The organism is Mucilaginibacter sp. P4_A11 (assembly GCF_056402535.1).
Window position 1 is genome coordinate 57,672 of the sequence record NZ_JBFUHE010000021.1, and the last position, 57,538, is coordinate 115,209.

Sequence of the window (57,538 nt, forward strand, 5' to 3'; positions counted from 1 at the left end):
ACTGCAAATGCTAAATTCACCTTCGATTTGCTCTGAAAGACCTGACATCAAATTCATTCCCAAAGAGGCCGAAACCTGATGATCAAAGTCGGCTGGCAAACCTATCCCGTCATCCCCAATTGACATGATAATGCGATGATCGTCATCATTTTTTAAGGAAATTGAAATGGTTCCTGTTTGGTTATCTTTAAATGCATATTTCATCGCATTGGTAATAGCCTCGTTCAATATGAGGCCCAACGGAATCGCTTGAGAAATATCCAGAGCCGTTGGGGCGACATTTATTAAAAACCGCATATTATCATCCTTTCCAAAGCATTCTTTCAGATAGTCCACCAGTTCCGGTATATAGGTAGACATATCTATTTCGGTAGGTGTTTCCGACTGGTATAATTTCTGATGGATGAGTGACATGGCATGAATACGCCGTTGACTATCCTGAATCGCATCCCTTGCCATTTCATTATCTAAGTAAGAACATTGAATATTCAGCAGACTCATCGTAACCTGCAAATTGTTCTTTACCCGGTGGTGAACTTCCCTGAGCAGCCATTCTTTTTCTTTTAACAGTGTTGATTGTTTGGAATTAAAATTCTGAAGAGTAAGATTTTGTTCATTGATCTCCCTTTGCTGCGCCCGTAGAAGCAGGTTACTGCGCTGTTTCAAGCGGAACCTATTATAGCCGACCACCAGGACAAGCAGTAATAAGCTACTGCCGCAGATCACGATATTACGAATAGAGCGTTGTTGCTCTAATTTGGTTTGCTGTAAATTTGACTGCTTAGTCAGCAATTGAATATTTTTGGCTTTGAGTACGATATCTTTGTCCTTCTTGTCTGATTCGTACTGAACATTAAGAAGTGCCGTTTGCCGGCTGTTTTTCTCCATCAGGATAGAATCATCAACTTTTTTAAATTCCTGATAATGCTTGATGGCAGAAATATAATTATGTGTGGCAGAGTCGGCTTTGAATAACCACAGCTGTTCCTGCGGCATAAATATTTTTAAATTATTTTTCTGACAAAAGCGTTGATGCTCTGCAATATAGGAATAGGACTTATTGTATTGACCCGTAAACTGGTAGTAGGATATGATGCCCCGCAACGCTTTTTCATGAATTTCTCCCTGTACATTCCCTTGCCTGGCCAACACCTTCAGTTTATCAAAATAGCTCTTGGCTTTGTCATATTGTTTCAGATGCAGGTAATTCGTCATAAACAAGTAGGCCAGCTCTACGCCCAGGCCAGGACTGAGGGTTGAGGCATTGAGCTTTGTCAACTGTCTCATCAGTGGAATAACATCGTTAAACTTGGCCAGCTTCATCAGCGTGTATGCTTTGTTTAAGGTCATAATAACAATTGCCGACGTGTCTTTGAATTTGTAAACAATGTGTAATCCTTTATCGATATAATGGTCCGCTTCTACATATTGCTTGGTCATGTAAAAGGAAAACCCGGCACGGTAATAAATTGTCCCGAGCTGCGCGGAGGTGTCATTAACTGATTCAGCTGTTTTAACGGCGAGCAGACTATATTTCAGGGCATCGACAAAATCCCCCATTTTGGCTAAGTCATATCCCAGGAGATCATAAACGCCTTGCATGTTTTTATACCCTGTAGAAAGATATATGGATACAGCCGTTCTGAGATTTATGAGTGCTTCGTTATTCTGGTTTGCAATGATTTGAAAATCGGCAAGATCCTTTAAGGTTGTTGCCATTCTGTTACGTGCGCCGGCCTGATGAAAAAAAGTAATGGCCTTTTTATAATATTCTATCTTCTTACTCAGTCCGGGCTCATCATTATTATAATACTGCCCAATTATAATCAGTGATTCTGCGACATCTGATTTCAGGTTGAGCGCAGTGGACAAACGCAGGGCCTCTCTTGAGAAATGCAAGCCCTTTTCTTTGAGTCCTTGATAATTATAAATCATTCCGGAAAGCAACGCAATCCGGGCCTCAGCGCGCCTGTTCTGAATTTTTCTATTCAAGTTTGATGCTTCCCGTAAAAACAAAAATGCACTGTCTGCATCTTTCGGTGTGCCAGAAGGCTTGAAAAGGTACGAGCGGCTTAAAGACATCAATAAGTTAAGTTTAACAGTGTCCTGCCTGGCGCTTTTAAATTGTTGCTTAAGTGCAGGAACGCTTGGTTCATTCGAAGACTGCGCATCCACATTCAGGCCCCCCAAAACCAGAGTTCCTGTAAGAAATAATGCAGCTAACTTCTTTTGAATGATCATTTGGCACCAAATCGATTTGACTTACGGTAACGCCAACTATGTGCCATCGATTAAAACACTGTATAACAGATTATTAAAATTAATTTTAGCAATTTGAATTACTTTATTTCGTAAAAAAACATAGTCCGCTATGATATAAAGTGCTCGATGTTCTCTAATAAAAAACAGCAAGCGTAACCTGTTGCATTATTGCTAAAATTGCAAAAGGACGAAAACCCTGATACCGTGCCTTGCTACTTCCGGATGATTCAGATAATTAAACCTTGTAACATAATCGAGGCGAAGCACCTTAAATATATTTCCTATTCCGATGCTGCCTTCCTGATATGGTCCATCATTGAGTGCATAGGTGAAAGGCGCACCATTTCTTAAAGGAAACGTCAACAGATCAGGATGCTTAGCAGGGTCATTCTGGTCCCGGATACCTCCCCATAATATTTTATAGGAGACAATTTCTCTTAACTTTAATTTCTCCAAAAAAGGTATTTTATTAAATATAAATCCATTGAAATTCTGATCAATATTTATGGCTGCATAATGATCACTCACAAATTCCTGAAAATTCATCAGGTTATAAGATTGGATTTGCAGGGCGTAACTTTGATTGGCATGGGCGATATCCAGTAGAGGAAACGGCACCTTACCAGCGATATAACCGCCCTCTGTACTTACATCAGCATAACCGAGTTGAGAAAGGTAGAACCGCTTTGTGATATTACCCGTAAAGTTTTCATACCTGTATTGGCCGCCCAAAACACCTTTGAATCCCTGCTGAAAGCGAAGGGTATAAACGGGGTACTTGTCCGGGATTGGCGTACGGTAAAGCTTGCCCTGGTAGAACTTTTCGTGCGGTGCAAAGCGTAACTGAAAGTTTAGCTGTACATCCTTAACGTATCTAACCAGATTATTAGAACCCCCTGTTGAATTTTGATAGTATAGAGCACCTCCGACATCCGGGCCGGCCGCTTCCTGGGTCCACTTTTTAAACCCGATCTGATAAGAAACATGGTTTAGGAATTCCTGAACGTAATCAAATTTAAATACATTGTTATAGGTTAGGATATCGTTATAACCACGCTTGAAAGAAAGCAAAAAGTTACTTTCCTGTACGAATTGCAGTTCCTGCCCTGGTATTTTAGTATCATGTTGGTAACTGACCCGAACAAAGCTCTGCGGAAATGCATAGATAGATTTATTGTTAAGGGAATAGGTCCCGCTCAAAAAATATTTCCATTTTTGATCCTTAAAACCATATGCCCCATAAACTTCAGAATAATAACGCTTGCTAAGTGCTGTCGTTGTGCGCCCACCGAGCCTAAGTCGGAAACCCTCAATGGGATTGAAACTATAAAATGTATTCAGTGGACCAACTTCGAACTTTCCGAAACTTTTATAGCCAGCCAATACCAGGGTGGCAATATCCATTGTCCGTCTAAACGATGGAATGGTTTGGAGACTGTCGATGTTTTTATACACATTGCTTTCAGCCTGCTTAAGCGTGTCGGGCCTGTTTTTGGTCCAATAATCGTCGCTTTTATTTTCCGCATCCGGCATAATAACCTCAGCCGGACCCTGATAATTAACAGACGGACGCGGTTTATTAATGATAAAATCGCTGAGCATTACCACGCGCTCACCCAGTATACCGCCGCCTTTTTTCTTATTCAGGCCGAATTCTATTTTCAGGTCGCTTTGATTAAGATGATAACGCCCGTCGCTTGCTGTTTCAAAAGCGAGAATAGCTTGCATTTGCCGCACAAAATTTAAATTGATGTTTTTGTTAACCGATAAAACCGCCTTTTCGACGGCGTAATTCCCGTCCATGGTAACGTATAGTCGCCCCTCAAATAAAAGATCTGTCCCGTTTCGGGGTGTAAAGCTTAGTTCTATCAGGTTCGGTGAAACATCTTTCAGGGTATCTGTTATGAAGAATTTATAGAAACCCGGCGACGAATCTGCTATGGGGCTTAACAACTGATTTCCAAGCATGGATATATTATTGTCATATATGTTGATATCCTGGTACATTCTGTTAAAGAAAGAGCTCAAACCCTGGTTATCGACAAAGTTTTCATCATACTTAACCTGTTTGCTCGCTTCGATGTATTGCTTTTTAACAAATGGTTGCTTGCGAAAAAAATTGTGAGAAAGCTTTTCCTCCATATATATTGGAAGAAGGTTTTGTCCCCCAATGTCGGTAGAGTCTTGTTTCCGGAATAGAAATTGGTAGTTTTTAAATATGCCCTTTTGCATAAACTTATCCGACAAATTACTTAGAGCGAAGATCATTTTTTCATATTGATGGTATTCGGCGTAATTATAATTTTCTACACGATTGCTCTCCTTGTGTGCGATGACCTGCCGGATCAGCTCAACCGCTGGATTTCCTTTGTTGCGGTACTTTATCTTTTTTCCTGAACGCACGACAACTTCCTTGAGCAGGTGTTCGTCTTCTGTCATACTTATATTAACTACCTGAGACTGGCCGGGTACCACCTCCTTTATAACTGATCGATAACCAATGAAGGAGAATTTTACTTTGCTGAAGTCACCGTTACCGCTTATGGTATAATGCCCGTTATTATCTGCGCTTGTTCCAATTGTAGTACCTACCAGAGTGATGGTAACAGCAGGCATGCTTTCCTTTGACTTTGCGTCAACAATATTTCCGCTTATAATAGTTGGCGACTGAGCATTTGAAGCCTGTGCAAATCCTGCAAAGAATAGTATTGCAAGAAAAAAGCTGTTTTTAAAAAAGTTGTTTTCCATCGGGTGTTGATTTATACATGGACAATTTGATCGTCTGACATGGCAGGCAGAGTAACCCAACTATTTCTCCAACTATTAACTTTTTGCAAATCAATAACTTACAAAATTTTTAAGGAAATTAAATTGTGATATATCGTAAATAAATGCGCAGATAAACGATTTACGCCGTAATCTGCAATTGACGCGGATAACATGCATATAGCATTTAGGGTGAGCATCCGAACGCTATCACCATAATGAAAACGTGCTCTATAAGCTATATATGATCGATAACCAACAGCGGCAGCGCTGAAGTCAGTAAAGGCCGGTATTTTAAGAAGTAAACAATACCTATTGTATAAGACTCAGATTGATGGAAGCGGATCCCAGCGATGGTTGGATTACGAAATAAAGTAGCAAAACTTAAATTAAAAATTAATAAAGAATTACAAATGAGGCAATTAGACTGCGGCATGTAATTGGAAAAGTAAATAGCAACACTTTTAACTCCCATTAGGCAAATGAGCAATCTGAGACGAAATTTTCTGATATTTATCGTGATACTAGCGGCCATTATGGAGCTTATAGACACGTCTATAGTCAATGTGGCGTTAAATTACATGAGTGGTAATCTTGGGTCGACTCTAGAAGATACGTCCTGGGTCATTACATCGTATGCAATTGCCAATGTAATCATTATACCCATTACTAGTTTTTTAACTACCAAGCTTGGCCGCAGAAACTACTACATCGGATCAATAATCTTATTTACTTTTTGCTCCCTGATGTGCGGACAGGCGGGAAATATCTGGACTCTGGTCTTTTTCAGGTTCATACAGGGTCTGGGCGGGGGGGCACTGCTTTCTGTTTCCCAAGTAATCGTATTCGAACTTTTTCCTAAAGAAAAGCAAGGCGTTGCAAGCGCATTATTTGGTGTAGGCGTTTTTGTGGGTCCAACCATAGGACCGACATTAGGTGGTTTCATCACTGAAAATTACTCATGGCCATGGATATTTTATATCAATGTCCCGTTGGGAGCCCTTGCCGCCATATCTTGCTTTTTTCTCTTATCTGAACCAACAGTGAAGCAGACCATTAAAAGGGTTGATTGGACAGGGATAGGTTTGCTGGCTGTCGGAATAGGCGCTCTGCAGACGGTATTAGAACGTGGTGAAACAGACGATTGGTTCGCTGCAAATTATATTATATGGCTCACAGTTACCGCCATGATTTGTCTTACTTTTTTTGTCCTCTGGGAACTGAAGATAAAAGATCCGGTGGTAAACCTGCGTGTGTTGAAGAGCAAAACGCTGAGTGTCGCCGCTGTCCTTACATTCGTAACCGGCCTGGGATTGTTCACGTCCGTATATCTGACGCCTGTCGTTGCACAACGACTGTTAGGCTTTACGCCGTCCCAAACCGGGCTGCTACTGCTTCCAGGTGCTATAATCGCCATCTTCGGACTGATTATTTCCGCACGTCTGCTGCAGAAAGGCTTATCACCGATCATCATTATCATTGTCGGATTCGCATTGTTTATTTATTTCAATTGGCGAATGTCCGGCCTGACCTTGGAAACATCAGGTGGGGAAATCACATTTACCCTGATATTCCGGGCAGTAGGCCTTGCCTTGCTGACCGTTCCTTTGACAGCACTGGCGGTTTCCTCTCTTGCAGACAAAGATATCCCTCAAGGGGCAGCTTTGAATAATATGATGCGGCAACTCGGGGGATCCTTTGGCATATCTATTTTTAATACTTACCTGGCCAGAAGAATAGCATCTCACAGGGTTGATCTGATCTCCCACATTACACTGACCGACCCCCAAACCGTATTAAGGCTCCAGAGCTATACATCTTATTTTCAAAACAAAGGCTACAGCATTTTTGACGCAAAAATAAAAGCGCTGAAATTAATCGACCAGGTCGTTATTCGGCAATCTACATTATTGAGTTATGATAATGCTTTTTTTCTCTTGGGTTTAATCTTCGTTGCAGCATTACCTTTATTATTGATAGCGGTCGGCCAGGCGAAAAGAAAAGGCGGTCCGGTTATTATTTCCGATCATTGAAAATATGTCCAAAGAAGGTTGTTCAACTGCTAATAACATATGCAAGTTAAAAATGGTACAGGTCGCTAATATTATAGCCAGTGCTGATTTTAATAACGGGCACATTTTCTTCAAACTGCACTGTAAAACCATTCATCAGCCGGATCTGATGAAAATCCAGTAATTGGCCATTGAGCAACAAATCGTTTGTTTCCTTCAATACTCTTGCCTTCGGAATAAACAAAGACAATTCATCTTCATAATCAGTTAAAGTTATTGGCTGCTGTTGTGCTTGAACATGTTTGAAAAAGGAAACCAGGAATGACCTGATATTTTGGTTACCATTAGATGTTATCCTAATTTGATTGTCCAGGTAGAAAGCGTAGATAAAGCCTCTTTGGTACGACAAGACCTCATAATTATGACTTTCCCAAAAATGCTTTTCAATTGAATCTGCGGGCATTCGGTTAGCAGGATTGGTGTAGTGACTTTTTAAGTTTTCTATATTCAGGTGATGCAGGAACGCGGTTGATCCCATCATCCCTGCCTTTACGAGATTGAACACCGAAATGTAATCGTTAAATCCTTCGGAAAACCATGCCGTTTGGAATCCTTTTGCTTGTAGTCTTATGGCTTTTCCTATCCAGGTATGCGAGGTTTCATGTGCGATCACCCTTTTTTTCATGTCATCATAAGGACCGCTATACTTCATAATTAAACCTTGTCCCAGGTTAACACCGGTAGCAGTCGATGGCGGATTATTGAATAATGGCAGCATGCAGATAAAGTAGGACGTTCCCTTATAGTCACCCCAAAAATCCCGGATAGACGGAAAAAATTCAGTAAAAAATGGCGCAATCTCCTGCTGCATGTTATTCAGGCTGTCCCTTTGTGTTGTTACGGCGTAATAGGGAATGCCATAAACATCGTATTTCTTCTTGATCAGTTTCCGATCGCCGGCAAAAAGCAAGTTATTTAAGTTCTCCGGTTTCACGGTTTGCTTTTCAGAAGGTTTGGCGACGGGATTCAGGGAGTAAAAATAGGGCATGTTTTTCGGCCAGCGATTCCACCACAGAACGACAGCTTTATAGGTAGTGTCAGGTGTGGACAGAAACAAATTGTAGCCGAGGCTATAAAATGTTCCCTGGTAAACCACCGGTCGAAACAACTCATTCGGCCTTGCGCGTTTTTCGTCTATCAAAAGTTTGCCATCTATTTCATAATGGATAGAGGCTATCCCGCTTTTAGCATGAAAGACTTTGATCTTCCGGGCCAGCTGATCAATCAAAATACGGTCTCCCCTGCCAGCAGTCACCCGGCTGATGATATCGAATATATTCTTCTGGCCACCTAGTTCGGGATGACCATAATAAAAAATGGTACTATCTTTTGTGTGTGGAAAGTAAGTCACGTCCACACTTATTTTTGTGGAGTTGCCGTCCCAGCCCAGCTGATAGCGTAGCTCACTTGGATCCTGCGTGGATTGGGAAAACGATACTTTGTTACAACACAGCAGGACCCCAATAAAGGCTGCGTAGCGGAAAGATTTTATTACTATTTGGTGGTATTTCATGATATGAAAATTAACGTATATGATTTTTTAACTTTTTTAGCCGGCACGATTGTTCACCGTGAGGGGATCTCTGCCGGTGATTAGAAGGCTTTAATTTATTTTTTCAGGTAAGATATGGTGCATATCAAGCAAATCATTTCGCAAACGGCTTGTAGCATCTTTTCCCCCTTGCAGCAGATTGACTGCTGATGCATACCTAACCAGATCGACCGGTTCATAGGCAAGGCTCCACCTGATTCCTTCCATGATCATTGGCAACAAGTCAATACTCCTTTCTGTCAAACCATAGATAAATCCCTGTTTATGATCAGGATCGTGTTTCTTGGTCAGCATACCTTGCTGTTCAAGCATGTTCAATCTGTCCGTTAAAATATTCGAAGCGATTTTTTCCTCCATTTGTAGAAATTGCCTGAAATGTCGTTTGTTTTCAAACATTATTTCGCTCAAAATGAGCAAGCTCCACTTATCGCCTACGATCTCAACCATAAGATTAAGCGGACAGAAGGATCTGTTATTTTTCATTATTTGTGATTTTATTTTAAAACCAGTTGCAAATTAAAATTATATATCTACATTTGCATTGGTTTTGTTTTGCAACTGCTTGCAAATATAGTCCATAATTTAATAATATCAAAATCATGCCTCTAAAGATGGCTGTCAGCTGACGCCTCGGGAATAAGCGATTTGTGTATAATAAAATTAAAGGGTACGGAGAGCAGACGAAAAGACAACATTTAAAACATTTAGAAAATAACAACATGAAAAGTAAAGTATTGGTTACCGGAGCAACAGGAGTTACAGGCAACTTTGCCGCAAAACGCCTGCTGGAGTTAAATGTGCCCGTAAGGGCGATGGTTCGTCAGCATGATGAACGTTCGGAAAAATTAAAGTCATTAGGCGCTGAAATTGTAATCGGAGATTTTAACGATCTGGATTCATTAACTGCCGCGATGAATGGTACTGGCGGTGCATATTTTGTTTATCCGGTTGCGCCCGGGCTTTTGGAGGCGACCGCATTATTCGCCGAGGCTGCCAGAGAGGCGAAAATAGGTCTTATTGTTAATGTTTCCCAGCGCACAGCATTGAGACATGCACCGAGCCATTCTGCCCAGGCCCACTGGGTGGCCGAACGCTTGCTTGACCGTTCCGGTGTTCCTGTTACGCATTTGCAACCCACTTTATTTATGGACTGGCTTGCTTATTTTGGACAGGAAATAAAAGAAAATAACAGGCTGATCTCACCTTATGGAAGCATCGTTAAATATGCTTCTATTAACAGCGAAGATATTGGCAGAGTTGGTGCCGCAATATTAGCAGACCCTGAGGGGCACGCGGGTAAGACCTACCCGCTTTACGGGCCGGCAGAACTAGACCAGGAAGAAGTAGCAGCAATTTTATCCGAAGTGCTGGGCCGCAATATTAACTACTTGTCTTTTGAACCAGATGCATTTTCGGATATTATCCGCTCGAGTAATTCTCCTTACAATACAGCATTCAACATCCAGCACATTGCCGCAATTGGCCACATGTTCAGGTCAGGAGAAATGGCCGGCCATAACAGTCACGTGGAGGAGATCACTGGGACCAAACCACTTTCCTTCAGTGACTACGTAAACAATAACATCGAGTTATTTAAATAACCAAATTACTAATAATTAAATAATATGAAAATTTTAGAAATAGGGGATAATGTACCCAAATTCACCCTGCTTGACCAAAACGGTAAGACCTTTAACATTGAAGATCATTTAAAATATCAAAAGGTGGTTATTTACTTTTACCCGAAGGATGAAAGCGCCGTGTGCACCGCAGAAGCATGTGCTTTCCGGGACAGTTTTGCCGACTTTGTCGAAAAAGGTGCCCTTGTAATAGGAATAAACGATGGGAGCGTCGAAAGCCACAAGAAATTTGCAGAGAAAAACCGGTTAACATTTTCTTTATTAAGCGACACCGGGAATGCCGTAAGGGAAGCATTTGGTGTGAAACCGTGGTTGTTTTTAAAAGGACGGGAAACTTTTGTTATAGGAACAGATGGAAAAGTAGCGTTCAAGTTCAGGGCTTTTCTCAACGGAGAAGCTCATTCAAAGAATGTGTTAGACTTTTTATCATCTGAACTCGTTGCAGCTGATGCCTAAAAAATCTGTTAGCTACTTTATATCATTTGCATTTTGCGTTTTTATGATATAAAGTAACATTTAAAAATTTAAAAATGACTAATCAATTGTAAATGAATAAATTGCAAAGTGGATGTTTATTTGATTAATAGCTATTATATTCAAAACACTTCAAACCCCAAAAATATGAACCTACAACTTCCAAGTTATTTAGCCATAGCATTTGGCCTAACAACGCTCGCCACATATTTAATGTACATTCTGATCTTACATAGATCAACTTATTTAAGTCCGAAAGGTAAAAAACTCGTTTATGTAGCCATGTTTATTTGGGTGGCTATACAGGGGGTTCTGGCAGCCAGGGATGTTTACAGTACTAACCTGCAGAGCTTTCCACCAAAGCTGTTTCTTATCGGTATCATGCCTGCCATACTACTTATCATCATATTGATGGTTACAAAAAATGGACGGCAATTCATAGATAGTCTGCCTCTAAAAGAAATTACCTATCTGAACACCGTCAGGATCTTTGTGGAGTTGGTTCTTTTTGCGCTCTTTATTAACAAAGCCGTTCCGAAATTAATGACTTTCGAAGGTGGTAATCTTGATATCCTTTCGGGTCTAAGTGCCCCTGTGATCGCTTACCTGGTGTTTTCCAAAAGGCCTTTTAAACCCCGGTTATTATTAGCCTGGAATATCATTTGTCTGTTGCTTTTAATCAATGTGGTGTCCAAGGCTTTGTTAGCCGCGCCGCTTCCGATTCAAAAACTTGCTTTTGACCAACCCAATTGGGCGATATTGATTTTTCCATTTGTTTGGTTGCCGACATTTATTGTGCCGTTAGTATTATTCGGGCATGTTATTTCTTTAAGAAGACTAATCGGAAAGCACGAATTGCCAGCGACATATTAAACTTCAAAAGGTGTAATTTTAGCTATGGCCTTAAAATTACACCTTTTTCAATGATCCTGAAAGAAACACTATTCCTGCATATATTCCTTCTTAATTCCGAGCCTTTTCATCTTCGAATTTAAAGTGGTTGAAGGGATTTTAAGCGCATCTGCTGCGCCGCCGGGACCGGCAACTTTTCCTTTACACGCCTTCAAGACCTGTATAATGTGTTCCCTTTCAACATCATCGATTGTCCTGAAATCCCCGGTAGAGAAATAAGATTCCAAACCATCCTTTTCAGGTGACGGAATTTGCAATTGCGTAATGAGTTGCTGCGAGGTCAATAGTATACTTCGCTCGATTAAATGTTCAAGTTCCCTTACGTTACCTGGCCAGTTGTAAGCTGCTAGCGCTTTAATAACTTTCGCTGAAAATCCGACTACTTTTTTACCAGCTTTCTTGGAATGTTTAACCAAAAAATGAGCAGCTAAAAGCGGAATATCTTCTCTTCGCTCCCGGAGAGGGGGGATGAAAACAGGGAACACATTCAGCCTGTAAAATAAATCGCTCCTGAAATTACCCAGCGAAACTTCTTTTTCCAGGTCACGGTTTGTTGCAGCAATGATTCGGACATCCGTTTTAATCACCGTCCGGCCGCCAACCCGTTCTATTTCCTTTTCCTGAAGTGCCCGGAGCAATTTCACCTGGAGTTCAAGTGGCATTTCCCCGATTTCATCCAGGAACAAGGTGCTGTTATTGGCCAGCTCAAACTTTCCTATCCGTTTATCGGTGGCACCGGTAAAGCTTCCCTTTTCATGTCCGAAGAGCTCACTTTCTATCAGGTTCGCGGGTAATGTTGCACAATTCACTTTCACCATTAATTTTCCTTTTCTGGGCGACGAATTATGAATTGCCCTTGCAATAAGTTCTTTACCCGTGCCCGTTTCGCCCAGAATCAACACGGAACTGGTTGTTGGTGCTACGCTGGTAACCAACCTGAACACATCACGAAGTGCAGTACTATTGCCGACAATTTCGCTATAATTGCTTGTGGTTTGTATTTCTTCCTGCAGATAAAGATTTTCAACTTCCAGTTGTTTTTTGAAATTAGAAATTTCGAGCACCTGTTGCTCTATTTTTTCATTAGCAAGAATGTTGGCAACCGCTGTAGCCAGTTGGGAGGATATTCCGTGAAGTAAATTCAAGTGTTCCACTTTTATGGTATTCGGATCTTCAGTAAAGATACCCAGCATTCCTGTCCTCCTTTGGCCGTTGGACAAACCAACCAGCACCATTTCTTTGATGCCGCTGCTATAACTCATTTTAACGTGACCAGGAAGGTCATTTCGGTTGATGATATCTGTAAGATTGTAAATAACGGGTCGGCCGGTATCAAAAGCCGTACTGAAAAAACCGTCGTTTACCGGGATTTTGGAAGCTGCAAAGTCCTGGTAATCTGGATGGATCTTGTTTTTTGATTTCGGATCCAAAATGAGAGATTCCAATGAATTTCCATCATCTGTCACTTTCGCAAGCATAAAGTGACTGTAATTGAAAAGACTGCGCAAGCGCTGGTCAAGGACTTTGTAAAGTTCCGCAGTAGTACGCACACCGGCCAGATCATTACTCATGGAAAGCAAAACTGACTTTTCGTGATCTCTTTGTATAATCTTTTCATCGGCAACGATATTGGCGACAGCATTAGACATCTGATAAGACAAGCCACGAATTAACTCCAGCTGCTGGGCATTGAAACTGTTTTTCAGATCAGAAAACAAGAATAGGAAACCGATGAGGTTATTCCCGGAATGCAACTGCGCTATTACGACTTCGCGCATGCCGCAGTCATAATTCATGTGCAGATAAGCTGGGCAATCCTTTAATAGTATAAGATTTGCGAGATCAAATACCTTTGGCGCATCAGAAATTAAAACCCGCTGAATGAGCGTGTCATCCATTGGATATTCGTTTTCCGCAATGCTAATATAGTCGGGATGTTCTGTGCATTTAGAATTCGGATCAAAAATATATCCTGTATAAACATTCTTCCCTTCATCAATCAACGCGATAGTGCCATGATCAAAATAGAAGATTGACTTCAGTCTTTTATGCAAAACTTTCAGAAGATCATTTTTAACGCGAATACTTGCCAGGTCGTTGCTAATGTTAAGCAGGATACCCTTCTCTTCTTCTTTGCTCAACAACTCTTCATAGGCCAAGATGTTGGATATGGTTATAGCAAGCTGGTTGGCAACCCCTTGAATCAGGTCAAATTGTTTGGGATGATAAGTATTGTAATGCTCAGAAAAGATATAAAGACCACCAAAAATCCCGTCCTTATTATACATGGAAGTACCTACAAATTCAACAATACCTGTCTTGTTATAAAAATCTATGTACCTGGAGGGATTAGGAGAATTAGCCAACTCCTCCACCCGAAATATCACCGGTTTGTTGTTTGCGAGTGTCTGTTCCACAACAGAATCATTAATAGGAGAATGTACCTTTGACGCTTCACGAAATTCTGGGTGCTCAGAGCGCCTTTTTTCAGCAGAAAGGAGATATCCGAAATGTGTTTTATTTTGAAAATCGTAAAGTGTAACTGAAATATCGTTAAATGGGATCAGCTTCCTGATTGTACCTTTTACAATTTCGAGTAATTGTTTCTGATCACGGATACTGGCTATTTCCCCGCTAAGCGCGAGCAGTGCTGACTTCTCTGATTCCTTTTCTTTCAGATTTTCAGATAGCTGCATACTTGTAATCGCTAAGGACAGGCGCCCAGCCATGGTCCGGAGAATTCTGATCTGATGGCTTGAAAATGGAACGCTTGACTCCGTAGCCAGGTATATCCCTCCAAAACTTGACTTCCCATCTTTTAATGGTACTGCTAGGAATTGTTTAATACCGGTGTTTTGGAATAAATCACATACATGATTAGCTAACCCGATGTCTGCAAGGACGTCACATTCAAAAGTCACAGGGTTAGTCTGTGATGACATTATATTGATCATTCGGTTCGCCTGGGTAAACACGGCAGAACCAAAGTCATCGTAGAAAGGATGCTGACGGCGTTTTTCTTCCAGTTGGCTATCTAAAAGATGGTATGATTTTTTATCCAGACTTATACAGGTAATCCAAATATCTTCAAAGGGTACCAGAAACTTAAGGCGCTCATATATGGTCGGCAGGAGTGTTGATTTATCTTTCACCCCATTGATGTCATCTAAAAGCGTGAGCAATATTTCCTTTTCGTAGTCAAGCCGCCTGTTGTCGTCTTTAAGCGATAATATCCTCAGACAATTTGAAAAAGCCGGACCGAGTTCTATGATTTCATTCCCTTTCTCTAAAAAAGATGTAGGATTTTCCGCAAAGAATAACAGCACTTCAGCTAACTCACCTTCATCAAATAAGGGAAACACGGCTATTTCAGTACCCGGTATATTGAGTAACACCCGTGATAGGGTGGAAAATTCCAATGATTGTTTAAGGTCTTCCCTGGACAAAACCAATGGACCATCATCCACGGCAAATGATCTCAAAAAAGGGTCTCCGATTGGTAAGTTTATCTGGATTTCCTGAAGCGTTTCATCAGCCAAATAGGTATCAAAAAAATTGCCTAATGAGTTTTTTTTAAGCAGAATATAAGCGCTGTAGACAAGCAGTTCCTGCAAAACGCCGTCAAGGAAGGCCTTAAAATCTTTTTTACTTTTTACTTCTAAAATATAAGGAACGGCCAGATTCAAAAGATTCCTGAGGTTACTACCGGAGATTTTCGACGCCGGTTTCGTATCACCGTATTCTAAATTTTTCATGCAAGGGTTTTAGTTTTCATACGCTTATGTCGTATCGGAATCTTAAAAGGCCGAAATACGGGCCGTATTATGCTAACTTTATCCTGCTAATTCTATTCCAAAACACAAGTACCTGATAAACAAGGAATAACAAACAATTCACGATGACATAATTACTTTATTTAGTAAATAAACAAATTTGAAACGATATATGGTAACGTCTTAATGCCTCAATCCCGTTTTTTCATGACGGCTTGTAGTCAAGCGAATATGGAACATTTTGCGGTCACCCTACAAGGTCCCTCCTCTGCTAGTTTTAATATTTTAAGTTAATCAATATAAATGGTGAAAAAGACACATCCCGATATTTTTTTCAATCACCCAAAGGAATACGTCATATCATTTTCAAAATCGAGTAAATATGAAATATCGTAACAGTTCAATAAATTAATATTTATAATCAATTGATAATTAAAAAGTTAATCACTGGCATTAATATAGACAAGTCAATGATGCGGCAATAAAATTTACGCCGCATAAATTGACCAAAATGAAAACAACAGCATTATCTGTACTACTATTAATTTCAGTAGTCTTTGGCTCATGGGCAGCCAAAACCCCGAAACATTCAAAAGAAAAAACGAACAAAACTTTTGTCCTCGTACATGGTGCATGGATGGCGCCCTACGCTTGGGAGAATGTTACAAAATCGTTAAAGAAAGCAGGTGCAAAAGTGATCGTAGTTGAACTACCAGGCCACGGAAGCGATACCACTGCCCCTCAGACGCTAAGCTTAGATGTTTACAAAAGTAAAGTCGCCGATGCTATTAACAGTACCGATGGTAAAGTTATATTAGTTGGGCACAGCTTGGCAGGCATGATCATTTCAGCAGTCGCTGAATCTTATCCGGATAAAATTGAAAAACTAATTTACGTCGGGGCGTATCTTCCGACTAACGGTCAGTCTTTGCTTGCAATCGCGTCAACAGATGCCAAATCTTTGCTTGGTCCCTCACTTATCCCATCTGCAGACAAGCTAACGCTTGATGTTAAACACGAAAACATCATCAACATCTTCTGCGCCGATTCGTCTCCAGCGGTCCAGGCCTTGGTTTTAAAGAACTATAAAGTTGAGCCGGCTATTCCTTTTACTAATCCAATAACGTTAACCAGCTCAAATTTTGGCAAAGTGGATAAGGCGTATATCCATACCTTACAGGATCATGTCATCAGCATAGACGTTCAGAACCAGATGGTGATCGCCAATGGATTGAAAGAAGTTTATTCACTGGACAGTAGCCATACCCCGTTTCTTTCGATGCCGGATAAACTGGCAAACTTACTGGTTAAAATAGCCAAATAAACCCTTGACGGGTTTTAATAAATCAAATCATGGAAAAGAAAATTTTGATAACCGGTGCTACAGGTGCTACCGGCAGCGTTGCCGTCGCAAAGTTACTTGATCAACAGATACCAGTTCGCGCTTTGGTACACCAATCTGACGAAAGATCCGAACAATTGAAAGGACTTGGTGCCGAAATCGTCGAAGGCGATCTGACTGACTTAGACTCAGTAAGCCAGGCTATGGAAGGTGTTTCAGCCGCTTATTTTGTGTACCCTATACAGGTTCCTGGTATACTTGACGCGACAGCATACTTTATTCAGGCAGCGCTGGAAGCAAATGTGGGGCATATTGTCAATATGTCACAACGAACATCAAGGAGAGGATCACCAAGTCATGGTGCACAAAACCATTGGATTTCAGAACGACTGTTTGACCATAGCGGAATACCTGTGACCCATTTACGACCAACCCTTTTCGCTGAATGGCTCATGTATTTCGCGCCGGAGATTAAGCATAACAACAGATTGCTGACCCCTTTCTACAATTCCAAATATGCGCCAATAGCGGGAGAAGATACAGGAAGGGTCATCGCTGCTGTGATGGCTAACCCGGTGGAACATACAGGACAAACCTATGAACTTTATGGCCCCGAAGAGTTGACCCAGCTCGAAGTGGCTGAAATCCTTTCACAAGAATTAGGACGGCACATCAGCTACGTGCCTATGGAAGCACAACCTTTTGGTGAGGTGTTGAAAGCGAATAATTTTACACCATATTTTATACAGCATATAGAAGGAATCACCAAAGATTTCAATAGCGGTGAGACGGATGGCATAAATGGTAATGTAGAGAAAATAACGGGTAATAAGCCAATATCCATCAGAGATTACATCAAAAAGAATTTGAGTTTATTTTCTTAAATTATGATCACGAAGGGTGGAATCCCATCCTTCGTGATCATTTACGACACCTTCTTGAATATTTCCGAATATTCAAACACCAAGGTAGCGGTCGTTCCCAAATGGCTTTCCATAGATAATTTCCCATCTAAATCCTCTGTAAGACCCCGGATCAACGTTAAGCCAAAAGACTTGATAGTTGAATTATTGAAATCCCCGGTCAAACCTCTACCGCTGTCCGCAACGATGAGTGTAATTTCACGCTCTGCTGATTTGAAAAAGGATATAGTGATTCGATTTTGTCCTTCAGTTGGAAAAGCATACTTGATCGCATTTGTCACCAGTTCATTAAGGATAAGACCTACCGGGACCGCAAAGCTGACATCAAGTCTTAGCGGTTCAATTTGCTGCTCAAAATAGATCTTAGTCTTGGTTTCATAGCTTTCCTGTAGGTATTCCACCAGGGTTTTTATATAGTCATACATCTCTATGCTGGAAACGTTTTCTGAACTATATAATGTTTGATGTATCAGTGACATCGCCAGCACACGGTGCTTGCTTTCCAATACCGCTTTCATAGCAGACTCATCTTTAAGATAGTTTGTCTGAGAGTTTAATAAGCTCATTACCAATTGTAGATTGTTTTTTACACGGTGATGAACTTCTTTTAACAACCATTCTTTTGAAATCAGGAGATCGTCCTTTTCCCTTATAACCGCTTCCAACAAACTGTTTTTCCTATTGATCTCATCCTTTTGCAGGCTTAACTGGCGATTACTCTTCTGTTTACTGATGAACCGGGCTAGGATAAAACAAATAATGATAAAAAGACTTGCAAATCCGATATACATTACCCTGCTGGAGGCTTTGGCTTGTTGCTGCTGCAGCAGATTTTTGGCCTTGTACATTTCCAGGTCCTTTTGTTTCTGCAATGTCTGGTACCTTACATTCAGTTCTTCGAGTTGGAGATGTTTTTTATCAGTATACATTTTGTCACGTAATTCCACATATTTATATAAGTTTTTCATTGCATCAAACTTACCCTGCGCTGAATCTATTTTAAATAATGCCCGGTAGGCATCCACCTGATAGATCCACTCTCCTCCACGCCCCTTCTGTTTGGAAAGGTACTTTGATATGTAAAACTTCGCTTTCGTATAGTTACGTATGTGAATATAAAAGTCAACAATTGCAACATATAAATGGCCTCTCGTTTTGTTGCCTTCAGATACTTCATTCGCAACTGTAAGTGCCTCCGCGCTCAGATAGTACTTTTCAGCAAGCTTATATTCACCTAGGTCTTCATAGCACTCGGCAAACAATGCAAATAGGTCCTGTCTTTGAATAGAATTGCGCGGTGGATAATTTTTCAACATGCTCTTTAATAGTCCGAGCAGTTTTTTGTTTCCCCCAAAACCAGAAGTGACATATTGCTGATTAGCGAAAAGTCGGTAAAGCGAGGCATCGCCTCTATATTTTATGAACTCACCTAACGCTTTGTTGAACCAGACATTACTTTCAGCAGCATGATTGCCTACGACAGTGTAAGAATCACCAACACGCATATAAAAATAAGGTAAGCCGACGCTATCCCGTGTAGCTTCCGCGGTTCTGACTGTTTCCAGGGCGATAGCCAGCTCCTGGGGATAATTAGCCCGCACCATAGCGAGAAAACTTAACAGGTCGGTTGAGTAGTGTGTATACGGAAATTTAATAGCGCGTTGGATCGCAAGCGCTTTCCTTACTGCAGCAGCTGTTTTATCCGGTTGACCTGATGCGAAATTGAGGTAACCGATATTCTGTAAAATATTGACCTGACTAATCACGTCTTTTAATTCCTGATAAATCCTTAATGCAGATTCCAGCTTGCTCAGCCGCAACTTTGAAGTTGTGGGCAAATAAGGGTAATAAGTGCCTGCATAGGTATATGCCTTGGCCAGTAACCGCTTATTCCCTGCTAGCTGCTTATCGCCAGTGATCGATTTCAAATACCGGTTGGCAGCGATGGTATCACCTTTTTTTAAATAGCATTTAGCAGTGAGGATGAGACAATGGGCCGCCAGGTTCGTTAGCCGGAGTGCTTCTAGTTCTGACCGGGCCTGATTAAGAATCTTTATAGCCCGGTCATTATATGATGTATTCAGGCCAGGGCTGAATGCAAAATATGCGCCCAGCAGGAATAAACTCTGTGCATGTCGCCTTCCAGATTGTTGCTGGCTTTCTTTTTCAAAAACGATCGGATTTCGCCGATCCATCCATTTCAGGTCCTCATGGAAATATTTCGGATCGATATCCTCTAAAATTATTGGGATCCGGCTTATCCCACTATACTTGCTGGCAAATACAAGGGAACTATCAAGATCGACACTTGCGTCTTTAACAACGGTTATAAACCCTGAACAAAGCTGGATTCGCAATGCTTTTCTGGCCGTTCCATCCTGATCTTCCTGACCGAAAACCAAAACCGAATTTGTTAATAACGCGCAAATAATCAGCAGATTATAACGAATTTTTCGAATACGGTCCAATTTTACACTGCAAAAACACCTGTGCATATCCTCGAATTTTAATGAAGCCTAAACTATTAAACATCAGTTGGTATTGTCGTGAAAATAGTGCCATCCTATACCAAGCTTTTTCATTTTATAACGCAAAGTTGCCACTGGGATCTGGAGGATTTCGGCTGCTCCGCCGTGACCCGCTATTTTTCCATTGCAATTCTTTATTGCGGCCATAATGTGTGATTTCTCTACTTCATCTATACTTTGAAAACCTTTTGCGAAAGGCAAAGGAACAGGCGGAACATCGATTTGAACTTTCGGGATATCCAAGCCTGATATGATGTGTTCTTTTGTTAAAATGGCGAATCGCTCGATCAGATGCTTTAGTTCCCTGATATTGCCCGGCCAGGAATATTCGACAAATTTATCCATCATTTCAGTATCCAACTTTTTTTCTACCTCTCCTGTAACTTTTGCATGTTCCCGCAGGAAATGCTGAATAAGCGCCGGAATATCTTCCCTGCGTTCACGAAGAGCCGGAACTTTAATCGGAAATACGTTCAACCTATAATAAAGGTCAATCCTGAAAAAACCCAACGCGACTTCTTTGTCCAAATTCCTGTTGGTTGCCGCTATGATTCTGATATCTGTTTTTATCGTTTGACGTCCGCCCAGCCGTTCAATTTCCTTTTCCTGTATGACCCTTAAAAGTTTGGACTGAATATCAAGTGGCAGCTCTCCGATCTCGTCAAGAAAAATAGTGCCGCCTTGCGCCTGTTCAAACTTACCGATCCGCCGCTCAACCGCTCCTGTAAAAGCCCCCCGCTCATGTCCAAAAAGTTCAGATTCGACCATCGTTTCTGGAATTGCTGCGCAATTAATTTTGATGAACGGTTTATTCTTCCGGGGCGATAAATGATGGATAATGTTCACAATACCTTCTTTTCCGGCGCCTGTTTCGCCCAATACTAAAACGGAGGTCTCGTGCTGCGCAACCTGAACAGCCTGATCAAGTGCATGCAATAATTTGGGGCTCTTACCAACTATTTGCGTGGTCCATGGCCTTAAAGATACCAGTTCGGATAGCTGGCCTGTCCTGGAACTACTTTTTGTTATAGAAGATTTTTGCTGGATATGCTTTATGAACAAGCTAAGTTCCGGAAGTACGCTGATTATCAACTTCACGTGCTCATGACTAAATGCGCTGGCGTTTGAACTAAGAAATGAAATGTAAGCCGGCACTTCTTTGGCTGCGTCCGGACGAACAACCAATTCAGATTTTGTGCCAAACCTGGTAACAAGTTGCTTGAGAATTCTCACACTTCGGGTGGTTTCCTCAAAGTCAAAACCATCCCTGTAGTAAATCTGATGACCCGACAGGTAGGAGCGGCGAAATTCATGAATATCCTTATTAGATACTGGCTGACCCAGGGATTTAATAATATCGATGGCTTCGTACTGGTCAAAACTTACCCGGTTGAATCCTAGAACCGGCATATTTAAAGAATTAAAATCAACTAATACAAACTCGAAAGGGATGAAAGGCTGGAATGCCTGAATGGCTTGCTTTAATTTTTCTTCCGGTGATATTTCTTTAGTGCAAATTTCTATAAGCAGGGTGTTAAGCCAGCTCGAATGGCGTTCTAGCAGATCTCTTTTAAACTTATAGCGATAAGTTGCGATTTCAAGCGCGATCAAAATATCTTTCTTACGAAACGGCTTGACCAGGAATCCATCCGGCTGTGTTTGTTTGGCTTCAATAAAAGTAGAATTATTTGAATTGGCCGAAAGGTAAATAAAAGGTATATTTTGGGACATAATTTGCCTTGCCAGGTCAATTCCGGTTGGTGCGCCTTGCAATAATATATCAATAATAATGATGTCAGGTGACTTACTTTTAATTATCTCCAACGCCCTGGCAACAGAACGTGCAATGCCGCAGACTGAATACCCCTCATTTTCCAGGATCGACTTAAGGTCGTTGGCTTCGATGAACTGGTCCTCAACTATTAAAATATTTTCTTTCATTTAGAGCGACTTATTGGCTGCTAACAGCGTTCAAAAGAGCATATCAAGTTACAAAAAAAATGTCCGCCGAGCTAATTAAAATTTACGCACATCAATTATGATTCAACCGCAAACCCGGTCTCTAAATTAACCGATAGATAAAGCAGCCGGTACCATCTTCACGTCGCTATTTAATCATTCAACGCTTCAAAGGTCCTATTCTTGAACATCGTATCCGGTAGCAGCGCCACCTGGCATGACAAATAATAAAACAGATAAGGCGACGAGCGCACCAAGTTCACAAAACGCTGCAACCTTAAAAGCGTGCAGATAGTGTGTTGTATCCCCGTGTTTACCAATGGCACTAAAGAAAATGCCACCAATCAGTGAAACGCCCAAGGCAGATGAGGTCTGTTGAAATGTAGAATACAAACCTGATGCGGCACCGGCAAATTGCGAAGGCACACTTTTCAGGGTGAGATTCAGCGTTGACGGGATCGTAACGCCCATTCCCGCGCCGTGGATAAAAAGAACAAAGGCGATAAATAATTGAGAATGATAAGCGGGTGTAAAAAAGTAAACTTGCAGGCCAATAGAAATAAATAGGAATAAGACGCCTGCCAATACCACCTTTTTTCCATAGCGGCTGATTAATTTACCAGAATAAATGGAAGACACGGTGCTTCCAATTCCGAACACGACGAATAGCTTTCCGGCCTGGAAGGGATCGTAGTGGAAGCCATTTTGGAACAGGAGCGTACTGATCAATAAATAAGCATTATGAAATACAAAAAGGCAGAACACGCAAAGTAACCCGATATCAAAATCCCTGAACTTTAACAAATCGGTGTTTATTAGCGGCGATTTACCTTTGAAGCGCTTAATCTTCTGATCTTTAAAAAAACCAAAAAAAAGTATTGCTGAAATGCCTAAAGCAGTGTAACTCCACCATGGCCAGTTATACTCCCGTCCTTGAATCAAAGGTATAATGAGGCAGAACAAAGAAATTGTAAGGATGATCACACCTGAAACATCAAACTTATTTGCAGCGTTAACCTCCGTTTCCTTAAGAAATTTCACTGCTCCGCTCAAAGCAAGCAAGCCAAGAGGTAGATTGATGAAAAATATTAGCCGCCAGCCAGGCATGAAAAAATGGAAATAGGTCAGAAAGCCGCCAAGAAACTGTCCCATAATACTGGCGATCCCAAGGGTAAAGCCAAACCATCCCACAGCCTTCGCGCGGTCTTTAGCGCTTGGAAAAAGGATCTGGATATAGGACAATGTCTGCGGAACCATTAGGGCCGCGCTCACCCCTTGAAAAAATCTGGCAATGTTCAGCTCCAGGGGTGAATGAGACAGGCCACACCAGCACGAGGTTGCAGTAAAAAGGATCATTCCCGCCACGTAAATTCTTTTCCGGCCAAAATGGTCCCCAAGTCTTCCGCCGGTAATCAGGAAGGCTGCGTAGCCCAACAGGTAACTGGCAATTACCAATTGCACCTCTCCCTCCGTGGCATGTACGCCCTTCCGAATGGCTGGTATAGCTATATTGATAATGAATACATCAATTACCGATAGTAATGGCGCAAATAAGACTACAGTTAATGCGATCCACCTCGAATTATTTTGTGGCATATTTTATTAGAATTTAAAAAGGCATGAGGGACACAGAATCCTTCATGCCGTACGCAAATAATCAGCCTTGGTTAAGACAGGTCCTGAGCTGAATGATTGATGAGTTTTTCAATTTTCTCATCCAGGCCCAGTCCAACCGTTTTTACCTTTTCATCAAAAAGGCTGAAATAGGTAGATGGTTTATCATATTCAACAAACAACTCCTTCTCATCATTCTCATAAACTATCATCCGGAAAGGTGCGTATAATGCCACGCCGATGCTCATTTTAACGAGGTTGCCAGCCATCAGCGGATTGCCCCATGCATATTGTTTAACGCGAAATGTTCCACCTTGAAGCCGTAACATTTGCCCCGGGTCACCTGTCGGGAACATGTACATATTCTCCATTCCACCCTTAGCTTTAATTGCCTCAATGGTACCTTCAGGGTCATTGTCGACAGATTCATCCGTTGGTGCAATAAAACGGCCGATAGCGGCTTCGAAATTTTTTGTAAAGTTCTCAAATGTTGAGTCAACTTTTTGCGTCACTTTGGTGACTGTAAATGATCTTTCCATAAGTAATTTAGTGATGATATATTAACAAAAGTCTGTGGTTCCTAGGTCAGCATAAATGATAAGGTCGTATAACTTTTTATCCAGCGCCAGTCCAACTTTACTTATTTCATCACCAAATTGACTGAAAAATGATGACGGTTGGTCATATTCGACTTTCAGGGCTTGTCCTTTTTCCTGGTATACCATTACCCTGATGGGGGCATACAGCCCGGCAGCAATATTGATTTGTGTCATAGATCCAGCCACAAGAGGATTACCGATACTGTAAACGAAGGATTTGGTTTTGATACCATAAAGTTTCAATAATTGTCCATGATCCAGACGCGAGAAAATCATCAAACCTTCACGGCCAGCCATCGCTTCCATTTTTGATCTCGCCAGTTCAGGATCTGCATCTATTTCCAGTAGAACCGGTTCATCGAACTTTCCAGCGGCCACTTCCAGATTTTGAGTAAATTCATCAAAGGTGGAAATTAGCTCAAATACTAAATGATTAACGGAATTAACTTTTTCCATATTAGATATTATTAATGTTCGATTTATGTTGACTGTAAGACCATAAAGGTGCCAGCTTTTAATCATCTATCTCATAGCTTATTAGCTCTAAAAGCAGTTGTAAATTTTACTTTATTTCGTATTTGCACCACATAAATACGTTATTCGGTAGTATCTGAGCCCACAGCCAATGGCTTGATAGTTGGCGACTATAAGTTAAATAAATTACTCCAGGCGGGATACAAGAATATCTATTGATGCCAATACAAAGTTCATTGACAAGGGGTCGCCGGTCAGCTGAGCGATCATCAGACCGCCTTCAAGGAGCGAAATAATGGAGACTGCCGTTTGTGTGACAGCTGCATCTTTTTTAAATTCTCCTGCTGCAATACCCTCTTCCATGATTTCCTGCAGTTTCTGCTGCCATTTTTCGAGATTGCCGGCAGTTATTGTTTTAAGCCGGCGATTATTAGCCTCGGTCGCCGTGCTAAGTTTCAGGCAGAGGCTGGTTTCAATATGATGTTTTGTAAACATTTCATAAACCTTCGCATAAGCGATAATGCGCGCACGATGAGTTTTGGCAAAGCTAACTTGAATTTCAAATTGCTGGGACATTTTCTGAAAGCTGTATTCGAAAGCGGCCAGCGCAATCTCTTCCTTATTTTCAAAATTGCCATAGATACAACCCTTACTCAGACCGGTTGCACCCATAATATCTGCCAGGGAAGTATCTGTATAACCTTTACAATTAAACAGGGCAGCGGACCTTTCAATTATAAACGCTTTTGTACGTTCCGCTTTTGACTTTTCAATTTTCACCATACAAATATACCAATCGGTATATTATAATTACTAAAACTTTTCTGATTTTACCTTTCGATGGCAACACCAATTTTTATGATAGTTACAAATTATTTACTGTTTTGTAATAAGGCAGGATTTTAAAAAAAGTCACTGCTGCTGATAGCCCCTGTATCAATGCTAAAATATAGGCTTTTGTACTTAAGGCAAGTACAATTCCGGCGCCGGTTCCTGCAAAGCAAAGAAACAGCATGAGTACATAGCCTTCGGAAAATTTTTTCTTTTCAACAAAATAGAGTCCAGCTATACCAGCGACGGACAGAAACAGGTTGTAAAAGCCCTGGTTAACAAAAAGATTTTTCAATGTTGCAGCCTGGGTTGGAAAGTCAAGACTTACCGGATTGTTGAGCAGCGTTATGAGTGGTTGATTTACGGTAGGAAAGGTCCACAATAATGCTTCCAGCAGGAAGAACATGAGGTGGACAAAAATCACGAAGATCACAAATGCTTTATCGATAGGTTTCATGGTACTTAATTTTATCGGTTGAGACTTTTTTTTATATGATTCTTTATAAAAATGAACAATGTTTTAAATATCACAGCAAATTAAGCTTGACTTTTATTGATGACTTAGATTTTGTATAAGTGATTGTCGGTCTGCACTAAGTCATAAAACGATCAAAAAACGCTTAATAATTTCAAAGATATTGTTTTTCGAACGGTGTTCAATTATCTTTGTGCAATATTTGGAAAATGTCGATCAGCGAAAGAAAAGTCAGGGAAAAAGAGGGTATGCGGAAGCTTATACTAGATGGCGCCCGTAAAGTATTCTTGCGTAAAGGTTATGAATCGGCCAGTATTAGAAATATCGCTGAAGAAATCAATTACAGCCCAAGCAGCATTTATTTTTATTTTAAGGAAAAAGGCGAGATTTTTCAGGAGCTTCATGAAGAGGGTTTTCGTTTATTATTAAGGAATATGAGTTTGCTTGAAAACATTATTGATCCTTTTGAGCGTTTGAAAGCGATGGGAGGTGTCTTTATAGAGTTTGCGATCCATAATAAAGATTTCTACAACCTGATGTTCATTGTTGAAGAACCTCTAAAAAACAGAGGGGCTGATGAGCCGGTAAGAATGGGCATAAGAACGTTGAATTATTTGATCAGGGTTGTCGAGGAATGCATTGCTGCGGGTAAGTTCGCTGGGATGAACGCCGAAAATCTTTCTTTTACAATCTTATCCGCGTTGCACGGAATGTGTGCCTTATTTTGCAAAGACAGGGCAAGTACATTTACAGACCGTACCTCAGAGCAATTGATTCGTGACGGGCATCAAACTTTAATAATGATGATGGAGAGGATGTAGTTTTTTTTGCATAAAAATCGAACACTGTTCTATTTTAGAACATCGGTTTTTTATATCCAATAGGACGTATTACATGATATAAAGCACATTGCTGGTTTTATTACGAAATATCGCTTTTTATAAAGCACTTACACATTATAAATAACTGATATATAATATGTTATACAACGGCACTGTCTTGGCATTAAAAAAGAAAATAAAATAAATATTTAAAAAATCATGAAAAATAAAATTTTAGTAACAGGCGGAACCGGTAATACCGGGGGACATGTCATCAAGAACCTGCTGGACAAGGATATTCCTGTAAGAGCGTTAGTGCGCAAAATTGACGACCGTTCTGCTGCCTTGAGCGCCTTAGGCGTCGAGATTGTTGAAGGGGATCTGACGGATCTGGATTCGGTGAGTGCTGCCATGAAGGATATTCAAAGTGCCTTTTTTGTGTATACTATTCGTGAACCCGGAATATTGGATGCTACCGCATACTTTGCACAAGCCGCTTTTGAAAACCAGGTAGAGGCTATCGTTAACCTGTCCCAATTTGGTGCTAACCGGAATGTTAAAAGCCACGCTGCACAAAATCATTGGATCGCCGAACGGATCTTTGATCGCGCTCCTGTTCCCGTAACACATTTGCGTCCGACTCTGTTCGCCGAATGGTTCATGTATCAGGCAATGATTATCAAGTCCGAAAGCAAATATTATTTGCCTTTCGGAGACGCTAAGTTTGCGCCGATTGCAACTGAAGATATTGGTCGTGTAGCAGCAGCAGTGCTGGCAAACCCCGGATCGCATGCTGGTCAACGTTACGATTTGTTTGGCCCGAAAATTTTGGGGATGGCTGAAATTGCAGAAATCTTTACCGAGGTATTAGGCAGATCGGTATCCTATGTACCCATTGATACCGAAACATTCGTCGGCATTTTAAAAAAGTTCATGAATGCAAACCCTTATTTTATTCAACATGTCACCTCACTTGGTCAGGACCTGAAAGATGGCCGAGAAGCTGGAATGAATAACCTTGTTGAAGAACTGACAGGTGAGAAACCACTTGCGATGGCGGATTATATTCATAAAAATAAAATTGCATTCGCTTAATCCACCACTCGTGTAATGATGTCGCTTATATATTAAGCGCATCATTACTTAGAAAACGCTAACTCACCATGCTGCATTATCTTAACCAACTAGAAGAGAACAGGAAATTATTACTGAATCATACAGCAAATCTGAACGAGCATCAGTACAACCTGGTGCCTCCTGGTTACAATAATAATATTATTTGGAATATGGGCCATTTACTGGTGGTCAGTGAAAATATTTTATATAAAGATTCACCTTATCATCGCCCTGTCCAGGAATTAAATAAACCAAGATTTCAGAGAGGATCGCAACCTGAAGATGTTGTGAGCGATGATGAAATATTACTGATCCGTCATTCATTGATGCAGACAGCCGGTTTTTATATCAAAACAATGGGGATTGGTGAAGCAATTGAAGAGTTGGGTGCCAGTTCAAATAGCGTCGTTCCGTTAGTAAGTGAAGAACGTATGCAATTTTTGTTATTTCATGAGCAAATCCATTATAACAGGATCAACAGGCTCATGCAGCTCGTAACACAAAACAGTTGACGATTTCAGATCAACTTAAAGCCCGGTGAAGGCATTTAACGGCCATACCGGTATCGCCTAATTATATAAAAGAAAAAATGGAAAAAAAAGTGCTTATAACCGGTGCAACCGGGGTTACAGGAAAACATGCAATCGCCAACCTTTTAAAAATGAATATTCCTGTCAGGGCTTTAGTGCACCGATTAGATGAACGTTCGGTGGCATTGGAAACACAGGGTGTCGAAGTGGTGGAAGGCGACCTATCAGACTTTAACAAAATAGGTGAAGTCTTAAAAGATATCAGAGCCGCTTACTATCTTTTCCCGATTCAGGTGCCAGGTATCATTGAGTCAACCGTATATTTTGCCCAGGCGGCTTTAGAAAATGGCGTGGAAGCTATTGTCAATATGTCTCAGGTGCCTGCAAGGCGTACTTCTGTAAGCCACGGATCGCAAAATCACTGGGTAGCTGAGCGGGTATTTGACAAATTCGGAGTTCCTGTGACACATTTGAAACCGACGTTTTTCGCAGAGTGGCTATTATACTCAATTCGTTCGATCAAAACGCAGGATGCGCTCATATATCCTTTCGGAGATGTTGCATATGCACCAATAACCGGCGATGATCAGGGACGCGTAATCGCCTCCATCCTGGCCAATCCAGCGCCGCATGCCGGCAAAACATATCCGCTTTATGGCCTGGAAGAACTGACGCAATATCAAATCGCGGAAATGGTGTCAGAGGTGATCGGACGTAAGATCACTTACAAACCTGTCGAAATCCATGAATTTGAGCCTATCCTCAGAACTGCCATGAAAGGCAACGACTATTTTACCCAGCATATTCTCGCCGTTGCACAGGATTGCCGTGATGGTTATTTCTCAGGGACAAATTCTCACGTGGAGGATATTACCGGTCAAAAGCCGATGAGTATGATGGATTTTATAGTGAAATACAAATCAGCCCTGCTATAATATCAGGTGGTTAAATGAGCGTAAAATCATATCGCTAATCAGGGCGGAGTATTAAAAACTACTCCGCCCTTTTTGTTTAAGCCTACAGTCATGAATTATAAATCTGCGGTAATAGCATTACTTTTTGTTTTTACGAGTGTAGATCTGCGTGCTCAAATGGTCCCCTATCTGCCGATCTTTGAAGCGAGCTGATACGCTTGCCATCAATCAAAAGTATCCGCAAGCGGCATTATTATATTTCAATGCTTTTAAAGTGTCCCCATCCTGTAGCAGACAAAGGTTTTCAAATCTATGGCACAGACTTGAAAACAATGGAGCGTTGATGCCGGTTGAAAACATCGACAGCCTAGATTCCAGACGGCTACTTATCGGTTTACCATCGGTTCAAAAGGATATCATATAAAGTTAATGTCTATTTTATGTGCCTTGCCTTCCGGCGTTATTCCGAATTAGTTTGGTTGATTTACGAAATCAAATAAGATAAAAATTCTAAAATAAGCTTAATTTTCTATTATTCAGCATCTTACAAACTGGCATTGTTGTAGCTATTTGGTTTCTGTCTGACGAAATCAGGCCTTAAAGATTACATTATGCTGCCATTTGAGGTACCAAGCTATGTAGAGGTTCCCGAAGCCCTGGAGAATGTCTACCAAAAATTTCAGAAAACGATAGGATTCATTCCAAATCTGTATGCTACTATCGGCTATTCGCCTAATGCACTTAATGCTTATGCGGCATTCACCGCTGAACAAAGCCGTGGTTCCTTCCATGCAAAGGACCGCGAGGGAATATACCTTATTGTTTCTCAATTAAATGGATGCCACTACTGCCTGGCTTCACATACACAGTCCGCAATTAAAAATGGCTGGAAAGAAGAAGATACGTTACTGATTAGGACAGGGTTGACCCCCGACTTGAAATGGCAGGTGTTGTACCAATTTATAAAATCAGTAATTGAAAAAAAAGGTGCCGTACAAAAAGATCTGCTTGAGAAATTTTACGGCCTCGGTTATTATGAAGCTGCAGTGATTGACCTGCTCTCTTTAATTGTGGTCATGACTTTTACCAATTACGTCTATCGGCTAACACAGATACCTATTGACTATCCACCGGCACTAGAAATTTGAATCCCATAGCAATTAACTTTTAAATACATAAATAATCTTAAGAACATGAAAATTACAGTAAAAGACGGTACCGAGATTTATTACAAAGACTGGGGCTCTGGTCAACCCTTGTTCTTCCACCATGGCTGGCCATTAACCAGTGACGACTGGGACGCACAAATGATGTTTTTTGCAGAAAAAGGTTTTCGCGTTATTGCTCATGACCGCAGAGGACACGGCCGTTCCACACAAACAGCTATGGGCAATGACATGGATACTTATGCAGCCGACGTAGCGGAATTGACATCGTTCCTTGACTTAAAGAATGCCATACATATAGGCCATTCCACCGGTGGCGGGGAAGTGATTCGTTATGTAGCAAAATATGGCCAGGACCGCGTGTCCAAAGCAGTATTGATCAGCTCGGTTACGCCGGTTATGTTACAAAGTGAAAGTAATCCGGTGGGAGCTCCGATGGCCATATTTGACGAGATCCGACTGAATACAGCAACACGAAGACAAGAATACTTTAAGGAATTTACCATACCCTTTTTTGGGTATAACCGCGACGGGGCGAAAACATCGGAGGGTATTCAGGATAACTGGTGGCGCCAGGGAATGATGGGGGGTATAAAAGCCCAATATGACTGCATCAAAGCGTTTTCAGAAACTGATTTCACAGAGGACCTCAAAAGCGTAGAGCTACCGGTTCTGGTTATGCATGGTGAAGACGATCAGATAGTCCCCTTTCCGATCTCAGCGCAAAAAGCTGTAAAATTACTTAAGCGCGGGACATTAATTTCCTACCCGGGATTTCCGCATGGAATGCCAACTACGGAATCTGCGACGATAAACGCTGACTTACTGAGCTTTATTAATTCTTAAGCCAGCGGCTACCAACAGCAAATAAAGTGTTCATCTGAAATGCCTTGGCTTATCGCTAAGGCATTTTTGATGACATTGAAGCCGAAAGGCACCATACAGGTTGGGACCGAAAAGGTCACAACCGAGTTCGCGTGTTATAAAATCAATACTCATCTCAGAAAATCGGGGTCTGGCATGAGGGTTCAAATACAAACCTCCAAATAGTGTTGATTTTTAAACTATTTTTACAATAGTCAAGAATGATCAAAAATTACTCCTGATATCAGGCAGTTTATTTAAATATACCTTTTTTGCAGAATCAAGCTATTAGGAAGCGCATGCCAGATCACTGCGCCTTAAAGTGAATGAATCTAATGCATTTGATTCCGGCATGAACTGAGAGACTTTCGATCGAACGGCAGTAAAAAGAAAAGCGAGTGGTGCATTTGCATCGATATAAAACATAATGGGTAAAAGTAAAAAAATAGCTTTAATCTTCGTTTTAGAATTGCTTGTGTGGCAGACTTTCACATCAAGAGTGCGAGCCATGTCTTTAAGTAATATTGCCATACAACAGCGCTATTCAGATACCATTCATATTAAATCATTGCTTCGGTTAGGCCAACAATATATTGAACGCCCCGGTTCTCAAAAACGTGACCTTGACAGTAGTTTAGTATTCATTAAACAGGCAATGCAACAAGCCATTGCACTCCATTCTGACAAATGGCGACTAGAGGTGTTGAAATGGATGGGAGACAGCTATCTGGAAGGGAATAATTGGGAGGCTGGAAAAACGTGTTTTATGGAGGTTGTGAATTACTACAGGTCGAGAAAAGATCACGTTAATGAGCAGGCTACCTGGGATAGGTTCACGCGATGCATACCCATTGATAAGCCCAGATTCCAGGCAGAATTGATTAAGTTGTGTCAGCAGGATACTAATAAGGTCAGGTTGATGTTAAGGCTAGGCCAATCATACATTGAACGCCCGGGCTCAGACCCAAAAGACCTAGACAGCGGCGCTTACTTTATCCGACAAGCGAAAACATTATCCAGCGCATTGCACGCAGACTACTGGCGAATGGAAGCTCTAAAGTGGTTAGGCGATTTTTATCTGGAAGGAGGAAATTGGCAGCAGGGAAGGTCGAGTTTTATGGAAGTCGTGAACTATTACGAAAAGAAACAGGACAGGCCCAACGTTTTAAGAACATTGATCAGATTTTCCCAGTGTTTACCGTACAGGCCAGAAACAGGGACAATAAAAGAGGAAATCTATAAAAACCTGATTCAGAATTACAAGGCAGTCGGTGATCGGAACAATGCCATGGATATGCTTAAAGAATTAGCCTATATACACCTGACCGCCGGCCGGTTAAGCCTGGCTGAAAATGAAATGTCGGAAGTACTTTCAGTGTATAAGGCTATAAAATATCCTAAAATTTACGAAATCTATAATCTCATATCTATGCTCCATCGTCAAAAGGGCAATATCGATAAAGAATTATACTATGACCTTGAAGCACTCAAAAATGCGGAAGCCTCAGGTGATACCCTGAATGCCGTTCAATTTTATTTTAACCTGGGGCAATTTTATAAAGACCAGCAAATGAATCGCCAGTCCTTATACTATTTCAGGCGTACTTTGAATTGCATGCGTACCCTGAAAAATTTTGATCAGTATGATATGCTCACTGCACATTGTGCGGTGATATTAATACATATGGATCAACCCAAACAAGCATTGAGCTTTATTATCAGATCGTTTAGTTTGTCACCACCTGATGGTGCTTTTAAAAGGTATGCGCAATCGACTGCATTTGGTCTTTGTTTCGACAAACTAAAACAATACAAAAAGGCTGAAGCTGAGTACCTGGAAATGCTAAAGCAGGTAACGGAACTTTACGAACACGGGAAGGTGACACCCGAAGACTATTTTTTAAAGTATAAGATTGTATTATCATTTTATGTTAATTCCGGCCAGTACAGCAAGGCGCCCCCCTATCTGAAGAAAGTTTTGGCAGCTCCTCCCGGAGTTCTTAATCCTTCTGTTCTGCCGCAAGTACATCTTATGGAGTACAAGGTGGACTCTGCAGCCGGCAGAATAGCCGCAGCGTTAAAACATTATATACTTTATAAAGCACTGGAAGACTCTCTCTTTACTAAAGATAGAGTCAAGGAAATTCAAGACATTAATATTAAGTACCAGACCGCTCAAAAGCAAAAGGATCTTGAACTGTTACAGGCGACAGACAAGTTAAATCAGCAAGCATTATCAGAGGCGATAAGATCCAGGAAATTTTATGTATCCGGACTAATAATGTCATTAATGATTATCGGATTTGTGTACAACCGGTATCTTATAAAACAAAAAAACAATCAGAAACTAAAAATAAAACAGACGGAGATCCTGACAAAAAATATCGCTCTTGAGCGTTTATTAAAAGATAATGAATGGCTGTTAAAAGAAATTCACCACCGGGTAAAGAATAATTTGCAGATCGTAATGAGTTTATTAAACTCCCAATCCACTTACCTTCATGATGAAGAAGCGCTAAATGCCAATATTGACAGTCAAACCCGAATACAGGCAATGTCGCTTATTCATCAAAAACTATACAGGGATAATAACATGACCAGTATTTATATGCCTGATTACATCAACGAACTGGTAGACTATTTGAAAGAAACTTATAAAACGAAACACCATGTGATCTTTGACAAGCAAGTAGTTGCAGTGCATTTGGATGTTCAACAAGCAATACCAATTGGTTTGATACTTAATGAAGCGATTACCAATTCCATCAAATATGCGTTCAAAGACCATTCAGATGCCATAATTTCAGTTGGTCTAAATGTGGCCGGAGAAAATGAAATCATCTTGATCGTTTCCGACAATGGTATTGGCCTTCCAGCGGAATTTGATGCCCTTAACTCCCATTCATTTGGTATGACCATGATGAAGGGCTTGACAGAGGACCTGGAAGGCTTGTTTGAACTTAGCAGCTTGGGCGGAACAAAAATAAAGATAACCTTTACCTTAAAAGATAACCACCCTTACCGCGCAGTTTAGGTAATAGCAGAGCCTATGTCGGTTCAACGGCAGTTTCAAAAAAGCTTAAGGCCCACTGATTCATCGTCCACCCTGATAGCTATTACCTCAATTGATGACATTTTTAACCTGAAAAATGATGAGTCAAAATCACGATGTCATGATCGCTCAATTGAAATATAGGCTATATAATTCCCTTTGCCGGAGTTCTCCCGGTTGGAGATAAAACCTTTCATTTTCGCGTTTCCTATCCAGTATGGTTTCCCACCAAGTATGCCTTATTATCAGGCTTATTCCGTTTAATCGTTTGAATTCAAATTGTCATTACACCATATGGATGTAAACCCGTTATGTCGAAAATTTTCGGTTGAATTACGACATCACATAATATGTCATCAGCATAATAATTACAACTTACTATATTTCAAATAGTTAAAAAATGGTATTGTTATAGCAGTTTAAGTTCCGCCCGGGCTGCTGTAAAAAGAACAGCAACTATTTTTATACACTATTAATACATGGCCACGCAAAATGAAGATTGTCATAGAAATAACAAATTAAACAACCACTTGTTATTTGCAACTGGTTTTTGTTTACATTTGGTGTATCAAATAATCAATTAAAATAAATGACTATGAAAGTTAATGATTACATCGACCATTTTGAACCAGGCATAAAACTTATTCCGGCTTACACTGCCGTTAGAGATAATGGTCAAGAAAGGCAAATTAGCATCGAAGCTGAAGACTGGCAAGCACAGTATGATCAATACCAACAGGCTATCAGAAGCGGCCGAACTGATCATCCCAGTGTTTCACTTACGTTATCAGAAGCAGCGATACTTGATTTCAGCGCATAGACTTTTATCATGGAAAGCGAAATTGACACACCTAAAAACGGCTTATTGCTAAGGCGGCGAAACAACGACGATCGAATGCGTAAAAATATCATCGATGCCGCTATGAACATTTGCCTTAGAGAGGGTTGGCAAGCTATGAGCATGAGAAAAATCAGCTTGAAGATACACGCTACAGCACCGGTGATTTACCAGTATTTCCATAATAAGGAAGCTTTAACGACAGAGTTATCCGCCATTGGTTTTAGACGTTTGCAACAAATGATGGTAACGGCACAAACGGATGCAAAGGATGCTGAGCATAAACTTAGAGAAATCGGACTGGCTTACTGGATCTTTACAATAAAGTACACACCGTTATTCCAATTGATGTTTGGCATCGGCGTCAATGCCAGTACAACGATATCGCCTAATATGGCAATTCAATCCTTGATCGAACCTATTGGTAAAATAATGAGTTTCCTGCCTCAAAACTATAAAGCAAATGAGCCTGCATTATTTAAAAAGGCCTATTTATTATGGGCATTCATTCACGGTTTGGCCTCTTTGAGAATAACTAACAACTCTTTAACTGAAAACGAATACGTGTCGATACTTACAGACAATATCGTACTATTCAGCAGTATAAATAACTAAATAACTTTATCACCCAACCAAAACGATTTAAATTTTAAAAAATCATCTCATGAAACAAGACGTAACAACATTTAAAGGATCGGTTCCTCAAAACTATGAAGACTACCTCGGACCATTTTTATTCGAGGGCTTTGCGCAAGATCTGGCGGCAAGAATAAGCGGCGCGGAGATTAACCGGGTACTTGAGTTAGCAAGCGGAACGGGAAGGTTGACCCGTCAATTATTGCATACACTGCCGGCAACTACACAGATTATTGCAAGCGACTTGAATCCAGACATGCTGGAAGTTGCCAAATCGAAAATAGAAGGTAATAACCTCGCCTGGGAAACGGTCGACATGCTGAACATTCCTTATGCTGACGAATCTTTCGACATGATCGTTTGCCAGTTCGGGGTTATGTTGGTTCCTGACCCTGAACGCGCGTTGCGGGAAATATACCGAGTATTAAAAAAGGGTGGTAAATTGATCTTTAGTGTTTGGGGCGACCTTAACGAAAACGGAATCTGGAAAATCGGCGCTGACACGATCAAAGCATTCCTGGGAATCGACCCGATCAGGCAGTCACCAGGACCTTTCTCCATGCAGAATGACCAGCAGGTTTTAAACCTGATGGAAAACATCGGCTTTAAGGACGCTGCAGTACAAGGCGTTCGGTTAACAGGAGAAATCAGTCAGGCCATACTTGCGGCAAAAGGATTTATTCAGGGCTTACCGGTATATATGATCATTAATCAGCGTGACCCGTCCGCGATATCAAAAATAGAAGCTGCGCTAACGGAGGAACTAATCAAACAGTTGGGAGATGTGCCGATGCGTTCTCCACTTTATACCCTTGTCTTTGAAGCAACAAAATAACAACTAATGCCAAACAGTATTATCCGTACTGTTTGGTATTTATGTCCACTTGAACATAAATTATCCCTAATAAGTAATAAAATGGCGATTTTTTACAAAATTTAAATAAATGAGATGGAAAATCACAGGTCGTTTTCTCCTGTAAACCTTACCGTGGAGGCTATAGGTGATAAGTGGGCTTTATTAATTCTGAGGGATGTCATTTTTGAGAATAAACAATATTTTAAGGAATTACTCTCCTCAGCAGAAAGAGTGGCCTCCAACATACTTTCCAAACGGCTTCTTAAGCTGGAAGCAGATGGTCTTCTTATAAAACAGATAAACCCGGCAAATAAATATAAAACCCGCTACCGGCTAACTCAAAAAAGCATAGACCTGCTGCCGCTTATAGTTGAATCCATGGCTTGGAGTCTGAAATATGAGCCTGTAGACACAGATCGCTACCGATCGGCTGTCCAGATCGCGCTCAATGAAGATGCACGTGAAGAATTACGAAAGCAGTTGATCAAAGACCACCTTACATCCTGAAGTTTAAGGCGATGTAGGGGTACCAGCCTTCGCTGGAGTGCCCGGCCAGAAACTGCACTACTGTTAACCCTGCCGGCGCAAAGTAGATGCCGCCACCCGTACCGAGATGCCAGGTGCTGGATTGCTCTTTACTTACCCAGACACGTCCCGTATCAAAAAAGCCCGTCAATCCGATTTGGCCCGGTACAATGTAGCTGGCAATATCTCCAATTTTAACTCTCATTTGCAGATTATTATATAACATATTTTGTCCGGAGAAACGGTTCTGCAGATAACCCAGCAGGTTTCCCTGCCCGCCTAAGAATAAAGATTGGTAGAATGCCGGTTTCCCGATAGTAAGGCCTCCGCCGATTCTATCAGATAAAACCACACTTCCATTGCCGTTAAGTTTTTGGTAGATAGTAAATTCCGGCAAAATCTGAACGAACGATTTGGCATACGAATCCAGTCCGAAATATTCCTGAACCTTTAGGGAAAACTGGTATCCCCCGGTAGGCAAAACTTTGTTGCTCCGTTTGTCAGATTCCAATTTTAACGTAACTCCAAGATGTGCTTTATTCCGGTTAACTGAAACACTGTCATAATTATGGATCAGGTTTGGCTCATTAATAAACCGCCCAATATTAGCATCCGGATCAGTATGATATTGCTGAAAAGACGGCCCGGCGGTGAAAGTTGTACCCAGGCCCAATTTCCAGCGAAATCCTGCATCGAACTGATACAGATCAAATCTCGCACGATAAAACCTGTGGAAGTCCCCGTCTTTATTTAGGATCGTATTATTACCTCTTCCAAAGAAATTCATGGTATTGTCCGGTGCCTGAAGCAAGGCCTGAAGAACCAGGTCAGTCTTTCCAATTACCTGCAACCATTCTCCATCATATTTTACCCGAAAAGCTTCCGTACTGAATGAATGAGTGATCATCAATGATTGACGGGTGGAATAAGGAACTTTACGAAATCCGTCAACGCCGGTGTACCGAACACCCAACCCCAGCAGAAATCCGTCATCTGCATTACCGCCGGCATTTACTAATGGCATCCAGATATTATATAAATTAGTAGGTATAAACTTTCCTGCTGCATTATTTTTTTGAGTCAGATCGCGCATTTTGTGATGTGGATCAATCAAATTTATAGACTCGTGCAGGCCATACAGGCGAAGTGGAACCGGGGAGTGCTTTATCTCAAAGGACTTTTTACCTGTACTGTCGACAAAACGTACCTTAACAGGCGAGTTTTTGTTGTCAACGACAATCTGGTCATCTCCACCGCGAGTATATATTCTCAATTCACTGGTTGTATCAGGGTCAAAAACCCGATCCATCAATAAGCCGGAAAATTGCCCGGATGCTGTTATGCCCTGTATTTTGACCCGTAAAGCCTTGTCAGGGGTGCTGGTTAAGGTTATTTGCTCACGGGCATCAGTAGCTTGAATGTCTACGATGCGATTGATGAAGAGGTAATAACGGGACATCGCCGCGGCAATGTTACCCCTGCGTTTTTTTAATTTCTCCATCAGCATATCATGTCTTAAGCGATAATCCTCAACGGGAAGGCGTTTTAATGCAGCCTCGAAAACGTTATCGGTTTCGGACTGTACGAATTCATCAACTATACGGGTCCAGTCGTTGTAGGATAATTGCGGATCTGAAAAGTTCTTTAAAAACCTAGTTTTGAACATAGAATATTTAACACTCGGTATCTCCCCATCAAAATTTTCCAAAACCGGATCCAGCCAGGGAAGGGATGCAATGGAAGGAAACACACCCTGGGTCACATGAAAAACCTGGTCTCGATCACGGGGCACGGCGACATATTCTTTTCCCGCGGATGTTTTGTTGACTTTCCAGCGCCACTGGTCTTCATGCCTGTCCCAGTCTCCAAGCAATAAATCCAGCATTCGGGCGCGGAGAAAAAGCTCGGCATCCAGGCGATTCTTATGGTCTCTTTTAAGGTCGTCAACCATTTTCTGGGAATTTTCGGAAGGGCCTGCGGGCTCGCGCTGTTCCAATAAACAAACCATCCCTTTAAATACCTTATTGTATTTGCCAAGGATAGTATCTGCTGCAACGACACCAATGACAGGGTCGGCGTGCGGAACCTTCGCTGCCTGAGCCAGCGGGGGGACTATTAATGCAGAAAAAGGGTGTTGGCCGCTCAATTCATCATCAATCCAGTCTACCACGAATGTCCCCTGAAAATTATCAGGAAGTAATTTTTCAGGAGTCTTTTCCACGCTTCGCAATACCCATTCCTTACCGGCAGGGTCTCTTAAACGCAAAGTTTTGGATTCCATACCGCCGCCTTCACGAATGGGCTTTAATCCGCCGAAGAGTTCAGAAAGCCGGATTACCGGGAGTTTTACCGGCATTGCCCAATCTTTCCGGTAGTTTTCGCCAAAAAGTATCCTGTGAATTTTTCCGACATCATTGTATTTTGAATGAACGCGTACAGTGATACTATCTCGCAGCGTCGGAAACGGTTGGACGGAATCAACCTGGCCAGACACTTTTTGCAGGCTGGCTATTAGCAATATCAAAAGACAATTTTTAATGAATTTCATAGCTTATACAATTAAGGATAAGTGTGCCGTCGCTTTTAAAAGCTCCTCGACGCGTAAATAGTGGTAATCTTCGTGGAAGAGCAAAAATTCTAACGAACTGGCCATAGTGCCCGAACTACCTGCGGTGCCCAACAATGCGTTGCTTTTCTGTTCATAGACAGCAACTGAATGAAGCAATTCATATCTGATCGCTAGAATAGCAGGCTGATCAAAAACAAACGATGGTCTGGTGCCCCTGGCGAAAAGATCAAGATCGATCCCATGATCGGGCGCTGAGAACCCGTGCTCACGTTCAAGCCGGCGATCACTGACCGTTAAGACATGTCCCATATTCCATATCACGTTATTATTGAAGCCTAGGGGAACAAAGTTGTACTGATCGGGGGTTAACCCGGATGTGATGTCCAGGAGCCTTAATCTTTTCAGTCGTAGATTATCAAAGTATTTATTCATGATCTTAGGTTGTCATTAAATTTGATGTAGGTGAAAACTATTGAGTTACCAGCTAACTAATCCTGTATTAACGGCATAGTTCGGATTACACATCACCTGAGCATCGTATATATAGTGCCTAATTACATGCCACTCTTTACATATTTAATTTTCAACACTTTACGAAAGTACACCCGCTTTAACATGACGATATTTCGTATATCGGCAAATGCACATTCGGAATTTTCTTAACGAAGGCTCATACCACCTATAAAGCCGCTTTCCAATTAGATTGCATAAGGAAGCGGTAACTCATGTTAATTCGTTTTACAAATTGACTATTAACGATATATAGCAATTCAATTACGAGCGAATAAACATTACACTATTGATTTACAGACAAATAACGCTTGGCATCAGATTGGCAATAATTGCTGCATAGCGTGTTGAGTAACACTGCTTATTTATTAATCTAAATCATGATCGAAGAGTCAAAGAAAGAATTGCCGGTCTGGCCCGCTTTTTTACAGGCCAAATGTCCGCGTTGCCGTCAGGGAAACATGTTCTCCAACAGTATGTATGGTTTTCACGGACAGCATATGAATACAGCATGCCCTCGTTGTAACCTTATTTTTGAGGTGGAGCCCGGGTACTTTTATGTTGCTATGCTATTAAGCTATGCCTTTAATGTTGCTGAAATGGTTACCATCGCAGTTGCTGTTTCCATTCTGTCGGGAAGTGCGAATCCCTGGCTTTACACAAGTATTATATTAACCGTTGCAATTATACTTTCTCCATTTAATTTCCGGTATTCAAGGGTTGTTTTATTATTTTGGTTAACGCCCGGAATACATTACGTGCCCGGTTCTGGTACAGACAGAATTGAACGTTAAACCGCGGATGAAGATGTTTTTATGAAATAGTCATTTTAACTGCTAAAGTGCTTTTAAGCATATAATCCAAAACCTATGGAAAACGAATTTGGACAATCATCTTCGGGTTCTTTAAATGACCCTGAATCGCATTCTTTTTTAATAAATCATCTTAACAGAATTTATTGTGTTAAGGCTCATTTATACGAACGCCTGCCTGATGTTTACGCACATGTACCAAATGATCTGGATAGCCTTATAGCTGAAGCTTTAGTTAAAATAAAGCAACAGCTAACCGGAATAGATCGAATATTTTCCTTACTCAACAGCAAATATGAATTTGAACATTGCGAAAGCTTAATTTGCCTGATCGAGGATCTTTTTTGTTCGATTCATCGTTATCGAGATAATTCTTCCATTCGTGCTTTGTCTCTCCTTTTTTATCTCGAAAATATTAAAAGCATAGAATTTGCATCCATTCATATACTGAGGTCGGTTGCAGATCTATGTGGCAGAAAAGAGATCAAACAGCTATTATTAGAACACTTCAAAGATGCCAGGAAAGATCTGATTCTTTTAACGCACCTTTCGGCGACCTACTTAGGCGCTTAACTGCTAACAACGACTAAGTAAATGCAATTGTCCCGGCCTATAAATGCTGAAGTTGCAAATAGAGAGCAGGCTAACAATTGCTTTTTATCTGAAGCGGGCATTGGAATGTAATGCATTTAGAAATGGTTGATACAAAACGTTCTTTTACGAAATATAGTAGTAAAAATCTTAACCACTACTCGTATTTAACTAAATGTCAAGACATTATACGGTGGCATCAACCTTGTCTTATTAGGTAAGATGAGAATCCGGCAAATTGACCACCGGAATGCTATCTACTTACGACCATTAAACTCAATATGAAAAACGAATCAAACAGTACAGTAGCGGTAAAATTACCGGATCTGACAATTGCAACCTCTAAGATCCTTGCGATCGGATCATTCAATGCGAAAGGGATGGATATGCAGGCTCGGATACCAGTTATGATTAAAGAAGTCCCGGCAACGCTTCGTCTTTATTTGACGGGCGCGATAGAGCTGTGGTGGGTAAAACCAGATATCAGCGGTGCTGTATTCGTCATGAATGTAAAAACTATTGCCGAAGCCCACGAGTTACTGGAGAAACTGCCCTTGGGAGTAGCTGGGATGATGGACTTCCAGTTTGTTGAACTCGCGCCGATCAGTCCCCTTCGTTTTTTATTGACAGATGAAGCAGAAGATTAGCATTATCAAATAACAAATGCCTGAAGAGAACAGAACCTACAGGGCATTCCGGAATTTTCTTCACTTACGTTATAATTAAGACCAATATAAAAAATCATGGAAAATAAAGTATTAATTACAGGAGCCACAGGCGCTACGGGAAGCAGCGCTATTAATCAGTTACTTGAATATGGTGTCCCGGTGCGGGCATTGGTTCACAAGATTGATGAGCGCTCAGATGCGCTCGAAGCCCAGGGCGTAGAGATCGTGGCCGGAGACCTGACCGATTTTAATGCAGTTAGTGCGGCCATGAAAGGGATATCCAAAGCTTATTTTGTATATCCTGTACAGTCGGCCGGCTTATTAGAAGCAAGTGCCTATTTCGCGCAGGCTGCAGCGGAAGAAAAGTTAAGCCTGATCGTAAACATGTCCCAGCGGACAGCGAGGCGCGGTACCGCCAGCCATGCTGCACAAGGCCATTGGATAGCAGAACGCCTATTCGACCGTTCGGGAGTTCCTGTTACCCATTTGCAGCCAACATTATTCCAGGAATGGCTTTTATATTTTGCAGCTGATATTAAGACAAATAACCGGATACTTTCCGGGCTGGGTGATGCCCGTTACGGCGCAATAGCGGGCGAAGATATCGGGCGCGTTGTTGCCTCCATTCTGGCAAAGCCGGAAGGCCACGCAGGAAAAACCTATCCGCTATTCGGACCCGTAGAACTTACACAATCACAGATTGCCGAAATACTATCAGAAGTATTGGAAAGAAAGATTACCTACGTTCCCTTAGAGATAGCAGCTTTTGCCGATGTCTTAACAGCAAATGGTTTTATTCCCTACACTGTCCAGCACCTTTCTGCAATAGCACAGGATTTCCGTGACGGAATTTTGGAAGGTTTGAATAACAATGTCGAAGAGATCACCGGCCGCAAACCGATACCTATCATTGATTTTATCCGCAAGAACCGCAGCTCATTCGAGTAAGCAAGGTTGTGCTATAAAATCCCTATTTATTAAATATGCGCTTAAAGTGAATTAGAAATTTGTATCATGGAAAAAAAAGTTTTAATAACCGGCGCCACAGGTGTTACCGGTAGACATGCGATCGGGAACCTGCTCAAATCAGGCATTCCGGTGCGCGCACTGGTTCACCAGATTGACGATCGTTCCAAAGAGCTCGAATCAAAGGGGGTGGAAGTTGTAGAAGGAGATCTGTCAGATTTCAACCGGCTTAGTGAGGTCCTGCGTGATGTTCGTGCAGCTTATTATCTGTATCCTGTTCAGGTGCCGGGCATTGTAGAATCGACTGCTTACTTTGCACAGGCCGCATTGGAACAAGGCGTTGAGGCAATCGTCAATATGTCTCAGGCGCCCGCGAGACGGGCTTCCGTTAGTCATGCCGCGCAAAATCACTGGATAGCTGAAAATGTTTTTGACAGGTCAGGCGTTCCCGTCACACACTTGAAACCCACCTTGTTCGCAGAATGGCTCTTATATTCAGCACGTTCTATAAAGACGCAGAGTGCAATATCGTATCCATTCGGTGACATTGCTTACGCACCGATAACCGGTGAAGATCAGGGACGGGTAATTGCAGCGATTTTAGCTGATCCGAAACCCCACGCAGGGAAAAGTTATCAACTGTTCGGTCTGGAAGAATTAACTCAATACGAAATTGCAGATATGGTATCGGAGGTAATCGGAAGAAAAATCACTTACTATCCAGTAGACATCCCAGCATTTGAGCCTACTGTAAGAACAGCCCTGATGGGGAACGATTATTTTACGCAACACATTTTGGCAATTTCACAGGATGTGTTGGACGGCTATTTTTCCGGCACTAATCATAATGTAGAGGAGATCACTGGAAAGAAACCTATAAGTATGATGGATTTTATTATCAAAAACAAATCGGTATTAATCTAAAGAAACCTGCGTATGTTCTCAATAAGATGAGGATTAAAACGAAAATGTCTATGTCATTTGACAAAAAGGCGAAGCATTTACCTGCTTCGCCTTTTATATTCATCTCCGGGATAAACTTATCAACAGCACATGGTTATAGCAGATGCTTAAACGCTTCTGCGGCTCTCGGGTCTATTTGAACAGCTGTTCACGTCCGTTAATTCGTTTAATCATGAACATTTTCGGCTCCGGGCCGGCTGTTTGGCAGCAGAAAAAGCATTATAGAGACTAAAAGAAGGCAAATAATAAACGCAGCTATTGCCCAGCCAAATGCAATCTGCAGGCCTTGAGGAGTATAATAAAAGAATACTCCGCCTATAATACTTACACCTAAGGCAGAAGCCGTTTGCTGAAATGTGGAATAAACACCGGCTGCGGCACCGGTAAAATCGGGAGGAACATTTTGTAATGCCAGGTTAAGTAATGAAGGCAGGACTAAGCCGTTGCCAAGACCGTAAATGCCCAAAAATAAAAAAACCATCCAGCCATCGACGCCTGGTCTGAAATAGATGCTTTGCAATATAAAACTCGTCAATAATATGACTATCCCCACCTGTAATACGCGCTTACCAAAATAAACGATCAACCTAGAGGCCAATACCGATGACATTGTAAATAATGTGCCCAATGGTATAAAATAAATCCCGCATTCCAAAGCTGAGATACCCAACCCATTCTGGATGTACACTGCAATGATCAATAAAAAAGAGGTGTGCATCATAAAATGAAACAAAACGGCTATCAGGCCTATATTGAAGTCTCTAATCCGGAATAACCCCATGTCAATTAGCGGGTTGGTATTTCGTTTTAATTTTTGTTTCTGGTCATATATAAAATACATGAAGAGCAATAACGAAAATATGATGAGGCTTATACTCCATAATGGCCACCCTGCTTCACGTCCTTCGATCAATGGATAAATCAGGGCAAAAAGTGCCAATGTCAAAATCAAAACGCCGGCATAGTCAAAGCGACCTGATTTATTGCCGGGTGTTTCTTCCAAATACTTGTTTCCGGCCCATAAGGTTGTGACGCCGATCGGAAGATTAATGAGAAAGATAAGCCGCCAACCTTCAATCGCCCAGTGCGTGTCTGAAAAATAGCCGCCGAGTATTTGACCTGCAATAGAAGCCACGCCCAATGTGATACCAAATAAACCGAACGCTTTCGCCCTTTCACCAGGTGTTGTGAACAATATCTGAATATAAGCGATCGCTTGCGGAACCATAAATGATGCGCTTATACCCTGAAAGAAACGCATAAAATTCAATTGGAATGCTGACATGGATAAAGCGCAAAGACATGAGGTTACGGTGAAGAACAACATCCCCCAGAAAAAGACCTTTTTCTTACCAAAATGATCACCGGCGCGTGCTCCGGTAATCAAGAAAGCTGCATAGCCCATCAGGTATCCGGCAATGACCAACTGGACTTCGGCATCCGTTGCATGCACCCCTATTTTAATGGCTGGAATGGCTACGTTAATAATAAATACATCAATTACCGATAGCAGCGGGGCGGCCAGGACGATAGTAAGTTCAAGCCATTTGTTTTTAGGAGAATCCATAAGATACTTTTAATCTATTATAATCAAATATTCGCCTATGCACAGTGCGCGCAATTCAAAAACGCAACATCCTCCTGTGGCACAGTTTTAAAAAGAGGTGATTAACCGGCAACGCTGATTAATCACCCTGCTATAACCGATGGTATCAGCTATTTGGTTCCTCCCTGTTGTTAACTTCAATTGACGGGGGTATCAGTTTATACATCACCGGTGTTAGAATTCTTGATAACAGGGTTGATGTAATTAGCCCGCCAATTAAAACAACAGCCAATGGCGATATGTTAGGGTTTGGGTTAAGCGCTATAGGGATTAATCCGAAGATCGCTGTCAGGGAGGTAAGCACTACTGGCAGGAACCTGGTTTCGCCGGCATGTATGATCGCTTCTTCAAGCGGCATACCTTCCTTACGGAGCTGGTTAGTAAAATCAACCAACAATAGCGAGTTTTTTACTTCGATGCCAGACAAGCCAATAAACCCGATGATCGTTACAATCCCCATGTGGTTCCCGGTCAGGTAAAGGAGTACGATGCCACCGACAAGACCAAGTGGAATAACAGATAGCACAATAAGGATTCCCCTGAAATTTTTAAACTGCAGGATGAGTACGGCTACGAACAGGAAAGAGCTCATGATAATAACGGAAATAAAGTTGCCACCGAGAGAATCGCCCTGAGATTCGGCTTCGCCTGAAAGTTTATAGTAATACCCCTCCGGCATTTTGAGCGCCTCAATCTTTGGCACCACATCTTTCAATATATTGTTAGCTAGAACGCCTTCCCTCGTAAAAGCATTTACCTTGGCAAACCGGCTTTTATTAAAGTGATTGATCGCTGTAGGTGATGTTTCAAAATTGACAGCAGCGATCTGACTAAGCGCAACGGGTGTTCCTTTTGAGGAATTAACGAACAAATTATGAAAAGCGTCGATTGTAGCAAATTTTTGGAATGGAGCATTGATCACCACCCTCCGGTTATCACCTTTTTCGTCGGTATACTGGGCAACTTCCAGACCTGCAACGGCCAGTCTGACGGTCCTATCTACGTCCCCGGTCTGAATCCCGAGCGATCTCGCTTTATCTCTGTTAACAGACACCCGTATGTCGGTATTATAAACGTTCAATTCGTTGTTGACATAGGTTGCTCCGGGATTTGCGCGCAGTATTTTTTCCACCCGGAAAGAGATTGCCCGAATGGAGTCGAGATTATCCCCAAAGATTCTGATAGATAAGGGTGCCTCAATTGGCGGTCCCTGCTCAAAATCTTTGACTTCTACTTTAGCATAGGGAAAATCCGTGAGTTTTTTACGAAGGCGTTCGATTAAAAGTAATTTTTCCGATGGCCTCGCTTCATCATCCATTTGAACCAGGATCTGGGCAAAATCCGAAAGCTCGTCCTGCTGACGGATGTTATAGTAGATCTGCGGGTTACCCTTACCGACGTTACTTGTAAAGTATTTAATTTCCGGATAGGTTTTTAATACTGCTTCAACTTTCCGGGTGATCCGGTCACTTTCGGAAAGATTGGTCTGCAGCGGCATATTCAGGTTTACCAGGAACATGGCTTTTTCGGAAGCCGGAAATAGTTTAAAGCCTACAAGGGGGAATAATGCGATTGCCGACACGCTGATTCCCAGCGCTATTAAAGCAGTCAAGACCGGCCTGTGCAGTGCGTGGGTCATAATCCCACCGTAAAAATTAATAAACTTTTGAAGCACCCTTAAAAACACGTTGCCATGTTCATGCTTAGGTTTTAAAAGGATGCGGGAGGCTAAAAATGGGACCAGCGTCAGCGCCACGATCAGTGAAGCAAATACGCTGGACATAATAGCGATGGGCAAACTCCGGACGAACTCACCCGCTTTGTCCGGTAAAAACGCCAAAGGCAGGAAGGCAACGATAAGGGTTGCGGTACAGCCCAATACTGCTTCACCAATCTGTGCGGTACCTTTTAAAACTGCCTCGGATCGGGAATGGCCCTCTCTCAGCCATCTTTCGATGTTTTCCACTACAACAATGCTATCATCAACCAGTAATCCAAGTGCCACAACCAGGCCGACGATGCTCAGCTGGTTGAGCGAATAACCGAACGCATTAAGTATAATCAGTCCTAAAGCCAAACTAACAGGTATCGTTATCATCACAATAATCGAGGAACGGGTTCCAAGTGGAAGCAGAGTGACCAGCACCAACAGGATCGCAATGGCAAAGTCAATTCCTAATTTATTAAGGCGGTTTGATACCATCTTACCCTGGTCGAAATTTTTGACCATTTTAATGTTCAGGGGAAGTGTCTTCTCATATGCTGATAGAACCGGCAAGTATTTTTTTTCAACGCTGGCAATATTCAGGTTTTCCTTCATGGCCGCACTTACCAAAACGCAGCGCAAGCCATTCAGCCGTGTATAATGTACTTCTACTTCATTCTTATAACCAACTTCGGCAATATCTTTCAGATAGGTGATTTTACCATCATTGCTGTAAACTACGGTATTGGCAACGTCGTCCGCATCCCTGTATTTTCCGCTGGTTTTAACGTTGAAGGATTTAACTCCCATATTCAAATTTCCACCGGAAATGTCAGCGCCTTCGCTCTGCATACTTCCTGTAACTGCGGCGATCGGGATTTTTAACCTGGCGATTTTATCCAGTTGGAGATCAACCCGGATTTCTTGTTCCGGAACGCCGTAATAGTACACATTCTTCAGCTCAGTGATCTTTTCCAAACGCGTTTTCAGCTCATCAGCGTAATTGCGGATAACTTTTGCAGAAGCATTTTGCGAAACCAACGCGATCTGCAACACATTTACATCACTGGAATTGACCTTTTTAACCTGTATGGAATAGATATCTTTGGGCAGCTCGGTACCTTTCAGCGCATTTACTTCAGTAGACAGCTCCTGGTATTTATTTTCGACATCGACTCCATATTTAAAATCGATAGTTAACACGGCCAGCCCGTTTTTTATGGTCGTCAGGATTTTGGCAATGTTGTCCAGCTGGTAGATCTTTTTTTCGAGGGGCTTAACCACGGTTTCTTCCATTTCTTTTGGACTGATTCCCGGGTAAATGACGGTAACGACATAAGAGGGCGGATGAAGCGCCGGGTCCTCTGCACGTGGCATTGTAAAAAGTGTTGCTAATCCAACAGCCGCAACCATAGCAAACATGATCAGCGTAAACTGGTAATTTTTTACCGCGTAATTGGTGATTTTCATATCTGGCTTATTTTATGATTTTGATCTGAGACTGCTCATTTAAAAAAGCACTGTTGGATATGATAATTTTTTGGATGTTTTCTAATCCACTTTTAACATAAACATCCTTGTTGTTAAATCTCTCGATAATGATCGGTATCCGTTTAACACGGCCATTACTCGTTACGGTAAACACGAAGGCCTTATTTCCGTCTGCCTCAATCAGTGCGTCGTAAGGAATAAGTGTGCTTGTTGTTTGTTCTTTTACAGCAATTATGGCTTTACCAAACATGCCTATAGCCGGTTTGTAATTCTTTGCTTGCAACTTCAGTTCAATTTGAAAAGCACCGTCACCATTACCAGCAATCTGAGATTTCCGGAAAACATTCGCCTTCAGCGTATCGCCCGGATAACCGTCCAATGTAACCTGGGCCTGCTGCCCCATCGCGATCATTACCCATTCCTTGTCCGTCACACCCACCTTCAGCAAATACTCGTTATTGCCATCTGTCTGATTGATTTCAAGAACCGGAGAACCAGGCGCTATGACTTCCCCTACATTGCCGATTTTTTTGCTCACAAAACCATCGCTAGTGGCATAAATCTTGGAATATTGCGCATTGAACGCGACAGCGTCACGGGAGCGAATGGCCAGGTCTAACCTGGTTTTAGCATCCTGCATCTGCTCCAGGGTGTTTACGCTATCTTTGTAAAGATTAACCGTACGGTCATAATCTCTTTTGGCTTTATCGACGTTTAACCGGGCCTGATCAAGCCCTGCACCAATTTCCGTGTTATTTAAGGTTGCCAGCAACTTACCTTTCTTAAAGAACTGACCTTCTTCCACTAAGACAGATGCGATGATTCCGCCGATCTTAAAGGCGTATTTTGCTTCATTTTCAGTAGAGACCAAGCCGGTGGCTGAAATTTCAGCGCTGCTTTTTATAGAAGTAATGTCAACAACTGTTACTGGTATCAGGTCGGTGTTAATAGACTTTTCCAGGTCTTTGGATTTATGCTTGCAGGCGGTTAGCGACAATAAGAAGCTCAGCAAGAACATCGGGGTTAAGTATGATTTCATCATGTATATTTTAATTAATTTAAGTTGAAGCTTGCCGTTGCACGTTCGATATCTGCATACCTGATCCAGGCATCGAAAAGGGCGTTATTGGCGTCTAATTGTGCGTTAATCAACTGGTTTTGGGCATCCAGTAATTCAATATAAATGGCTTCGCCCGCTTTGTAAAGCCGAAGTTCATCCCGGTAATAAAGATCCGCTGTTTTCAGTTGGGATTGCGCAGCATCATATTGCGCGACAGTACTTTGAAAATCGTTTTTTGCAACATTCAGCTGATTTCTTAGTTGCGTTTCGACGTAGGCGCTCTCTGCAAGCAAACTTCGGTGTGCGGATTCAGCCTGTTTACGTTTATAGGAGTATCTCCCTGAACCAAAGAGGTTCCATTCGAGCGATAAACCGAAGAGGTAATACCTGCTATCGCCGTTAAACTTAAAATCAAAAGCCTGGGATCCGACGTCCAAGAAAGTGTTTATTTTAGGGATATTATACGCCCTGGCCAATCCTTCCACGTTTGTGTTAATTGCAATCGCCTGTCTGATCTTTGAGAGTTCTTCACGACGGTTAACAGATGTGTCCGACGATTCCCTACCCGGCAGGATTGTATTGGGTTCCAGCTGAACGCTGTCGGTTAAAGGCTTATTGATTAAAAAATTGAAATAAGAACGGGCCGATTTTTTATTTTGCTCGGCAGTGATCAACTGGGCGGTGATCCTGGCTATTTCATTTTCACTCCGGATGACTGCAGTTCTATTGGCTTTGTCATTTTTGTAGAGCGCCTTATTAATCCGGTTATTTTCTTTAACCAGCTTTAATGAATTCCCGTATATGCTGATGGCATTTTCTGCTTTAGCCAACTGATAGTATGCTTTTTTGATATCCTTAACAAGTTCCCGTTTATAGAGCAATATTTCCGTTCTCTGCAGGCCAACCTGCTGGTTTTTGATTCGTTTATTATAAATAAGTTCTGCATTGAGTAAAGGGAGACTGGTGCGAACTTTGGCGTCATAAAAATTATCCGGGTTAAGCTGAATCCGCTGATTGGGTATTTGTGGAAAATTGCTTGCTCCGGTTAAGGTGTTTAGGGTCGCGTACGCTTTGTTTAAAAGATCACCTGCCGGAACATCTATCGTACGCCCGCCGTCTGCTTTCGTGTAGGAAGCATTGAAAGCCACATTTGGCAGGAACAGGCTTTTAGCTTCTTTCAAGGCATATATATTCCGTTCTAAAACAAAGTTTTGTTCCTGGATGCTTTGGTTACTGCTCAGCCCTTGCCTGATATATTCATCCAGCATGGTCTGTGAGAATGATGGCTGAGTAATGATCATCAGCCCCGCTATAATAAAATTGTAATATATCTTCATCGTGTTTGATAATTGATCACGTAACTAACCGGAATTTTTATGCTCATACATACAGCAGCACAAGTGTTCTTCAAGAGCGGAGTATATCGTTGCTTTATAATTTACCTGATATTGTCGACTGAACTGCCCCTTTATGGTATTGGCAATCCAACAGCGGCGAAATTGATGCCACCGTATAAATAATTAAGAACCAGTTACTTATTAAAATACTTAGTGAGAAACTTTACTTTATCTCGCAAATCAACCGGTCCTGAGATGAAACCCAAGCTTCTCAGGCGGGTACTACTTCGGTAGCAATCTGCTGCTTCACAAATAGTACCGGGTATTTATTTTAGTGATCCGAGATTATTTGTCCGGGAACCGGCTTTTTAGCTTTCAGCACAAATAATAACAGCGGCAGGGCGAGCACAAAAAGCGATCCGATCAGCATATAACTGTCCAGGTAGCTCATTAGTGTAGATTGCTTGACAATGGTCATATCCAGCAACTTCATTGCCTTAAGCTTTGCATCCTGCAGGCCTATTCCGTGCTTAAGAAAGTTAGCCGTATAACCGTTGAGCCTTTCAGTCACCCGGGGGTTGGTTGCGGTAATATTCGTGATCAGGTCAACCCTGTGTGAGGCTATGCGTTGAAAAGAGTAAGTATTTATGATAGAGATGCCGAACGACCCTCCCAGCTGCCGCATCATATTATTTAATGCAGCACCCTGGGGCACATCTTTTGGTTCCAGGGATGATATGGCTAATGCTGTTAAAGGAACGGTTAGGAAAGCGAGACCTAAGGCACGGAATACGAGGGTAAAAGTTATTTCTGATGCGGGCGATTCTAATGTAATCTGCGCCATCCGCCAATTGAAATAGATAAAACAAAAGAAACCAACTGCAATAATGGCAACCGCCGGCACGCCGGACTGAAGTAATTTACCAGACATGATCAGCCCCACGATCGCTAAAAGAGCCCCTGGTAACAATAACAAACCAGTTTGCGATGGTGTAAAGCCTAACAAGCGTTGTGCAACTACCGGCGTTAGAAAAACAGAGGTAAATAATCCGATTCCTGTGACAAATGTCAGTACAGCAGCGATGCTTAACGTTTTGCTTTTCAGCACCCTGAGGTTTACCACAGGATAATCAATCTTGAGCTCCCAGATAACGAAAGCGACCAAAGATATAATGGCAATAACCGTAAACCAGATAATGTAACCAGTTTCAAACCAATCCTCTGTTTCTCCTCTTTCTAAAACGGTTTGTAAAGTGCTTACACCAATAGCTAGTAAGGCGATTCCGGTCCAGTCGATTCGCTTGACAACAACCTTGATTGGCGCTTCGGTCAGTAAAAAGAAGCAGGATACAGCTGCAAAAATGCCAATCGGGATATTGATATAAAATATCCACGGCCATGAAATATGTTCTGTAATAAATCCGCCTAAAGTCGGGCCTATCGTAGGGCCTAAAAATACACCTACGCCAAATAATGCGCTGGCTATACCCTGTTTTTCTTTAGGGAACAGTTCAAATACTACAGCTTGGGATACCGATAACAAAGCACCTCCGCCCAAGCCCTGCAAAAAGCGGAATAATACCAGGGTCCAAAGGCTTTCTGCCTGCCCGCACATGAGCGAACACAATGTGAACATGATAATTGAACCGATATAATAGTTCCGCCGCCCAAGTTTAGCGGTTAGGAAACTGGTCATGGGAATAATGATCACATTGGCAATGGCGTAAGAGGTAATAACCCAGGAAGTATCTTCCAGCGTCGCACCCAGGTTACCGCTCATGTAAGAGAGCGCAACATTAACAATAGAGGTATCTATTAATTCCATGATCGCAGCAAGGATCACAGTAAAGATGAGGAGTTTTCTTTGAAATGGAGTCATATTTTATACCAATCGGTATTTTAAAGTACGTGTGTCAATGATTATAAAACGTCAGGAAAAAGATAATTAAAATACCGATTGGTATATTATTAGTTAAAAAAATTAAATTCTCATTTGCCCGATAATAAGTGATGCCGTATGCATCACCTGATCAAGGTTGGCCTGGCTGTCAGTAACTTTGGAGATCATTACCCCGCCCTCAATCAGTGCAATAATTGAAAGTGCAATCCTGTTATGATCGGTGTCACTCTTAAATTCGCCAGCAGCAATGCCTTCTTTGATATATTCCTGCAGTCCTTTCTTCCACCGGTTAACTGCTTTTGCCGCTTTGTCTTTAAGCAAGCTATTGGTGTCATCAGCGTCGACTGCAGTGTTCAGCAGTGGGCATCCGCCTTTGGGAAAAGTACCTCTTGAGAAACGGTCGTAAACTTCAACATAGGCAATTAGCTTATCATGGTAATTTACGGCCTTATTTACCCGGTCCTGAATAGCCTTGCTTACTTTACTTAAATTATAGTCGAAAACAGCGAGGGCTACAGCTTCTTTATTTTCAAAATTTCCGTAAATGCTGCCTTTGGTTAGTTTAGTTGCTTCAGTGATGTCAGACATAGAAGTGCCCGCGAAACCCTTCATATTAAAGATGTCCGCCGTAGTCTCGATGATAAACTGCCTGGTACGCTCAGCTTTCGATAGGTTACTTTCCATTGTGCAAATATACCAATTGGTATTATATATTTTTAAAGAATCTCAGTTCCTGTGTCATTGTAAAGCAAAATTCGCTCGCATTTATATTACACAGCTCTCAAAGGAAACCCTATACAGTAATATTTATGTTGAATTGCGAAATATCGTGTCATGAACCACTATACTATTACAATAACTTAATTATAATCAGCCTATTGCAATCTGGCACTATTGTAGATCAATAACATAGAACAGTTGTCCAAGAGTAGTTTAATCAAATCATTACTGAAATATTGTCACAATGTACCGTTTGGTATATTTTTTGAATTTAGTCTTATAAAAATTATGGAAAATCAATATGATATCATCGTAATAGGATCGGGTCCCGGGGGATATACCGCGGCTATCCGCGCATCGCAACTGGGTTACAAGGTTGGGATCGTTGAGAAGTACAATACCCTGGGCGGGACCTGCACGAATGTCGGCTGTATACCCGCAAAGGCATTACTGGACAGCACAGAGCATTTTCACAAGGCGAAGACAGAATTTGAGCTTCACGGTATTGAACTGAATAACGGCTTAAACCTGAATTTTGAGCAATTTCTCAAACGCAAGGATGGCGTGGTAAAATCGAATGTTTCGGGCCTGAGCTACTTGATGAAGAAAAACAAGATCGATGTGCATACAGGACTGGGGAGTTTTATTGACAGCACGCACTTAAAGATAAGTAATGGAGGCAAGGAAACCGTGCTGGAAAGCAAATATTTCATCATCGCGACCGGGTCCAAACCAGCTTCTATTCCGGGAGTTACGATCGATAAAGACCGGATTATAACCTCTACGGAAGCATTATCACTACCAGCACAACCAAAATCCATGGTCATCATCGGCGGTGGCGTCATAGGAGTTGAAATGGCATCGGTTTTTGCACGGATCGGTACGGAGGTCACCATCATCGAATATACGGATACACTCATACCAACTATGGATCATGAACTGGGTAAAGCGCTCTTTAAGACTCTTTCAAAGCTGGGCATTAAGTCCTTATTAGGCAGTAAGGTTCAGTCTGCTTCCAACACAGGAAATAGCACAACGGTAAAATTTGAAGATCATGAAGGGAAGGCGCAGGAGATTACAGCTGAATACTGTCTCGTCGCAGTCGGCAGACGGGCTTATACAGATGGGCTGAACCTGCAGGCAATAGGCTTGGAAACAGAAAAAAACGGCAAGGTGAGGGTAGATGGTCAATTGCGGACCAACGTAGAGAACATATACGCTATCGGTGATGTTATCGCAGGCGCTATGCTGGCGCATAAAGCGGAGGATGAGGGGGTGTTTGTAACAGAGGTGATCAATGGACAAAAGCCGCATATTAATTACGACCTTATCCCCGGCGTAGTTTATACCTGGCCGGAAGTGGCGGCTGTAGGATCAACTGAAGAAGAATTGAAAGCTAAGGGAATTGCCTACAACAAAGGTAGTTTCCCTTATTCGGCGAGTGGCCGTGCGAGAGCGGCAAATGATACGGATGGCTTTGTAAAAGTGCTGGTATCACCGCAATATGGTGAGGTTTTGGGTGTCCATATTATTGGGCCGAGAGCTGCCGATGTGATCGCACAATCTGTAGTGGGTATGGAATACGAAGTCACTGCTGAGGATATGTATCGCATCAGCTACGCACACCCTACCTATTCTGAAGCATTGAAAGATGCCTACCTGATCGCCGCAGGCCAGGGAGCAATCAACATTTAATCAGAAGTAATGATAAAAATGCCGGTACGTGGATTATGATGCCGGCATTTTCATCGGGTACTATTTATTTACCGGGTTTCGCCGCAACATGCTGTTTGATGAGGCCCTGAGCCATGTCCTGCTGGAATTCTGGGGTGGCTGAGACCAGATCTACGGCCGGTTTATATTTTACACGGTCCACTGCTTCATATTTAACACTCCATTTCATAGCTTCGATCAGCATAGGCATTAAGTCAATGCTTTTTTCGGTCAGGCTGTAGGTGATCTTTTGTTTATGATCAGGATCAGCGGCTTTTGTTAATAAGCCTTCTCTTTCCAGCACGTTAATTCGATCTGTTAAAATATTAGAGGAAATATGTTCCTCCATTTGCAGGAGCTGCCTGAAATTACGCTTATTTTCAAACATCATATCGCGAAGGATAAGCAGACTCCACTTATCTCCAATGATTTCCACGATCAGATTCAGCGGACAGAACGACCTATGATTTTCCATAATTAATAATCTTTAAGATTAACTTGCACTTCCATTATTACTTAGCAAGCAGTTTTAATTAACAAGTGGTTGCAAATATACATATATTAATGGCTAATCCAAATCTTACTCAAGCAAAAAAGCCCCTGCATTATGTGCAGGGGCTTCAGTTTTAACTTTATATAATTTGCATCGCGGTCTTTACCAATTAAGATTCAGTGGGATTAAAAGATAAATTATCGGTGACCGTTGCTTCTTCCACGCATATATTCGCGGAACATCCATTCTTCATAGGAACGCCTCATCGCTTCACGTTTAGTACGAACGTTGTAACGCCATAAAAATATGCCCCAGATCCCGAAGGCAACCGCAAATCCAGGCCATGGATTATCCTTCATGCTTAATGCACCGCAAAAAGCGAAGAAAGACACCATACAGGTAAATATCAGGTGGATGAAATTTTTCATATGATTTCAATAATTAAATTTACTAATCCTGTTAGTAAATTCCAAGCAAATTTTAATTTATTTCATAGATATGATTGTCCTGCCTGGCCTGCTGTACCCGTTCCCTGATGATATCAATGATGTCTGATTCAGGGATGCCGAACATATCTACGGAATGATTTTCCGGGTCAGTCGTTTTCAGTGTGACATTCATTATTTTAAGAAGCTGCTGTAAGAAAGACTGCGTAATTACGTAATCTTTAATGCGGAACATCTCAACCAGATCGGAACGCTTGTTAAATATACTGGATAAAACACACCAAAATGACCCTATCCGGCCAGATCAAAAAGGTCCCCTTTGCCAGTTGAAAGTGACCACGTTCGCCAAAGCAAAGTGACCCCTCTTCGCCAGACGAAAGTGACCCCTCAAAAGAGATTAAAGTAATGTATTGATAGGTTTCTGTGGACAAGGTTTTTGTTTAGCTTTTTAGATAAACAAAACCAGCGAATACA

The 57,538-nt window shown here is 41.7% G+C and carries 46 protein-coding genes (1 of these 46 running past the window's edge); 23 read left to right on the forward strand and 23 right to left on the reverse strand.

Annotation, left to right across the window (positions count from 1 at the left end; genetic code table 11):
• Together AC1DUD_RS28220 and AC1DUD_RS28225 are read right to left on the reverse strand one after the other, a co-directional pair.
• A protein-coding gene (locus tag AC1DUD_RS28220) for a histidine kinase dimerization/phosphoacceptor domain -containing protein (protein WP_477380780.1) crosses the window boundary here: on the reverse strand, positions 1-2,241 show its 5' portion. It extends 93 nt beyond the left edge of the window; only the first 2,241 of its 2,334 coding nucleotides appear in the window; it begins with the start codon at positions 2,239-2,241; its stop codon lies off the left edge, out of view.
• A 192-nt stretch (positions 2,242-2,433) separates the two neighbouring features.
• Entirely contained in the window at positions 2,434-5,010 is a 2,577-nt protein-coding gene (locus AC1DUD_RS28225) for a DUF5686 and carboxypeptidase-like regulatory domain-containing protein (protein WP_454801292.1), read from the reverse strand.
• A 500-nt stretch (positions 5,011-5,510) separates the two neighbouring features.
• On the opposite strand from AC1DUD_RS28225, the gene AC1DUD_RS28230 reads away from it, so the two are divergent.
• The gene (locus AC1DUD_RS28230) at positions 5,511-7,061 is read left to right on the forward strand and encodes a DHA2 family efflux MFS transporter permease subunit (RefSeq protein WP_454801293.1); all 1,551 of its coding nucleotides are present in this window, start codon (positions 5,511-5,513) and stop codon (positions 7,059-7,061) included.
• A gap of 46 nt (positions 7,062-7,107) precedes the next feature.
• Here the strand turns inward: AC1DUD_RS28230 and AC1DUD_RS28235 are convergent, their stop codons facing one another.
• Positions 7,108-8,613: a M1 family aminopeptidase gene (locus tag AC1DUD_RS28235; protein ID WP_477380783.1), complete on the reverse strand. Its 1,506-nt coding sequence runs from the start codon at positions 8,611-8,613 to the stop codon at positions 7,108-7,110.
• A 90-nt stretch (positions 8,614-8,703) separates the two neighbouring features.
• Entirely contained in the window at positions 8,704-9,135 is a 432-nt protein-coding gene (locus AC1DUD_RS28240) for a winged helix-turn-helix transcriptional regulator (RefSeq protein WP_454801296.1), read from the reverse strand.
• Between the two features lie 236 nt (positions 9,136-9,371).
• Here AC1DUD_RS28240 and AC1DUD_RS28245 point away from each other — a divergent pair, with 236 nt between their 5' ends.
• From AC1DUD_RS28245 to AC1DUD_RS28255, 3 genes are all read left to right on the forward strand, one after another.
• Positions 9,372-10,253, forward strand: coding sequence for an NmrA family NAD(P)-binding protein (locus AC1DUD_RS28245; protein ID WP_477380786.1), 882 nt, complete (start codon positions 9,372-9,374; stop codon positions 10,251-10,253).
• A 24-nt stretch (positions 10,254-10,277) separates the two neighbouring features.
• Positions 10,278-10,748 (forward strand): peroxiredoxin, encoded by a 471-nt coding sequence (locus AC1DUD_RS28250; protein WP_477380788.1) that lies wholly within the window; start codon positions 10,278-10,280, stop codon positions 10,746-10,748.
• A gap of 165 nt (positions 10,749-10,913) precedes the next feature.
• A complete protein-coding gene (locus AC1DUD_RS28255; RefSeq protein ID WP_454801300.1) occupies positions 10,914-11,639 on the forward strand; it encodes a hypothetical protein in 726 nt (241 codons plus the stop codon).
• Positions 11,640-11,707: 68 nt separating this feature from the next.
• Here AC1DUD_RS28255 and AC1DUD_RS28260 read toward each other — a convergent pair whose 3' ends face one another.
• Complete coding sequence (locus tag AC1DUD_RS28260) at positions 11,708-15,433, reverse strand: sigma-54-dependent Fis family transcriptional regulator (protein WP_477380791.1); 3,726 nt, start codon at positions 15,431-15,433, stop codon at positions 11,708-11,710.
• A 529-nt stretch (positions 15,434-15,962) separates the two neighbouring features.
• Between AC1DUD_RS28260 and AC1DUD_RS28265 the strand changes: the two genes are divergently transcribed.
• Entirely contained in the window at positions 15,963-16,775 is an 813-nt protein-coding gene (locus AC1DUD_RS28265; RefSeq protein ID WP_454801302.1) for an alpha/beta fold hydrolase, read from the forward strand.
• 29 nt (positions 16,776-16,804) lie between these two features.
• Positions 16,805-17,677, forward strand: coding sequence for an NmrA family NAD(P)-binding protein (locus AC1DUD_RS28270; protein WP_477380793.1), 873 nt, complete (start codon positions 16,805-16,807; stop codon positions 17,675-17,677).
• Between the two features lie 41 nt (positions 17,678-17,718).
• Here AC1DUD_RS28270 and AC1DUD_RS28275 read toward each other — a convergent pair whose 3' ends face one another.
• The 7 genes from AC1DUD_RS28275 to AC1DUD_RS28305 all read right to left on the reverse strand — a co-directional run bounded on the left by AC1DUD_RS28275 (position 17,719) and on the right by AC1DUD_RS28305 (position 26,178).
• Complete coding sequence (locus AC1DUD_RS28275) at positions 17,719-20,184, reverse strand: tetratricopeptide repeat-containing sensor histidine kinase (RefSeq protein WP_477380795.1); 2,466 nt, start codon at positions 20,182-20,184, stop codon at positions 17,719-17,721.
• A 63-nt stretch (positions 20,185-20,247) separates the two neighbouring features.
• Positions 20,248-22,185 carry a sigma-54 dependent transcriptional regulator gene (locus tag AC1DUD_RS28280; RefSeq protein WP_477380797.1) on the reverse strand — a complete coding sequence of 646 codons (1,938 nt, stop codon included), beginning with the start codon at positions 22,183-22,185 and terminating at the stop codon, positions 20,248-20,250.
• A 195-nt stretch (positions 22,186-22,380) separates the two neighbouring features.
• Positions 22,381-23,799 (reverse strand): MFS transporter, encoded by a 1,419-nt coding sequence (locus AC1DUD_RS28285; RefSeq protein WP_477380800.1) that lies wholly within the window; start codon positions 23,797-23,799, stop codon positions 22,381-22,383.
• A gap of 71 nt (positions 23,800-23,870) precedes the next feature.
• Positions 23,871-24,356: a DUF302 domain-containing protein gene (locus AC1DUD_RS28290; protein WP_454801309.1), complete on the reverse strand. Its 486-nt coding sequence runs from the start codon at positions 24,354-24,356 to the stop codon at positions 23,871-23,873.
• A gap of 21 nt (positions 24,357-24,377) precedes the next feature.
• On the reverse strand, positions 24,378-24,872 hold the full coding sequence (locus AC1DUD_RS28295; RefSeq protein WP_454801310.1) for a DUF302 domain-containing protein: 495 nt from the start codon (positions 24,870-24,872) through the stop codon (positions 24,378-24,380).
• A 204-nt stretch (positions 24,873-25,076) separates the two neighbouring features.
• The gene (locus AC1DUD_RS28300) at positions 25,077-25,673 is read right to left on the reverse strand and encodes a TetR/AcrR family transcriptional regulator (protein WP_477380803.1); all 597 of its coding nucleotides are present in this window, start codon (positions 25,671-25,673) and stop codon (positions 25,077-25,079) included.
• Between the two features lie 82 nt (positions 25,674-25,755).
• Positions 25,756-26,178 carry a DUF1304 family protein gene (locus AC1DUD_RS28305; RefSeq protein WP_477380805.1) on the reverse strand — a complete coding sequence of 141 codons (423 nt, stop codon included), beginning with the start codon at positions 26,176-26,178 and terminating at the stop codon, positions 25,756-25,758.
• A 227-nt stretch (positions 26,179-26,405) separates the two neighbouring features.
• Here AC1DUD_RS28305 and AC1DUD_RS28310 point away from each other — a divergent pair, with 227 nt between their 5' ends.
• The 11 genes from AC1DUD_RS28310 (at position 26,406) to AC1DUD_RS28360 (ending at position 37,496) form a co-directional block, all read left to right on the forward strand.
• Positions 26,406-27,017, forward strand: a complete 612-nt coding sequence (locus AC1DUD_RS28310; protein WP_454801313.1) for a TetR/AcrR family transcriptional regulator — start codon at positions 26,406-26,408, stop codon at positions 27,015-27,017.
• A gap of 219 nt (positions 27,018-27,236) precedes the next feature.
• A complete protein-coding gene (locus AC1DUD_RS28315) occupies positions 27,237-28,112 on the forward strand; it encodes an NmrA family NAD(P)-binding protein (RefSeq protein ID WP_454801315.1) in 876 nt (291 codons plus the stop codon).
• Between the two features lie 68 nt (positions 28,113-28,180).
• A complete protein-coding gene (locus AC1DUD_RS28320) occupies positions 28,181-28,645 on the forward strand; it encodes a DinB family protein (RefSeq protein ID WP_477380808.1) in 465 nt (154 codons plus the stop codon).
• 77 nt (positions 28,646-28,722) lie between these two features.
• Complete coding sequence (locus AC1DUD_RS28325) at positions 28,723-29,598, forward strand: NmrA family NAD(P)-binding protein (RefSeq protein ID WP_477380810.1); 876 nt, start codon at positions 28,723-28,725, stop codon at positions 29,596-29,598.
• Positions 29,599-30,188: 590 nt separating this feature from the next.
• Positions 30,189-30,725, forward strand: a complete 537-nt coding sequence (locus tag AC1DUD_RS28330; protein WP_477380812.1) for a carboxymuconolactone decarboxylase family protein — start codon at positions 30,189-30,191, stop codon at positions 30,723-30,725.
• 45 nt (positions 30,726-30,770) lie between these two features.
• Positions 30,771-31,589 carry an alpha/beta fold hydrolase gene (locus tag AC1DUD_RS28335; protein WP_454801319.1) on the forward strand — a complete coding sequence of 273 codons (819 nt, stop codon included), beginning with the start codon at positions 30,771-30,773 and terminating at the stop codon, positions 31,587-31,589.
• 445 nt (positions 31,590-32,034) lie between these two features.
• Complete coding sequence (locus AC1DUD_RS28340; protein WP_477380815.1) at positions 32,035-34,641, forward strand: tetratricopeptide repeat-containing sensor histidine kinase; 2,607 nt, start codon at positions 32,035-32,037, stop codon at positions 34,639-34,641.
• 613 nt (positions 34,642-35,254) lie between these two features.
• Complete coding sequence (locus AC1DUD_RS28345) at positions 35,255-35,479, forward strand: hypothetical protein (protein WP_454801322.1); 225 nt, start codon at positions 35,255-35,257, stop codon at positions 35,477-35,479.
• Between the two features lie 9 nt (positions 35,480-35,488).
• A complete protein-coding gene (locus AC1DUD_RS28350; protein ID WP_477380817.1) occupies positions 35,489-36,112 on the forward strand; it encodes a TetR/AcrR family transcriptional regulator in 624 nt (207 codons plus the stop codon).
• 49 nt (positions 36,113-36,161) lie between these two features.
• Complete coding sequence (locus tag AC1DUD_RS28355) at positions 36,162-36,968, forward strand: class I SAM-dependent methyltransferase (protein ID WP_477380819.1); 807 nt, start codon at positions 36,162-36,164, stop codon at positions 36,966-36,968.
• A gap of 114 nt (positions 36,969-37,082) precedes the next feature.
• The gene (locus AC1DUD_RS28360; RefSeq protein WP_477380821.1) at positions 37,083-37,496 is read left to right on the forward strand and encodes a winged helix-turn-helix transcriptional regulator; all 414 of its coding nucleotides are present in this window, start codon (positions 37,083-37,085) and stop codon (positions 37,494-37,496) included.
• Here AC1DUD_RS28360 and AC1DUD_RS28365 read toward each other — a convergent pair.
• Positions 37,486-40,062: a BamA/TamA family outer membrane protein gene (locus AC1DUD_RS28365; RefSeq protein ID WP_477380823.1), complete on the reverse strand. Its 2,577-nt coding sequence runs from the start codon at positions 40,060-40,062 to the stop codon at positions 37,486-37,488. The two genes, AC1DUD_RS28360 and AC1DUD_RS28365, sit on opposite strands and share 11 nt — an antisense overlap.
• A gap of 3 nt (positions 40,063-40,065) precedes the next feature.
• Complete coding sequence (locus AC1DUD_RS28370) at positions 40,066-40,515, reverse strand: DinB family protein (RefSeq protein WP_477380825.1); 450 nt, start codon at positions 40,513-40,515, stop codon at positions 40,066-40,068.
• A 458-nt stretch (positions 40,516-40,973) separates the two neighbouring features.
• On the opposite strand from AC1DUD_RS28370, the gene AC1DUD_RS28375 reads away from it, so the two are divergent.
• From AC1DUD_RS28375 to AC1DUD_RS28395, 5 genes are all read left to right on the forward strand, one after another.
• Entirely contained in the window at positions 40,974-41,387 is a 414-nt protein-coding gene (locus AC1DUD_RS28375; protein WP_454801328.1) for a DnaJ-like cysteine-rich domain-containing protein, read from the forward strand.
• A gap of 75 nt (positions 41,388-41,462) precedes the next feature.
• On the forward strand, positions 41,463-41,978 hold the full coding sequence (locus AC1DUD_RS28380) for a DUF892 family protein (RefSeq protein ID WP_454801330.1): 516 nt from the start codon (positions 41,463-41,465) through the stop codon (positions 41,976-41,978).
• A 299-nt stretch (positions 41,979-42,277) separates the two neighbouring features.
• Entirely contained in the window at positions 42,278-42,643 is a 366-nt protein-coding gene (locus AC1DUD_RS28385; protein ID WP_477380828.1) for a hypothetical protein, read from the forward strand.
• A 96-nt stretch (positions 42,644-42,739) separates the two neighbouring features.
• Positions 42,740-43,612 carry an NmrA family NAD(P)-binding protein gene (locus AC1DUD_RS28390; RefSeq protein WP_477380830.1) on the forward strand — a complete coding sequence of 291 codons (873 nt, stop codon included), beginning with the start codon at positions 42,740-42,742 and terminating at the stop codon, positions 43,610-43,612.
• Positions 43,613-43,678: 66 nt separating this feature from the next.
• On the forward strand, positions 43,679-44,554 hold the full coding sequence (locus tag AC1DUD_RS28395) for an NmrA family NAD(P)-binding protein (RefSeq protein WP_454801333.1): 876 nt from the start codon (positions 43,679-43,681) through the stop codon (positions 44,552-44,554).
• A gap of 205 nt (positions 44,555-44,759) precedes the next feature.
• Here AC1DUD_RS28395 and AC1DUD_RS28400 read toward each other — a convergent pair whose 3' ends face one another.
• From AC1DUD_RS28400 to AC1DUD_RS28425, 6 genes are all read right to left on the reverse strand, one after another.
• Positions 44,760-46,160 carry an MFS transporter gene (locus tag AC1DUD_RS28400; RefSeq protein ID WP_477380833.1) on the reverse strand — a complete coding sequence of 467 codons (1,401 nt, stop codon included), beginning with the start codon at positions 46,158-46,160 and terminating at the stop codon, positions 44,760-44,762.
• Positions 46,161-46,305: 145 nt separating this feature from the next.
• Positions 46,306-49,374 (reverse strand): efflux RND transporter permease subunit, encoded by a 3,069-nt coding sequence (locus AC1DUD_RS28405; RefSeq protein ID WP_477380836.1) that lies wholly within the window; start codon positions 49,372-49,374, stop codon positions 46,306-46,308.
• 7 nt (positions 49,375-49,381) lie between these two features.
• Complete coding sequence (locus AC1DUD_RS28410; protein WP_477380838.1) at positions 49,382-50,437, reverse strand: efflux RND transporter periplasmic adaptor subunit; 1,056 nt, start codon at positions 50,435-50,437, stop codon at positions 49,382-49,384.
• Between the two features lie 11 nt (positions 50,438-50,448).
• Positions 50,449-51,792 carry a TolC family protein gene (locus tag AC1DUD_RS28415; RefSeq protein ID WP_477380840.1) on the reverse strand — a complete coding sequence of 448 codons (1,344 nt, stop codon included), beginning with the start codon at positions 51,790-51,792 and terminating at the stop codon, positions 50,449-50,451.
• A 331-nt stretch (positions 51,793-52,123) separates the two neighbouring features.
• Positions 52,124-53,671, reverse strand: coding sequence for a DHA2 family efflux MFS transporter permease subunit (locus tag AC1DUD_RS28420; protein ID WP_477380842.1), 1,548 nt, complete (start codon positions 53,669-53,671; stop codon positions 52,124-52,126).
• Positions 53,672-53,773: 102 nt separating this feature from the next.
• A complete protein-coding gene (locus tag AC1DUD_RS28425; RefSeq protein ID WP_454801340.1) occupies positions 53,774-54,376 on the reverse strand; it encodes a TetR/AcrR family transcriptional regulator in 603 nt (200 codons plus the stop codon).
• Positions 54,377-54,700: 324 nt separating this feature from the next.
• On the opposite strand from AC1DUD_RS28425, the gene lpdA reads away from it, so the two are divergent.
• Positions 54,701-56,107 carry a dihydrolipoyl dehydrogenase gene (lpdA, locus tag AC1DUD_RS28430; protein WP_477380844.1) on the forward strand — a complete coding sequence of 469 codons (1,407 nt, stop codon included), beginning with the start codon at positions 54,701-54,703 and terminating at the stop codon, positions 56,105-56,107.
• Positions 56,108-56,171: 64 nt separating this feature from the next.
• On the opposite strand, the gene AC1DUD_RS28435 is transcribed toward lpdA, so the two are convergent.
• The 3 genes from AC1DUD_RS28435 to AC1DUD_RS28445 form a co-directional block, all read right to left on the reverse strand.
• Complete coding sequence (locus AC1DUD_RS28435) at positions 56,172-56,600, reverse strand: winged helix-turn-helix transcriptional regulator (protein WP_454801342.1); 429 nt, start codon at positions 56,598-56,600, stop codon at positions 56,172-56,174.
• Positions 56,601-56,815: 215 nt separating this feature from the next.
• Complete coding sequence (locus AC1DUD_RS28440; protein WP_454801343.1) at positions 56,816-57,046, reverse strand: hypothetical protein; 231 nt, start codon at positions 57,044-57,046, stop codon at positions 56,816-56,818.
• 52 nt (positions 57,047-57,098) lie between these two features.
• The gene (locus AC1DUD_RS28445) at positions 57,099-57,359 is read right to left on the reverse strand and encodes a PH domain-containing protein (RefSeq protein WP_477380847.1); all 261 of its coding nucleotides are present in this window, start codon (positions 57,357-57,359) and stop codon (positions 57,099-57,101) included.
• Positions 57,360-57,538: the final 179 nt, after the last annotated feature.

Coding starts and splice junctions, on each gene's coding strand:
- AC1DUD_RS28225 (WP_454801292.1), bottom strand. CDS start 5,010: ATGGAAAACAACTTTTTTAAAAACAGCTTTTTTCTTGCAATACTATTC.
- AC1DUD_RS28230 (WP_454801293.1), top strand. CDS start 5,511: ATGAGCAATCTGAGACGAAATTTTCTGATATTTATCGTGATACTAGCG.
- AC1DUD_RS28235 (WP_477380783.1), bottom strand. CDS start 8,613: ATGAAATACCACCAAATAGTAATAAAATCTTTCCGCTACGCAGCCTTT.
- AC1DUD_RS28240 (WP_454801296.1), bottom strand. CDS start 9,135: ATGAAAAATAACAGATCCTTCTGTCCGCTTAATCTTATGGTTGAGATC.
- AC1DUD_RS28245 (WP_477380786.1), top strand. CDS start 9,372: ATGAAAAGTAAAGTATTGGTTACCGGAGCAACAGGAGTTACAGGCAAC.
- AC1DUD_RS28250 (WP_477380788.1), top strand. CDS start 10,278: ATGAAAATTTTAGAAATAGGGGATAATGTACCCAAATTCACCCTGCTT.
- AC1DUD_RS28255 (WP_454801300.1), top strand. CDS start 10,914: ATGAACCTACAACTTCCAAGTTATTTAGCCATAGCATTTGGCCTAACA.
- AC1DUD_RS28260 (WP_477380791.1), bottom strand. CDS start 15,433: ATGAAAAATTTAGAATACGGTGATACGAAACCGGCGTCGAAAATCTCC.
- AC1DUD_RS28265 (WP_454801302.1), top strand. CDS start 15,963: ATGAAAACAACAGCATTATCTGTACTACTATTAATTTCAGTAGTCTTT.
- AC1DUD_RS28270 (WP_477380793.1), top strand. CDS start 16,805: ATGGAAAAGAAAATTTTGATAACCGGTGCTACAGGTGCTACCGGCAGC.
- AC1DUD_RS28280 (WP_477380797.1), bottom strand. CDS start 22,185: ATGAAAGAAAATATTTTAATAGTTGAGGACCAGTTCATCGAAGCCAAC.
- AC1DUD_RS28285 (WP_477380800.1), bottom strand. CDS start 23,799: ATGCCACAAAATAATTCGAGGTGGATCGCATTAACTGTAGTCTTATTT.
- AC1DUD_RS28290 (WP_454801309.1), bottom strand. CDS start 24,356: ATGGAAAGATCATTTACAGTCACCAAAGTGACGCAAAAAGTTGACTCA.
- AC1DUD_RS28295 (WP_454801310.1), bottom strand. CDS start 24,872: ATGGAAAAAGTTAATTCCGTTAATCATTTAGTATTTGAGCTAATTTCC.
- AC1DUD_RS28300 (WP_477380803.1), bottom strand. CDS start 25,673: ATGGTGAAAATTGAAAAGTCAAAAGCGGAACGTACAAAAGCGTTTATA.
- AC1DUD_RS28305 (WP_477380805.1), bottom strand. CDS start 26,178: ATGAAACCTATCGATAAAGCATTTGTGATCTTCGTGATTTTTGTCCAC.
- AC1DUD_RS28310 (WP_454801313.1), top strand. CDS start 26,406: ATGTCGATCAGCGAAAGAAAAGTCAGGGAAAAAGAGGGTATGCGGAAG.
- AC1DUD_RS28315 (WP_454801315.1), top strand. CDS start 27,237: ATGAAAAATAAAATTTTAGTAACAGGCGGAACCGGTAATACCGGGGGA.
- AC1DUD_RS28320 (WP_477380808.1), top strand. CDS start 28,181: ATGCTGCATTATCTTAACCAACTAGAAGAGAACAGGAAATTATTACTG.
- AC1DUD_RS28325 (WP_477380810.1), top strand. CDS start 28,723: ATGGAAAAAAAAGTGCTTATAACCGGTGCAACCGGGGTTACAGGAAAA.
- AC1DUD_RS28330 (WP_477380812.1), top strand. CDS start 30,189: ATGCTGCCATTTGAGGTACCAAGCTATGTAGAGGTTCCCGAAGCCCTG.
- AC1DUD_RS28335 (WP_454801319.1), top strand. CDS start 30,771: ATGAAAATTACAGTAAAAGACGGTACCGAGATTTATTACAAAGACTGG.
- AC1DUD_RS28340 (WP_477380815.1), top strand. CDS start 32,035: ATGGGTAAAAGTAAAAAAATAGCTTTAATCTTCGTTTTAGAATTGCTT.
- AC1DUD_RS28345 (WP_454801322.1), top strand. CDS start 35,255: ATGAAAGTTAATGATTACATCGACCATTTTGAACCAGGCATAAAACTT.
- AC1DUD_RS28350 (WP_477380817.1), top strand. CDS start 35,489: ATGGAAAGCGAAATTGACACACCTAAAAACGGCTTATTGCTAAGGCGG.
- AC1DUD_RS28355 (WP_477380819.1), top strand. CDS start 36,162: ATGAAACAAGACGTAACAACATTTAAAGGATCGGTTCCTCAAAACTAT.
- AC1DUD_RS28360 (WP_477380821.1), top strand. CDS start 37,083: ATGGAAAATCACAGGTCGTTTTCTCCTGTAAACCTTACCGTGGAGGCT.
- AC1DUD_RS28365 (WP_477380823.1), bottom strand. CDS start 40,062: ATGAAATTCATTAAAAATTGTCTTTTGATATTGCTAATAGCCAGCCTG.
- AC1DUD_RS28370 (WP_477380825.1), bottom strand. CDS start 40,515: ATGAATAAATACTTTGATAATCTACGACTGAAAAGATTAAGGCTCCTG.
- AC1DUD_RS28375 (WP_454801328.1), top strand. CDS start 40,974: ATGATCGAAGAGTCAAAGAAAGAATTGCCGGTCTGGCCCGCTTTTTTA.
- AC1DUD_RS28380 (WP_454801330.1), top strand. CDS start 41,463: ATGGAAAACGAATTTGGACAATCATCTTCGGGTTCTTTAAATGACCCT.
- AC1DUD_RS28385 (WP_477380828.1), top strand. CDS start 42,278: ATGAAAAACGAATCAAACAGTACAGTAGCGGTAAAATTACCGGATCTG.
- AC1DUD_RS28390 (WP_477380830.1), top strand. CDS start 42,740: ATGGAAAATAAAGTATTAATTACAGGAGCCACAGGCGCTACGGGAAGC.
- AC1DUD_RS28395 (WP_454801333.1), top strand. CDS start 43,679: ATGGAAAAAAAAGTTTTAATAACCGGCGCCACAGGTGTTACCGGTAGA.
- AC1DUD_RS28400 (WP_477380833.1), bottom strand. CDS start 46,160: ATGGATTCTCCTAAAAACAAATGGCTTGAACTTACTATCGTCCTGGCC.
- AC1DUD_RS28405 (WP_477380836.1), bottom strand. CDS start 49,374: ATGAAAATCACCAATTACGCGGTAAAAAATTACCAGTTTACGCTGATC.
- AC1DUD_RS28410 (WP_477380838.1), bottom strand. CDS start 50,437: ATGATGAAATCATACTTAACCCCGATGTTCTTGCTGAGCTTCTTATTG.
- AC1DUD_RS28415 (WP_477380840.1), bottom strand. CDS start 51,792: ATGAAGATATATTACAATTTTATTATAGCGGGGCTGATGATCATTACT.
- AC1DUD_RS28420 (WP_477380842.1), bottom strand. CDS start 53,671: ATGACTCCATTTCAAAGAAAACTCCTCATCTTTACTGTGATCCTTGCT.
- AC1DUD_RS28425 (WP_454801340.1), bottom strand. CDS start 54,376: ATGGAAAGTAACCTATCGAAAGCTGAGCGTACCAGGCAGTTTATCATC.
- lpdA (WP_477380844.1), top strand. CDS start 54,701: ATGGAAAATCAATATGATATCATCGTAATAGGATCGGGTCCCGGGGGA.
- AC1DUD_RS28435 (WP_454801342.1), bottom strand. CDS start 56,600: ATGGAAAATCATAGGTCGTTCTGTCCGCTGAATCTGATCGTGGAAATC.
- AC1DUD_RS28440 (WP_454801343.1), bottom strand. CDS start 57,046: ATGAAAAATTTCATCCACCTGATATTTACCTGTATGGTGTCTTTCTTC.